We start from the raw sequence: 57,671 nt of genomic DNA, 5'->3' as shown, positions 1-57,671 counted from the left end.
CACGAAGGGGGCGGTCTCGATGACGGCGACCGAGCTGAACTCCGTCGGGAACAGCGTGCGGTACTTCGGGAGGTCGCCCTCCAGCAGACGCGTGGTCGTCCGCCGGCCGGCCCCCTCGAAACCGATCAGGCCCTCTCCCGCGCCGGAGCCGGACAGCGCCAGGGTCACGTCGTCGCCGTTGGTCAGCGACTTGGCGATGTCCAGCAGGGTCTTGGCGGGCACCAGGGCGACCGCGGAGGCGTCCGGGCTCTCCGGCTTCCACAGGAACTCGCGCACCGCGAAGCGGTAGCGGTCGGTGGAGGCCAGGGTGACCGTGTCGCCCTCGATCTCGATGCGGACACCGGTCAGGACGGGCAGCGTGTCGTCGCGGCCCGCCGCGATGGCGACCTGCTGCACGGCGGAGGCGAAGACCTCACCGGGGACCGTGCCCGTCGCGTTCGGCATCTGCGGAAGCGCCGGGTACTCCTCCACCGGCAGGGTGTGGAGCGTGAAGCGGGAGGAGCCGCAGACCACCGTGGCCCGCACACCGTCCGTGGAGATCTCCACCGGCCGGTTGGGCAGGGCACGGGAGATGTCGGCGAGCAGGCGGCCGGAGACCAGGACCGTGCCCTCCTCCTCGACCTCGGCCTCCACCGACACGCGTGCGGAGACCTCGTAGTCGAAGCCGGACAGGCTCAGCTGCCCGTCCTCCGCCTTCAGCAGCAGGCCGGCGAGCACAGGCGCCGGCGGACGGGCCGGGAGGCTGCGTGCCGCCCAGGCCACTGCCTCCGCGAGTACGTCGCGTTCCACCCGGATCTTCACGGTAAGCCGCCTCCTGCTGTTGCTTCTGAGTCGCTGCTGAGTCCTCCGACTCGGTGTCATCGCCCGCCGAGTGGGGAAGGACACCGGCAACCAGTCTGACGCACGCCAGTGACAGCAGGTGCCTGTCGGGGTCAAGTCGCTCCAAGGGGCGGTCGGGCCCGGGAGGGCGAGTTGTGCACAGGCCCCGCTTCGAAACGAATTCCGCGCTCTCTCTCGTTGTGGGTAGTAGTAGGGCCTGTGGATACCGTGGATAACCACGTTTGCCCAGCTCAGTGCGGAGGTTTTGTCCACGGTCCCTGTGGGCGGCCGCGGTGGACAACTCAGGGGGTCTGTGGAGGACGGGAAGTTCTGCACACCCCGCCCACAGCCCGGGGCCGGTTCTCCCCAGCTGCGTCCCCAGATTTCCGGCTCTTTCCCACATCCCGGTCCGGCAGCCCGGTGTGACAGCTTTCACTCGACGCGGCGAGAGGTTGCTCCGAGTTGCCGAACAGTGGACAGGGCTGTGGAGAAGCCGTGGATGGCTGGGGACAACGGCGCCCGGCCTGTGGGTTGCCGGTGGACAACTCGGTGCGGGGCTTGTGGATCACTGCTTCGTCCACAGTCTGTGGAGAGCGGTCGTCCACTGATCCACAGGCTGGTGAGCTGGGCTGATGGAGGGTCAACACCTCAACCTGTGGACACTGTTCGGACAACCTGGCGGTCCCCAGGCTGTGGACGGAAGAAAGTCCCCGGATCTGTGGAGGAGGGCCGTAACCCCGGGGTGGATTCGAACAGCGGGGATGGTCCCCGAGGGCGCCGAGGGCGCCAGGGGAGGGGAAGCGCGGGGGACACGGGCGGCGGCCGGGGCCGGCCCGAGGGCAGGGCCGGGCACGGGGCGGTGGCGGGCCGGGGCGGCAGGGCGGTGCGGGACGGTGTGGGACGGTGCGGGGCGGAGTGGGGCGGAGTGGGACGGTGTGGAGCGGTGCGAAGGCGTTCGGCGGATCTTTTTCGTCCGGCTCCGGCGCCCTGGCGCGGTCCGGACGTGAAAGGGCATGTGGGAGGCCCGGAGGGCGTTCCGGAGTGTCCAGAGGTCCGGAAGGGCGCGGCGGGAAGCTCGCAGACCGGAGTCCGGAGAGCTGGAGACTCGCAGAGCCGGATCCCCGGGGATCCGGCCGGAGCAGGCCGAGGGGCGCCCCGGTGTCCCGGGGCGCCCCTCGGGGCCTCGTGCTGCGGCTCCTCAGCCGTTCTTGATGCGGTTGGTCAGCTCCGTGACCTGGTTGTAGATGGAGCGCCGCTCGGCCATCAGCGCGCGGATCTTGCGGTCGGCGTGCATGACGGTGGTGTGGTCGCGGCCGCCGAACTGCGCGCCGATCTTCGGCAGGGACAGGTCGGTCAGCTCCCGGCACAGATACATGGCGATCTGCCGGGCGGTCACCAGGGCGCGGCCGCGTGAGGTGCCGCACAGGTCCTCGACCGTGAGACCGAAGTAGTCGGCCGTGGCCGCCATGATGGCCGCCGCCGTGATCTCCGGGGCGCTGTCCTCGCCGCCGGGGATGAGGTCCTTGAGGACGATCTCCGTCAGGCCCAGGTCCACCGGCTGCCGGTTGAGCGAGGCGAACGCGGTCACCCGGATCAGCGCGCCCTCCAGTTCACGGATGTTGCGCGAGATCCGGGAGGCGATGAACTCCAGCACCTCCGGCGGGGCGTTCAGCTGCTCCTGCACCGCCTTCTTGCGCAGGATGGCGATGCGCGTCTCCAGCTCGGGGGGCTGGACGTCGGTGATCAGGCCCCACTCGAACCGGTTGCGCAGCCGGTCCTCCAGGGTCACCAGCTGCTTGGGCGGCCGGTCGCTGGAGAGCACGATCTGCTTGTTGGCGTTGTGGAGGGTGTTGAAGGTGTGGAAGAACTCCTCCTGCGTCGACTCCTTGTCCGCGAGGAACTGGATGTCGTCGACGAGCAGGATGTCCATCTCGCGGTAGCGCTTGCGGAAGCTGTCGCCCTTGCCGTCGCGGATGGAGTTGATGAACTCGTTGGTGAACTCCTCCGAGCTGACGTACCGCACGCGCGTGCCCGGGTACAGGCTGCGCGCGTAGTGACCGATCGCGTGCAGCAGGTGCGTCTTGCCGAGCCCGGACTCCCCGTAGATGAACAACGGGTTGTAGGCCTTGGCCGGTGCCTCGGCGACGGCGACCGCGGCGGCGTGCGCGAAGCGGTTGGAAGCACCGATGACGAAGGTGTCGAAGAGGTACTTCGGGTTCAGACGCGCGGTCGGCTCACCGGGGCCGGACGCCGGAGCGGGCTGTGCGGTGAGCGGACCGGACGCGCCGGTGGCGGGCCGGCTCGGGCCCACGGGACCGCCGCGGTGCGCCTGGCCGGAGCCGGCCGGCGGTTCGGGCAGGTCGCGGCGCCCGGTGTCGCGCTGGTCGTAGTCGGGGCGTGACGGGTCGTACGACGGGCGGTCCACCGGCTGCGGACGGTAGTCCTGGGACGGCGCCGACGGCGCGTAGGGGTCCTGCGGGCCGTAGGGGTCCTGCGCGGAGGGGGAGGCGTACGGGTCCCGTTCGGGGAAGCCGAGCCGCTGCTGCTGCCAGCCGTAGTCGTCCTGGGGACGGCGGGGCCAGGCACCGGGCTCGGGGCGCTGGTAGTCGGCGTACTCCCCGGGGTAGGCGGGACGGGCGGTCGGCAGCGGGTCGGAGTCGTCGGCCGGCTGGGGGCCGGTGCGCGGAGGCGGCAGCTGGTCGCTTCCGGGGCCCGGCAGCTGGCCGGCGTGGCCGGAACGGTGGCCGTCGGACCGGTGCCGGCCGTAGCCCTCGTATCCGCCCTGGCCGGCGGGCAGCTCCTGTTTCTCGTAGCGCGGCTCCTCGTAGCGCGGCGCGGGCGGCGCGGGAACCTGGGGCTCGCCGACGGAGCTGTCGACGGTGATGGCGATACGGATGGGGCGGCCGCACTCGCGGCTCAGAGTCTCGCTGACGACCGGGGCGAGGCGCCCTTCGAGGACGCCCTTGGCGAACTCGTTCGGCACGGCGAGCAGTGCGGTGTCGGCGACCAGCGCGAGCGGCTGGCAGCGCCGGATCCAGTGCTCGTCCTTGGCCTCGACGCCCTGTCCGCGGCCGTCGCCGAGAAGCTGTTCCAGGACTCGTGGCCACACTGCGGCAAGATCGGCAGGTACGTCAGCCACAGGCACGCTCTCTCACGGGTCCTACGAACGTGTGGTTCGGGACGGGTCGGTATCTCTTCGGGTGGTGCGGGGACAAGGGAACGAATAGGAGTTCAGCCACGGTAGTCAGCGTGGCGGGTGCGGTTCAAGTTGTTGTCCCCAGGCTGTGGACAGTGTCTCTCCGTGTCCCCTGGTTTGACCGGAAGACGCGGCCGCGCGTACCGTAACGAGGTCGAGTTGTCGATGGCTGCTGCCGCCTGCCTCCGATTGGGCACAGATCGCGTCAAGGTGATCGGTAAGCGGTGCACTCGGGCGTAACTGCGAGCTACTCGTGGGCGCACGGTGACAGCCAGGACGGCATCCGCCACCATCGATTTTTCTGGAGTCCCCGAGTGAGCAAGCGCACTTTCCAGCCGAACAACCGTCGTCGCGCCAAGACCCACGGCTTCCGGCTGCGTATGCGCACCCGTGCCGGCCGCGCGATCATCGCGTCCCGCCGCAGCAAGGGTCGCGCCCGTCTGTCCGCCTGATCCCGGTCAGGTCATGACGTCGTGCTGCCCACCGAGAACCGGCTGAGGCGGCGCGAGGACTTCGCGACCGCGGTACGACGAGGGCGCCGAGCCGGACGCCCCCTTCTCGTCGTCCATCTACGCAGCGGTGCCACGGACCCGCACGCGCCTGGGGAGAGCGCTCCTCCGCCGCGTGCGGGTTTCGTCGTGAGCAAGGCCGTGGGGGGTGCGGTCGTCCGCAACACGGTCAAGCGCAGGCTTCGCCATCTGATGCGCGACCGGATCGCTCTGCTGCCCCCCGGTAGCCTGGTAGTCGTGCGAGCGCTGCCTGGTGCGGGTGACGCCGACCATGCACAGCTGGCCCGAGACCTGGATGCCGCCCTTCGACGACTGCTGGGAGGGGGCGCGCGGTGAAGTACCCGCTGCTGGCATTGATCAAGTTGTACCAGTGGACCATCAGCCCGCTGCTCGGGCCGGTGTGCAAGTACTACCCGTCGTGTTCCCACTATGGCTACACGGCCATCGACCGGCACGGTGCGATCAAGGGAACAGCACTCACTGCCTGGCGGATCCTGAGGTGCAATCCGTGGTCGCTCGGCGGTGTGGACCATGTGCCGCCGCGCAAGCGTCCGCGATGGCACGAAATGCTGCGCAGCGCGTGGCGCGCACGCAAGGGCGGGCCCTCCGCCGCCGAAACGGCCACCGACGGCCGCATCCTTCCGTCGAGCCCGGCCGCAGAGACCTCGTCCCATGCCCAAGGAGCATGATTAGTGGACACGATTGCCAGCCTCTTCAGCTTTATCACAACACCCGTCTCCTGGATCATCGTCATGTTCCACAAGGTGTACGGGGTGTTCTTCGGCCCTGACACCGGGTGGGCCTGGGGCCTGTCCATCGTGTCCCTGGTGATTGTCATCCGCATCTGCCTGATCCCGCTGTTCGTGAAGCAGATCAAGGCGACGCGTGCGATGCAGATGCTCCAGCCGGAGATGAAGAAGATCCAGGAGCGCTACAAGAACGACCGGCAGCGCCAGTCCGAAGAGATGATGAAGCTGTACAAGGAGTCGGGTACCAACCCGCTCTCCTCGTGCCTTCCCATCCTGGCGCAGTCGCCGTTCTTCTTCGCCCTGTACCACGTGCTGAACAGCATCGCCTCGGGCAAGACCATCGGCTTCATCGACCAGCAGCTGCTGGCCAGTGCGCAGAAGGCGCACATCTTCGGTGCCCCGCTGGCCGCGAAGTTCATGGACAGCCCGTCCAAGGTCGAGGCGCTCAACGCTTCGCTGACGGATGTGCGGATCGTCACCGCGGTCATGATCGTCCTGATGTCGGCGTCGCAGTTCTACACGCAGCGCCAGCTGATGACGAAGAACGTCGACATGACGGTGAAGACGCCGTTCATGCAGCAGCAGAAGATGCTGATGTACATCTTCCCGATCATGTTCGCCGTCTTCGGCATCAACTTCCCGGTCGGTGTCCTCGTCTACTGGCTGACCACCAACGTGTGGACCATGGGCCAGCAGATGTACATCATCCACAACAACCCGACCCCGGGTTCCAAGGCCCAGGCCGCCTACCTCGAGCGTCTCTACAAGCACGTCACGCACCACGGCAAGGTCCGCAACCGGCGTGAGAAGGCCATGATCAAGGCGATCGTCGCCAAGGGCCGGGACCGCAACGAGTACGAGCGCAAGTTCATCAACGGCCTGAACAAGGCGGGCCTGGCGGCTCAGAGCGACGGCACCGTGGTGAAGAGCGAGAGCGCCGCGGCCGCGCAGGCCCAGGACGGTACGACCACCACCGTCACCGCCCCGCGCCGTCAGCAGCCCAAGCGGCAGACCAAGGCACAGCGCCAGTCGGGTCGTGCCAAGGCCGGTGGCGCCACGGCGTCCCCGTCGCTGAACAAGTCCGACGCGCCGCAGGGAGCCTCGTCCGGGACGGCCAGAAAGGCCGGCCCGACGCCGGGCAACGGCACCCGCAGCCGGGCCCAGTCCGGTCAGCGCAAGGGCCCGCAGCGGCCCAAGTCCCCGTCCAAGAAGTAAGAAGGAGCCCATCCCGTGACGGAAGGCACCACCTCTGCCGCTGTCGAGGGTGCAGACGACCTGACCCTCCTGGAGCAGGAGGGCGAGATCGCGGCGGACTACCTCGAGGGTCTGCTGGACATCGCCGACCTCGACGGTGACATCGACATGGATGTCGAGGGCGACCGCGCCTCTGTCTCGGTCATCAGCGACACCGGCGTCCGTGAGCTGCAGAAGCTGGTCGGCCGTGACGGCGAGGTGCTGGAGGCGCTGCAGGAGCTCACGCGGCTGGCCGTGCACCGGGAGACCGGCGAGCGCAGCCGTCTGATGCTGGACATCGCCGGCTACCGCGCCAGGAAGCGTGCCGAGCTGTCCGAGCTGGGCGCCAAGGCCGCGGCCGAGGTCAAGAGCAGCGGCGAACCCGTGAAGCTGAAGCCCATGACTCCCTTCGAGCGCAAGGTTGTGCACGACGCGGTCAAGGCCGCGGGCCTGCGCAGCGAGTCCGAGGGCGAGGAGCCGCAGCGCTTCGTCGTTGTGTTTCCGGCCTGAGCGGTCCCCCATTCCACCGGCCCCGTCTGCCTGCAGGCGGGGCCGTAACTTTGTCAGCCTGATAGTTCTGGTGGTCGGCGCTGTTCGCGCTGATGTGGTACGGAAGGACGGTCCCCGTGACGGAGGCAGCGGAGCTCCCCCCTGCGCCTGAGCAGGCACGTGCCGTATTTGGCGATCGCTTCGCGGATGCGGTCCGGTACGCCGAGTTGCTGGCCGAGGCAGGAGTGCAGCGAGGGCTCATCGGCCCGCGTGAGGTACCCCGTCTGTGGGAGCGGCACCTGCTGAACTGTGCGGTGCTCTCCGAGGTCGTGCCCGAGGGGGTGACGGTGTGCGATGTCGGCTCGGGCGCCGGCCTGCCGGGCATTCCCCTGGCGCTGGTCCGGGAGGATCTGAAGATCACGCTGTTGGAACCGCTGCTGCGGCGGACCACCTTCCTCACCGAGGTCGTCGAGCTGCTGGGGCTTGACCATGTCACTGTCGTCCGCGGCCGGGCCGAGGAAGTGATGGGCAAGATCCCACCGGTGCATGTGGTGACCGCCCGGGCGGTTGCTCCGCTGGACCGCCTGGCCACCTGGGGCATTCCACTGCTGCGTCCTTACGGCGAGATGCTCGCTCTCAAAGGAGACACGGCCGAGGAGGAGCTGAAGAACGCGGCCACGGCCCTGGCCAAGCTCGGCGCGGTGGAGACGTCCATCCTGCGTGTGGGTGAGGGGGTCGTGGAGCCCCGGTCCACCGTGGTGAGGGTCAAGGTTGGAGAGAGCCCGGGCGGCGTGCGTTTCGCGGCCAAGCGTGCGAAAGCGGCTCGCACGGGGCGCGCGCGACGGCGCCGGTAGCCGGACGTATCCCACACAAGCTGCCAAACCCGCGCAATAACGGAGTGTCGCAGTAGTTCGGCCGCGGTCGCTGTGCATCGTGTTTCACGTGAAACGTCGCTCACTGTTGCACGGCATCATTGATCGCAGCCGCGCCGCGGCCCACCCTCGCGACCGCAGGTCGCATGGCTCACTCGGGCAGGGAACGGAGTTGTCCACAGAGATGGATTTCTCCACAGAACGACAGGCCTCCCTGGTTCACACCCCCGAAGGCATGGGAGGCTCTGTTCATTGCGAGCCTGAAGTCGAGGAGAGTGAATCCTTGCGGTCCGACGCCAATATCGCGGGACCGATGACCGATCCGGTCCCTGGTCCCCGTACCGAGTCGACGGGGGAGGATGTTTCACGTGAAACACCGCCCCCGATGGACGACACTCCCATCGGTCGTGCTGCCCAGCTGGCGGTCGAGACTCTGGGCCGCGCCGGCGCGGGTCTGCCGCGGCCTGAACAGACCCGCATCATCGTGGTCGCCAATCAGAAGGGTGGCGTGGGCAAGACAACGACGACCGTCAATCTTGCCGCTTCACTGGCTCTGCACGGCAGCAGGGTCTTGGTGATCGACCTCGATCCACAGGGCAATGCTTCCACCGCGCTGGGCATCGACCACCACGCGGAGGTCCCTTCCATCTACGACGTGCTGGTGGAGAGCAGGCCCCTGGCCGAGATTGTCCAGCCCGTCACCGAGGTCGAGGGTCTCTTCTGCGCTCCCGCCACGATCGATCTCGCCGGTGCGGAGATCGAGCTGGTGTCCCTGGTGGCGCGGGAGAGTCGACTGCAGCGGGCGATCCAGTCCTATGAGCAGCCGCTGGACTACATCTTCATCGACTGCCCGCCCTCCCTCGGCCTGCTAACGGTCAACGCTCTGGTCGCCGGCCAGGAGGTCCTGATCCCGATCCAGTGCGAGTACTACGCGCTGGAAGGCCTGGGGCAGCTGCTGCGCAATGTCGACCTGGTGCGGGGGCACCTCAACCCCACTCTGCATGTGTCGACCATCCTGCTCACCATGTACGACGGCCGGACACGCCTTGCCTCCCAGGTCGCCGAAGAGGTGCGCAACCACTTCGGCGACGAGGTGCTGCGGACGAGCATTCCTCGCTCCGTCCGTATTTCCGAGGCGCCGAGCTATGGGCAGACGGTGCTGACTTACGATCCAGGATCGAGCGGTGCCCTCTCCTATCTTGAGGCGGCACGAGAAATCGCGCTGAGAGGTGTCCGTGTCAGCTATGACGCCACGCACGCTCACATCGGCGCACAGAGCGATCCCAATATGGTGGAGGGGATTCAGTGAGTGAGCGACGGAGGGGGCTGGGCCGTGGGCTCGGCGCATTGATTCCTACTGCCCCGACCGCGGAGAAACCAGCGGTCCCGGCAGTGATGGGGGGTGCCGCGGCATCGTCTGCGGCTGCTTCGACGCTGACCGGTGAGCGGGGCGTGGCAGCGGCGAAGGTGACCACGTTGCCGCCTGTTTCACGTGAAACAGGGGAGGCGAGCGGCGAGGTTCCCGCGGCTCCGGTGGGCGCCCACTTCGCCGAGATCCCCCTCGACGCCATTACGCCGAATCCGCGCCAACCGCGTGAGGTCTTCGACGAGGACGCGCTGGCCGAGCTCGTCACCTCCATCAAGGAGGTCGGGCTTCTTCAGCCCGTCGTGGTACGGCAGATCGGGCCTTCGCGCTATGAACTCATCATGGGCGAGCGGCGCTGGCGGGCCTGCCGTGAGGCGGGACTCACGGCGATTCCGGCGATTGTGCGGGCCACGGATGACGAGAAGCTCCTTCTGGACGCTCTGCTGGAGAATCTGCACCGGGTGCAGCTGAACCCGCTGGAAGAGGCCGCCGCCTACGACCAGCTGCTGAAGGACTTCAACTGCACGCACGATCAGCTGGCGGACCGCATCGGCCGCTCCCGTCCGCAGGTCTCCAACACCTTGCGGCTGCTGAAGCTCTCGCCGGCGGTGCAGCGTCGGGTCGCTGCCGGGGTCCTCTCGGCGGGACATGCGCGAGCACTGCTCTCGGTGGAGGATCCCGAGGAGCAGGACCGGCTGGCTCACCGGATCGTCGCCGAGGGACTGTCGGTACGGGCGGTCGAGGAGATCGTCACCCTGATGGGCGCACGGCCGAAGGCGACGCCGCGCTCCAAGGGCCCTCGGGCTGGGGCCCGGGTCTCTCCGGCTCTGTCGGAGCTCGCCACTCGTCTGTCCGACCGTTTCGACACACGGGTGAAGGTCGACCTGGGGCAGAAGAAGGGCAAGATCACTGTCGAGTTCGCCTCCATGGAGGACCTGGAGCGCATTCTCGACACGCTGGCTCCAGGCGAGGCACAGGTACTGCAGAAGAGCCTTCAGGAAGACGGTACGGAGGAGACGGAACCGAACTCCTGAGATCCCGTTCGGGGGGAAGGATCAGATCGATTGTTCGGCAGAAGCGGGCCTTGTCCGGTGTATACCGGAACGGGGCCCGCTCTTTGCTTTCATCCGGTATCGGCGCAATCGCATTATGGTTACGATGCGTTCGGATATGCACATCCCTCCACCGATGCTTGAGAGGGACGCCCGCTGATCACGCTGGAAAGGCGAAGGAAGCGAGGAACAGCTTTCATGGGCCGTAGGCTCGTACCGCTCACGCTGGACAACCTCCAGGACCTTCCCAAGCGCTGTCGTGAGTGTGTCTTCTGGGAGCTGGACCCCGTCAGCGGCGAAGCCGCGGTGAAAGCGGGCACACCCGCCCTGGAAAAGGAAGCGTGGATCTCCTCCGTTCTTCTGGACTGGGGTTCCTGCGGCCGGGTCGTCTATGTCGACGACGTACCTGCGGGCTTTGTGCTCTACGCTCCCCCCGCCTACGTCCCTCGTTCCGCGGCGTTTCCCACGAGTCCTGTCTCGCCGGATGCGGTGCAGCTGATGACCGGCTTCATCGTGCCGGGCTATCAGGGGCAGGGACTGGGCCGCGTGATGGTGCAGACGGTTGCGAAGGACTTGCTGCGGCGAGGATTCAAGGCCATCGAGGCATTCGGCGACGCTCGCTGGAAGGAGCCTGCCTGTATGCTCCCGGTCGACTATCTGCTGGCCGTGGGGTTCAAGACGGTCCGGCACCATCCCACCCACCCGCGGCTGCGGCTGGAACTGCGGTCGACGGTGTCATGGAAGGAAGATGTGGAGATGGCACTCGACCGGCTTCTGGGAGCCGTGCACAAGGAGCCGGCACTGCGGCCGCTCTAGGGGAGCCGTCCCACAGGAAGAGAAGAAGTCGTCTTGCATGAAGGGGGCCGGCCCTGTGAGGCCGGCCCCCTTCATGTTTCACGTGAAACACGTGCCGTCGCGATGGCCTGTGTCACGTCACTCGGCGATGAACTCCTCGAGTTCGCGAACGATCGCGGCCTTCGGCTTGGCGCCCACGATGGTCTTGGCGACCTCGCCGTTCCGGTAGACGTTCAGGGTCGGGACGGACATGACGCCGTACTTGGTGGCCGTGTTCGGGTTCTCGTCGATGTTGAGCTTGACGACCTCGATCTTGTCGCCGTACTCGGCGGCAATCGCTTCGAGGGACGGAGCGATCTGACGGCAGGGACCGCACCAGGCGGCCCAGAAGTCCACCAGAACGGGCTTGTCGTTCTTGAGGACGTCCTGCTCGAAGGTGTCGTCGGTCACGTTCTTCAGGGTGCCGGCCACAGCGGGCTCCTTCATTGATCGTGCGTGGGCTGGAATGGATGGGGCTCAGACAGTGGACTTCTCGGGCTCGGCCTTCTGCTCGTTGTCCGTGGCAGCAGCCAGGTAACGCTCGGCGTCCAGCGCAGCGGCGCAGCCGGTGCCGGCTGCGGTGATCGCCTGACGGTAGGTGTGATCGACCACGTCACCGGCGGCGAAGACGCCGGGGATGTTGGTGCGCGTGGACGGCGAGTCGACCTTCAGGTAACCCTCCTCGTCCAGCTCAAGCTGGCCCTTGAAGAGCTCGGTGCGCGGGTCGTGGCCGATCGCGATGAACAGACCCGTCACGGCGAGGTCCGAGAGCTCGCCGGTCTTGACGTTGCGCAGCTTCAGACCGGAGAGCTTCTGGTCGCCCTGGATCTCGGCGACCTCACTGTCCCAGATGAACGTGATCTTCGGGTCGGCGAAGGCACGCTCCTGCATCGCCTTGGAGGCACGCAGCGTGTCCCGGCGATGGATGACGGTGACGGACTTGGCGAAGCGGGAGAGGAAGGTGGCCTCTTCCATGGCGGTGTCACCGCCACCGACCACGGCGATGTCCTGGTCCTTGAAGAAGAAGCCATCACAGGTGGCGCACCAGGAGACGCCCCGACCGGTGAGCGCGTCCTCGTTCGGCAAACCGAGCTTGCGGTGCTGCGAGCCGGTGGCGACGATGACGGCCTTTGCCCGGTGCACCGTGCCTGCCGCGTCCGTGACGGTCTTGATCTCGCCGGTCAGGTCAACGGAGACGACATCGTCCGGAACGAGCTCGGCTCCGAAGCGCTCGGCCTGCGCCCGCATGTTGTCCATGAGCTCGGGGCCCATGATGCCGTCGCGGAAGCCCGGGAAGTTCTCCACCTCGGTGGTGTTCATCAGCGCGCCACCCGCGGTGACGGCGCCCTCGAAGACCAGCGGCTTCAGCGACGCGCGCGCGGTGTAGAGAGCCGCCGTATAGCCGGCGGGCCCGGAGCCGATGATGATCACGTTACGGACGTCGCTCACGGGTTGATTCCTCGTCTCTGGACTGGGTCGTACGGCCGGTGGGAGCCCTCTCTCACAGCTCTCACCCCATCCAACGGATCCTACGGGGCGCACATTCCCCATGGGTTCGGGCACACGGATGGGTCAGTATGTGGACTGTCGCAGGGCGAGCATGTGGACTGCCGCAGGGCGCGGGGACCACAGCGCACGCGCGCAGAGAATACGTGGAGGAGTACCGGTTAACGCGCGTAGGAGCGCTGCAGCAGGAGCTTGGGGGCGGCCGAGGGCTGCTGGACACATCGTGCGTCGACGAGATAGGCCGTGACGCGGGTACTGTCGCCGGAGGGATCGGGCAGCACGACGAGATAGGCGTACTTGCCCTCATAGGTGCCTGCCTGAGCGGCGAGAGGAGTGTCGGATGCGCCGATGATGCCCTGCCGGACGCACAGGGGCACCGTGACGGTGGGGGTTTTCAGAACCTTCGGGGTGCCGGCGTCCGGAGCGGATTCCATGCTGAGACCACGGGGGGCACGGGACCCCTCCGAGGTCTTCTGGGCCTGAAGAAGGTCGGCGACCCGGTCCTTGAGCGTTTCCTCGGAGAAGGTGTCCGCGGATGCGCTCGCACGGTCCTGCGCCGCGGTGCTGGAACTCTTGTCGTCGTACAGGGTGGTCATCACCACGGAGGCGACGCCCAGGGCGGCCACGGCAACGACGGAGCCCAGGACGGCGATCCTGCGGCGTCCGCGCCGAGAGCGGGCCTTGCGGCCCGGTCCGGTGCTGGAAGCAGGAGCATGCCCCGGAGGACGGCCCGCCGCCGATGTTTCACGTGAAACATGCGCGTTCCCGAGGGCGGTCTCAGGTTCGGTGGTGCCGGCGCTCCTGGAGGCTTCGGAAGATCCAGCGGCTTCAGCGGCGAGGGCGGCGTCCACACGGGCCGCGATGTCGTCGGGCATGCCCGGCGGGTCCGGCAGGGTGCCGAGCAGACCACGGATCTCCTCCAGCGAGGCAAGGACCTCGGCGCACAGATCGCACTCGTCCAGATGCTGTCGCAGGGTCGTGGCCCGGGAGGGGGCGAGGAGGCCCTCGGTGAGGTCGGAGATCTCTGTGACGTCCGGGTGCTCGGCCGCGTCCGTCGTGGCTGTCACGCTCGTCCACCTCCGCCCTTCACAGCAGCTGAATCGCTTGGCCCCGTGTCCTGCGTGCCCACGCTCTCAGGATCCGCTGGGGGTGGGACGGATGTCCTCTGCGTCCGGTTCCGTCCTGTGCCCGGTTCCTTCCCGTCGCCGGCACGCTCGGGCCGTAGATGGGTGAGGAGCGGCAGGAGTCTCGCTCTGCCCCGGGCACAGCGGCTCTTCACCGTTCCGGTCGGCACATCAAGGATGCGCGCGGCCTCGGCGACCGGATACCCCTGCATGTCCACGAGCACCAGCGCGGCCCGCTGGTCGGGCGGCAGGCTGCTCAGCGCCTTGAGGAGCTGCCGCTGCACATCGTTTCTCTCGGCGGGCGCCGAGGCCGACTCATGCGGCTCCAGCAGCTGTTCCAGGCGCTCGGTGTCGTCCACCGGTGAGGTTCTGCGCGAGGCCGCCTTGCGGGCCCGGTCCAGACAGGCGTTCACCGTGATCCGGTGCAGCCAGGTCGTGACGGCTGACTGTCCCCGGAAGGTGTGGGCGGCACGGTAGGCCGAGACGAAGGCGTCCTGCAGGGCGTCGGCGGCCTCCTCGCGGTCGCCCAGCGTCCGCAGGGCGACCGCCCAGAGCCGGTCGCGGTGGCGCCGTACCAGTTCACCAAAGGCGTCGGGGTCGCCCTTCACATGGCGGGCCAGGAGGTCCTCGTCGCTCGCATCGCCGTATGCGGTGCCGTCCGCCATGGACCCCCTCCCCTTCAGTGAGACGTCAGCCCGTGAATTTCACATCGGTGATGCCCTGCTTGTAGCCGGCACTGCTGTAGCCGTCATGGGGGGCCCTGGGCACATCCGTGATCCACAGCAGTACGTACTGCGTCTTCACCGGCTTTGTCGCCTTAACCGTGAGAGAGGACCCGGTAGTGGTCGCGGTTCCGATCTTCGTCATCCCGTCGATCCCGGTGGAGGGACTCAGGGAGTCCGTGGCGTAGAGATGGACCGTGGTGTGGTCACCGGCGTAGCGAAGCCCTATCGACGCCGCGGAGAGCTCCTTGGCCGAGCCGAGGTCGTAGACGATGCCCACCCCCGGCTTGTAGGGAGCGAGCCTCGGGCCGTCCCGGTAGCTCTTGGTGCGCCAGTACGTGGAGCTGTCGCCGTCGTAGGTCTTGCCGACGTCCTCGGCGGCCTGGGCAGGCCCCTGTGCGACGTACTCCCGCGCCCCCTGGATCTGGATCGGCTGGGCCGGCTTCTGCGGCTTCTCGTTCTTGTCGTTGTTGTCCTGCGTCTGGGACTGGGTGCCGTTGTTGGGCTCGCCGCCCCGGTTCATCAGGGCATCCGCGAGCTGCCAGCTGCCCAGGCCCAGGGCGGCGATGAGCAGCGTCGAGACGGCCCACTTCAGGGCCTTGCCGGTGCGGCTCTGCAGCGGGGGCGGCGGGGCGGGGATCGGCTGGGTGACACCGGGACGCGGGGTCGCACGGCCGTATGTGCCCTGCTGGTACGAGGTGCTCTGGTACTCCGGCGGTGCGGTGAACGCCGGCTCCGGAGGGCGGATGCGCGGCATCTCGCTGATCGCCTTGGCCAGTTCCTCCGGCGTGGTGCACGGCGCCTCGTGCCGGGAGGCGGTGGCACCGTTGTTGGCGAGAGCGCGCATGGCGAGTTCGGACAGACCGCGATGGACGCCCGCGCGCACCTGGTCCGGAGGGATGAGACCGAGATCCTTGGGCAGGCCGGACAGGCCGTAGGCGTCGTCCTCGTACGGCCAGCGCTGGGTGAGCGACGCATACAGCAGGGCGCCGATGGCCTCGGTGTCGGTGCGCTGCGGGGTGTCGGAACGGACGCCGCGCAGCGCGGCGTTCACGGCCAGGCCGCGGATGCGCCACTGGCCGGTGGAGGTGCGCAGTACGGCGTTGGGGTTCAGCCGCAGATGCGCGAGGCCCTCGCGGTGTGCGGCGGCCATGGCGGAGGCGACCTGGCTGACCATCTGGTAGGCGTCGTGCGGCTCCAGAGGCCCGGAGGCCAGCAGCGTGGTCAGTTCCGTGGCGTCAGGCAGCCATTCATGGACGACGTAGACGAGGTCGTTCTCCTCGACGGCGTCGAGGACCTGCACGAAACGGGGGTCGCCGAGCAGCGCGGCGGAGCGGGCCGCGGCCAGTACGGACCGGGCACGGGCGTGGTCCGCGGGCAGGACGTGCACCCCGACGGCACGGCGGAGTTTCTCGTCCACCGCCCGCCAACTGCTGAATCCGTCCAGACGGGTGACGCACTCCTCCAGGCGGTAACGCCTGGCCAGCTTGTGACCGCTGTGCAGTTCGGGAGGCGAGGCCTTCTTTCCGGAGCGCTCGGTCGTGCCGCTCCCCTGTGTCTCGTCGCTGTCCGTGTCCCGCTTCCGGTTCTGGGTCACCCCGTCGGACGTGGACTGGTCCGCCTTGGCGGTCAGCGACTTCTCGCCGCTGTTGTCTGCCACGTCGACGGCAGCCGTACTCCGTTCCGCCACCGTCGCTCCTGCCTCCCCATCCATCGCGCGCTGTCCGACGCCGAAACCAATTGTGCCCACAGTCCTCCGCTATGCACGACACACGGCTGCGGGCGATGGTTGTGCGCCTACCCCCGTCTCAACGTCCCAGGCGCCCGCGGACCATGCCCACGAGCGAGTTGACTTCCTCGATGCGCATCCGGCGGGCGGCGACGAAGAAGAGGCCGAACAGCACGGCCCCGCCGGCCAGCAGCGCGGCGAGCGATCCCAGGACCCCCTGGCCCAGGGCGTGGCTGACGCCGTAGCAGGCCGCGCCGCTGACCAGCGTCGCCGGCACCGAGGCGATGCACAGCCGGGCGTAGGTCCGCACCACGCGTGAGCCGTCGAGGTCGCCGCCCAGCCGCTTGCGCAGCCGCCGCCAGGCGACACCGACGCCGATCGCATACGCGAGACCGTAGGCGGCGGCCATGCCGACGACGGCCCAGCGGGCCGGGAGCAGGACGTAGCACAGGGCCGAGGCGGCCGCGTTGACCCCGGCCACGATGACCGTGTTGTAGAAGGGGGTGCGGGTGTCCTCGTAGGCGTAGAAGGCGCGCAGGACGACGTACTGCACGGAGTAGGGGATCAGACCCAGGCCGAAGGCCATCAGCATGTAGCCCATGTTGGTGGCGCCCTCGATACCCGAGGAGCCGAACATCAGCGTGCACATCGGGATGCCGAGCGCGAGGAAGCCGAAGGCGATGGGCACGATGGCGACGGCGGTGGTCCGCAGGCCCTGGGAGATGTCGTCGCGGACGGCGCCGCTGTCGTCATCGGCGGCCGAACGGGAGATCCGCGGCAGCAGGGCGGCCATCAGGGACACGGTGATGATGGCCTGGGGCAGGCCCCAGATCAGCTGGGCGTTGGAGTACGCGGAGAAGCCGGTGCCGTTGACGCCGGAGTCCTTGACCGAGGCGGTGGCCAGCTGGGAGACGACGAGCGCGCCCGCCTGGTTGGCCAGGACGAACAGGATGGTCCATTTGGCGAGGGTCGCGGCCTTGCCGAGACCGTGCCCCCGCCAGTCGAAACGCAGCCGCAGCCGGTACCCGGTCTCCCGCAGGTACGGGATCATCGCCAGGGCCTGGACGACCATCCCGAGCAGCACGCCGATGCCGAGCAGCCGCTGGCCCTCCGGCGGGATGGTCGCGGCCGTCATGCCGGAGCGGGAGGCGGAGCCGTACACCCAGATGAACGTGCCGAGCGTCACGATGATGACGATGTTGTTCAGGACCGGGGTCCACATCATCGCGCCGAATCGTCCACGGGCGTTGAGGATCTGGCCCATCACCACGTGGATGCCCATGAAGAAGATCGAGGGCAGGAAGTAGCGGACGAAGGTGATGCCGACCTCGTTGGCCGCCGGGTCGCTGGCGACCGGGACGGACAGCATGCGGATCAGAAGGGGGGCGGCGAGCATCGCGAGGACGGTGAGCGCCCCCAGCACCACCATGACGAGGGTCAGCAGGCGGTTGGCGTAGGCCTCGCCCCCGTCGTCGTCCTCCTTCATGGCACGCACGAGCTGGGGCACGAAGACGGAGTTGAGCCCGCCGCCGACGGTCAGGATGTAGATCATCGTCGGCAGCTGGTAGGCGACCTGGAAGGTGTCGCCGAGAAGACCGATGCCGAGCGCCGAGACGATCAGTGCCGAGCGGATGAACCCGGTGAGGCGGGAGACCATCGTGCCCGCGGCCATCACGGCGCTCGACTTCAGCAGGCCGGAGGCCTTTCCGCCCTTCTTCGCCGGAGCGGGGGCCGGCTCGGCCTCCGGGGCAGCGGTCTCGGCAGCGGCCGGCGCGGAGGCGTACGGGCCCATCGGCCCCTGACCGGCGGCCGGGGCGGGTCCGGGAACCGAGGGGGCTTCGGTCAGCGGGCGCCCGTCGGACTGCTGCGGGGACGGGTAGCCGTACTGCCCGGGGGCCGGCGGGCCGTAGCCGCCCTGGCGCATGTCCGGGTGGCCGCCCTGCTGCTGGTCCTGGAAGAGGTGGGCGAAGGCGTCCGGCTCATGGCGGTTCCCGCCGGAAGGGCCGGCCGGGTGGTCCACACCGGCGAACTGCGCGGTGCGGGCATCCTCGCCGTGCGGCGGATACGGGGTGGCGCCCGACGGCCCCGGCGGCGGAGCCTGCATCCACACGCGCGGGTCGGGGGCGTGCGGCGCCTGCGGGGGCTGCCCGTGGGAGGGCTGCTGAGGGCCGTACGCACCGGACGACGGCGAGGGGTGCGCGGCACGGTCGTACGGCGCCTCGCCGCCCGTGTCCCGGGCGGCGAGGTCCTGTGCTCGGTAGGGATCCTTGCCGTAGGCGTTCTCGCGGTACCGGTCCGCAGGCGGCTGCGGCGGCACCTGACCGTGCTGGGGAGGCGGGGCGCCGGGGTCGCCCGAGCCGCCCACGGCCTGGCCGCGGTCACCGTCGTACGGCGCGTTCATGGATTACCCCACCTCATCGTCCCGGGCCCTCCGGGCCACGACATGCTCAACGGTCCACTTTCTCACCCGTGCCGGACTGGTCGGCGCTTTCCGCCGCGGTGTCCGGTGTCGGGTCACTCGGCTGCTCTCGGGCGTCGTCCTCCGGCTCGTCCGTGCTCCCGCCGGTCCCGTCGGTGCCGCTCTCGCCGCCGTCCGCGTCCGTGCTCTTGGCGGCCTCGGCGTCCTCGGCCGTCCCGGTGCCCTGCGCGGCCTCCTGGGCCGCCGCCCGCTTGCGCTGGGTGTACATGCGGAAGCCGGCGAGGACGAGCAGCAGGACACCGCCGCCGATGACCAGCATCACCGTGGCGGTGATCTCGGTGACCTTCACGTCGAAGGTGACGGGCGCACCGTACTCCCGGCCGTCCTGCGTGTAGAGCTGGGCGACCACGGTCACCGGGCCGTTGGCGTTGGCCGATGTGGTGAACTTCACGGACTGGCTGTGCCCGCCGGAGACCTCGACGGGCTGTTCCGCGTAGGCCTTGCCGCCGATCTTGAGACGAGTGGGATTGGTCGAGGTGAGCCGCAGCACCAGATGGTCGACGCCCTGGACCAGGTTGTTCTGCACGGTCACCGGGATGGTGGCGCTGCGGCCGGAGAGCTTGGTCTCCGACTTGTCGATCAGCTTGACCTGTTCGGAGAGGCCGTCGAGGTACCCCTCCACATCGTTCCGGAAGCGCTCCGCCTCATCGGCCCGGCCACGCCATGTCGTGGACATCTCCCGGTTCAGGGCGCGTCCGAAGGGAGTGACGACCCGGGACTCGTCGGTCAGGATGACCTTGAAGTTGTCGACCTTGTTCTGGGTCCGGGCGATCGCCGCGAAGGCGGAGCGGCCCAGCTCCTTCTTGCGCAGCGAGGAAGGGTAGGCGCGGGTCGACGGGACCTTCGTGGTGGCGCGGGGGTCCGGCGCGGCCTTGACGGCCGCGGACAGGTCCTGCGACTGGGACCAGGTGCTCTGCTGGAGGGCCGTCAGCGCCTGTGCCATGGCCTGGGCCTGGTGTGCGGTCGGCATGCGCTGCGGGGCCACGACGATGCTGCGCTGCTTGGTCGTCTGCCCGTGGAGCTCCAGGCTCTGGGCGAGGAACCGCTGCACGGCGAGCGTGGTGGTGCCGGCCCGTGACATGTCGCCCTCGAAGGCCGTCGACAGACGCTCGTCCGCGACGACCGCCGTGACGCCGCCGCCGATGGGGCGGGCCGCGGAGGGCGTGTAGGCCAGGCCGTCGGCCTCCCGCATGCTGTCACTGCGCGCGATGATCTTGTCGGCGCCCGCGGAGGTGGCGACCTTGACGATCGAGGGGTCCACAGCGCCGTCGACGGGCCAGGCGAAGTCCGTGCTCGGCTTCACATGGAGCACCGTCTCCACCGTGCTGGCGGCGACATCGGTGGCGTCCTTGAGCTGGCTGAGCGAGCCGGTCACGCTCGTACCGCCGTGGGCGAGGGACGCCAGATCGGGGTCGGCGAAGGGCAGCGCCACGACCTCCTTGCCCGCCACCGCCTGCTGCAGCTTGGCGAGCCACTGTTTGGCGACCGCCTGATGGGTGCCCGGGACGGATGTGCCGTTGTCGGTCCGGACACGGTAGCTGCGGGTCATGGCGTCCACGGACGCCAGCAGATCGGGATCGATGACCCAGGTGACGTCGAGGTCCTTGCCCAGCGACAGCATCTGCTCCAGACGGCCGCCGGGAGCGATGTCCTTGGCCAGGTCGTCGTCGAGGAAGACCGGCGTCTGCTGGGCGCCGGGGCCTGTCTCGGCGGTCATGTGGACGTCGGAGACGAGCGGCCACAGATAGGTCGTCTTCGTCTTGGTGTCCGCGTCGTCCGGCTGCCACGGCAGGAACGTGTGCCGGATGCCCAGGACCTGCTTCCAGGGCCGTGCGGAGGTCCGGCCGGACAGCGAGACGGAGAGCTGATAGACCCCGTCCGCGCCCAGCTTCAGCTTGTCGACCGGCACGGAGATGTTGAAGTGCTCGGCGATGCCCGGGGCGAGCTCGGTGAACTTCTGGACGTACTTGCCGCCGATCTCGGAGCCGTCGGCACCCGGATCGAATGCGGTGCGCCGGGCCACGGCGTCGATCGCCGAGCGGGTGTCCAGTTCCGGACCCACACGCAGACCCACATGGGCGTCGGTGATCGTGTGCTTGCCGTGGTTCGTCACGGTGCCCGAGACGGTCAGCGTGTCTCCCTTCGAGGGCACGCTGGGGCTGAGGGAGTCGAGGGAGACGGACACCGTGCGTGGGCCCGGCGCGGCCTGGAGGGAATCCCGAGGGGCGGCATGCCCGGCCGTCGCGGCGGGCAGCTGGAGCAGTCCGGTCAGCAGAGGCATCCCGGCGAGCAATGCCCCTGCCCGTCGCAGCAGGCGGCGGGCAGGTGAGGGATTGATCCCCTGGAAGTCTGCCGCCTCGGCCACGCGCTCGCCCGTCCCTCGTCGTCAGTGGTCGTCGGAATGTGCGTCCAGGCATGGTAACGATGCGCGCCGAGGGGAAGTGCCACGGAGGCACCTGGGCGATCATGGAGCGTCGACGGCTGTCCTGGATATGCGCGTATCCGGGGATGACGTTCGTTACGTCACAAGGGCCGGCCTTGGGTGAGTAACAAGGGGTCTGCCGCCGCGTTCCGCAGGGTGCCGTCCCCACGCGCCCGCCGGGTGTCTCCAGGGAAACTCGGGGCTCCCCAGGAAGACCGGAAAACAATGACGGAGCGGTCGGCCGTCCAGGCCACGTACCCTTTTCTGTTGTGCCGAACGCCAACGAAGACACTTCCTCTGCTCTGAACCAGGTGCAGCAGCGCGCGGTGAGCGAGCTGCTGCGGGTGGCCCCCGTCGTCGACGATCTCGCGCGCCGCTTCCGGAAAGCCGGGTTCTCCCTCGCCCTGGTCGGCGGCTCGGTCCGGGACACGTTGCTCGGCCGGCTCGGCAACGACCTGGACTTCACCACCGACGCCCGTCCCGAGGACGTACTGAAGATCGTGCGGCCGTGGGCCGATGCGGTATGGGATGTCGGGATCGCCTTCGGCACGGTCGGGGCGCAGAAGCAGGTCCGTGTCGAAGACGCCGACCGGTGCTTCCAGATCGAGGTGACCACCTACCGGTCGGAGGCCTACGACCGGTCCTCGCGCAAGCCCGAGGTGTCGTACGGCGACTCCATCGAGGAGGACCTCGTCCGGCGTGACTTCACCGTCAATGCGATGGCGCTGGCGCTGCCGGAGAAGAAGTTCATCGACCCGCACGGCGGCCTTGCGGACCTCGAGGCTCGCGTGCTGCGTACACCCGCCACGCCCGAGGAGTCCTTCTCCGACGACCCGCTGCGCATGATGCGGGCCGCGCGTTTCGCCGCCCAGCTCGACTTCGAGGTCGCCCCCGAGGTCGTCGCGGCGATGAAGGAGATGTCCGCACGGATCGAGATCGTCTCGGCCGAACGGATCCGGGACGAGCTGAACAAGCTGATTCTCTCGGACCACCCGCGCAAGGGTCTGACCCTGCTCGTCGACACCGGTCTCGCCGATCATGTCCTGCCCGAGCTGCCGGCTCTGCGTCTGGAGAGCGACGAGCACCACCGGCACAAGGACGTCTACGACCACACGCTGATCGTTCTGGAACAGGCGATGGCGCTGGAGGACGAGGGCCCCGACCTGACCCTCCGGCTGGCCGCCCTTCTGCATGACATCGGCAAGCCGCGTACCCGCCGTTTCGAGAAGGACGGGCGAGTTTCCTTCCACCACCATGAGGTGGTCGGCGCAAAGATGGCCAAAAAGCGCATGACGGCGCTGAAGTACTCCAATGAGCTGGTGAAGGACGTCTCCCGTCTGGTCGAGCTCCATCTGCGCTTCCATGGCTACGGCACCGGGGAGTGGACGGACTCCGCGGTCCGCCGCTATGTCCGTGACGCGGGCCCGCTGCTCAGCCGGCTCCACAAGCTGACCCGCTCGGACTGCACCACCCGCAACAAGCGCAAGGCGGCCGCACTGTCCAGGGCGTACGACAGCCTGGAGGCACGCATCGCCCAGCTCCAGCAGCAGGAGGAGCTGGATGCGATTCGCCCGGACCTCGACGGCAACCAGATCATGGAGATCCTCGGTATCAAGCCCGGCCCGCTCGTCGGCAAGGCGTACAAGCACATGCTGGAGCTCCGTCTGGAGAACGGACCCATGGAGCACGACGCGGCGGTGGCAGCCCTCAAGGAGTGGTGGGCGGAGCAGAACGAGGCGAGCTGACCCCTGCGGCAGAGGCATGTTTCACGTGAAACATGACGCAGAGGAGAAGGCCGAGGGGCGGTGTTTCACGTGAAACACCGCCCTTTTCCCTGAGGGGGCTCAGGGGGCCTCAAAGGGCCGGTGAGATGACACCTGCCGGCGTTCGGAGGCGGCCATGGCGACCGCGACCGCTGTGTAGATGACGGCGACCGTGATCACCAGCGCGGTCGAGCGCCCGTCCGGTGGCAGCATCAGCGTGGCAATACCCGCGGCGCCCACAAAGGCGATGTTGAACAGCACGTCGTACACGGAGAAGATCCGGCCGCGGAAGCCGTCGTCGACCGCGGACTGCACCACGGTGTCCGTGGCGATTTTCGCGCCCTGTGTGGTCAGCCCCAGAACGAACGCCGCGACCAGCAAGGGGACGGTGGCGAACGGCAGACCGAGGGCGAGTTCGAGGACCGCCGCACAGCCGGCGCACACGGTGATCCAGCGGGTGGGGCCGAGCCATCCCGCCATCCAGGGCGTCACGACGGCCGCTGCGAAGAACCCGGCGCCGGAGAGCCCCAGCGCCAGCCCGAGCAGGCGCAGTCCGTCCTCCGTGCTCGAGGTCAAGGCATAGCGGCACAGCATCAGCACCATGACCGTCAGGGCGCCATAGCAGAACCGCATCAGCGTCATCGAGGTCAGCGCCCAGGCGGCCTTCCGGCGGGGCGGAGCGGCGAGATGCCGTAGGCCCGCCATCAGACCGCGGGCGGTGCCGGTCAGTGCCGCGCCCAACCGGGGGCGGACCGGGCTCTGGTCGGGGCCGAGCAGGTCCGGGGCCATGAGGAGCGAGGTGAGGGCCGCGCACAGATAGAGGAAGGCCCCCAGCAGCACCACGGCAGCGTCGGAGTCCGCGCCCAGCAGCCGTACGAGGAAGGCGAGGCCGCCGCCCGTGAACGCGGCCAGGGAGCCGGCCGTGGGCGACAGGGAGTTGGCCATCACCAGCCGCTCGGCGTCGACCACGCGGGGCAGCGCGGCGGACAGCCCGGCCAGGACGAAGCGGTTGACGGCGGTGACGCACAGGGCGGAGACATAGAACAGCCAGGCCGGCACGGCGGCGACCATCAGCACCGCGGTGGCGGCCGCCATGGCCGCACGGGTCAGATTGCCGTAGAGGAAGACCTGCCGGCGCCGCCAGCGGTCCAGCAGAACGCCGGCGAACGGGCCGACCAGGGAGTACGGCAGCAGCAGTACCGCCATCGCGGAGGCGATCGCGGCGGCCGAGGTCTGCTTCTCCGGGGAGAAGACGACGTATGCGGCGAGCGCGACCTGATAGACGCCGTCCGCGCTCTGGGAGAGCAGCCGCACGGCGAGCAGGCGTCGGAAGTTCCTCACCCGCAGGAGGACACGCAGGTCGCGAACGACAGCCATGGCGCACAGCCTCACATACAGGCGGACCCCCGGGAGCACGCATGGTGCGACCGGGGGTCCGGCAGCCCTGGCAGGAGCGGTTTCAGAAGGGGCTGGTCAGCGCTCGACCTCGCCGCGGATGAACTTCTCCACGTTCTCGCGGGCCTCATCGTCGGAGTACTGCACCGGCGGGGACTTCATGAAGTAGGAGGAGGCGGACAGGATCGGACCGCCGATGCCCCGGTCCTTGGCGATCTTCGCGGCACGCAGGGCGTCGATGATGACACCCGCGGAGTTCGGGGAGTCCCAGACCTCGAGCTTGTACTCCAGGCTCAGCGGGACGTCACCGAAGGCACGGCCCTCGAGGCGGACATAGGCCCACTTGCGGTCGTCGAGCCAGGCCACATAGTCGGACGGGCCGATGTGAACGTTGTTCTCGCCGAGGTCCCGGTCGGGGATCTGGGAGGTGACGGCCTGGGTCTTGGAGATCTTCTTGGACTCCAGACGCTCCCGCTCGAGCATGTTCTTGAAGTCCATGTTGCCGCCGACGTTCAGCTGCATCGTGCGGTCCAGGATGACACCCCGGTCCTCGAACAGCTTCGTCAGGACGCGGTGGGTGATGGTGGCGCCGACCTGCGACTTGATGTCGTCACCGACGATCGGCACGCCCGCCTCGGTGAACTTGTCCGCCCACTCCTTGGTGCCGGCGATGAAGACCGGCAGGGCGTTGACGAAAGCGACCTTGGCGTCGATGGCGCACTGGGCGTAGAACTTCGTCGCTTCCTCGGAGCCCACGGGCAGGTAGCAGACGAGAACGTCGACCTGCTTGTCCTTGAGGACCTGGACGACGTCGACCGGCTCCTCGGAGGACTCCTCGATGGTGGCGCGGTAGTACTTGCCGAGGCCGTCAAGGGTGTGGCCGCGCTGAACCGTCACACCGGTGGAGGGCACGTCGCAGATCTTGATGGTGTTGTTCTCGGAGGCGCCGATGGCGTCCGCAAGGTCCAGACCGACCTTCTTCGCGTCGACGTCGAAGGCGGCGACGAACTCGATGTCACGCACGTGGTAGTCGCCGAACTGCACATGCATGAGGCCCGGGACCTTGGACGCCGGATCGGCGTCCTTGTAGTACTCCACGCCCTGTACCAGCGATGCGGCGCAGTTGCCCACGCCGACGATGGCTACGCGAACCGAACCCATTGACGGTTGCTCCCTGTGTGTAATCGGTGAAGCCCCGACGGGACCTCACGTGGCGGTGTCGTCGGGCGTATCCGGCCGGGAATGCCGCCCGGACCGGGGCAGGACGCCCGTCGCTCCAGTGGTGGTGTCCTGCGAGTCGGGCCCCCCGGATCCGGAACCCTTGAGGTCCCGCCCGGCCCGCTCGCTTTCGATGAGCTCGTTCAGCCAGCGCACTTCGCGCTCCACGGACTCCATCCCGTGACGCTGGAGCTCGAGTGTGTAGGCGTCGAGGCGCTCCCGGGTGCGCGCCAGGGAGGCGCGCATCTTCTCCAGACGCTCCTCCAGCCGGCTGCGACGGCCCTCGAGCACACGCATGCGCACGTCGCGCGATGTCTGCCCGAAGAAGGCGAAACGCGCGGCGAAGTGCTCGTCTTCGTATGTGTCGGGCCCCGTCTGGGAGAGCAGCTCCTCGAAGCGCTCCTTCCCCTCGGCCGTCAGCCTGTAGACGATCTTGGCGCGGCGTCCCGAGAGCGCGGCGGAGACGGCGTCCTCCGGCGCGCTCCCCGGCTCCTCGATCAACCAGCCGTTGGCGACCAGCGTCTTGAGGCAGGGGTAGAGCGACCCGTAGCTGAACGCCCGGAACACACCCAGTGACGTATTGAGTCGTTTGCGCAGCTCATAGCCGTGCATCGGAGATTCGCGCAGCAGTCCGAGTACGGCGAACTCCAGGATCCCGGAACGCCGGCCCATCGTCGCCTCCTCTCTGCCGCGCCCCGGTGCGGCGGATGCCGCTCCGGGTGCCGTGACGGTCTCTATCTCGCGCCGATGTATCGACTCGATACATCACGACGATAGAGCGGTGCTCCAGGTGCGACAAGAGAAAACCAAGAGAAAACCAAGAGGGAAGTGGGTGAGCGGAATCACATCACCGTCTTGTTGAAGCCAAGTTGCGTGGTTTGGGGTGTACTTCGGAGCTCAACGAGTTGTGGTGGTGCGTAGTCTGTGCGCCATGAATACAGCCGGGAACCGTGTGACGCTTAGGGACGTCATCGTCCCGGGTGCAGTACGGGTGAATGAGCGACCGACCGCATCCGTACTTCGGGGGGACCGGAAACCAGCCGCCGTTTCCAGGCGCGCGAGGGTGCGCCTGCCCGAGGAGTAGTCGTTCGATGAGCGAGCACCGTCGCAAACCGCCGCAGCCGCAGGGAGGAGGACGTGCCGCGGCCCGACGCGGCCAGTCCGGTTCGTCCTCCGGCCGCCGTGCGGCACCGCGGGGCGCCACTGGATCTCCTGCCGGCTCCTACGGGCCCGGTTCGCACGGATCGGGTCCGTACGCAGGAGGTGGAGGGCGTCCGTACGGCGGCCGCGCCGAGGCCCGGCGGGCCGCGCAGAGAGGCGGCCGCCGAGGCCGGGCGGCACCGTCCGACAGGAACCGGATCATTGACTACCCGCGCGCGGACAAGGACGGATGGCGCCGCTGGGTGCCGTCCTGGAAGCTCGTGACGGGGCTGTGCATCGGCTTCATGGGAAGCCTGGTGGCGCTCGCGGGGATCGGATACGCCACGGTGACCGTGCCGGACGTCGCCAAGACCGCGACCGCTCAGAACAACGTGTACTACTGGGCGGACGGCAAGGAGATGGTGCGGACGGGCGGTGAGATCAACCGCCAGATCGTCAACCTCGACTCCATCCCCAAGGAGATGCAGTACGCCGTCGTCTCCCAGGAGAACAAGACCTTCTGGACCGACAGCGGCATCGACCCCAAGGGCATCGCGCGGGCCGTCTTCAACATGGCGAGGGGCGGCCAGACGCAGGGTGGTTCCACCATCACCCAGCAGTACGTCAAGAACGCCATGCTCAACGACCAGTCGCAGACGCTCTCCCGCAAGTTCAAGGAGATCTTCGTAGCGATCAAGGTCGGGGCCACCGTGCGCAAGGACGACATCATGGCCGGCTACCTGAACTCCGCGTACTACGGTCGCGGGGCGTACGGCATTCAGGCCGCCGCGCGCGCGTACTTCGACAAGGAAGCCAAGGATCTGAACCCGGGTGAGTGCGCCTTCCTGGCCGCGATGCTCAAGGGCGCGACCTACTACGACCCCGCGGGCGCGACCTCGATCGACCCGGCGGCCACGCCCGAGGACAATACGAGGCGGGCCCGGCGCCAGATGCAGGACACGCTCGACAAGATGGTCGAGTACGGCTATCTGGACGCTTCGGTACGGGACAAGTACAGGGATCTCCCCAGGCTGAAGAACCCGAGGTCGAACACGCAGCTGAGCGGTCAGATCGGCTATCTGGTCGACCTCGCCAGGGCATACGTCATCAACAACACGGAGATCACCGCCGACCAGCTGCAGCAGGGCGGCTACCAGATCCACACCACCTTCGACCGGAAGAAGGTCGAGCAGCTGGAGAAGGCCGTCAAGAAGGTCTACAAGGAGAACATCGACCCCGAGAAGCGCCCGAAGACCGACACCCACGTCCAGTTCGGCGGGGCCTCGGTGGACCCGAAGACGGGTGCCATCGTGGCGGTCTACGGCGGTGAGGACGCGACAAAGCACTTCACGAACAACGCCGACGCCACGGGTGCCCAGGTGGGTTCGACGTTCAAGCCGTTCGTGCTGGCCGCAGCCATGCAGGACGGCATCCGCAACCCGAACCTCGGCCCCTCGCAGGCACAGGACGAGCGCACACAGGTCTCGCCCAAGAGCCGCTTCAGCGGCAAGAACAAGCTCAAGATCAAGGAGTACGACGGAAGGATCTGGAGGAACGAGAAGGGCGAGGAGTGGCTCCAGGTCAATGACGGCAATGTGTCCTACGGCACGCCGCCCGACTACCTGATCGATCTTCGGGAGGCGATGCGCGAGTCGGTGAACTCCGCTTTCGTGCAGCTGGGCATGGACGTGGGCCTGGACAAGGTCAAGCAGGCCGCCATCAACGCCGGCCTGAAGGAGGACAGCCTGACCGGCACCAACTACCCGTCCTTCTCCATCGGCATCTCCCACCCCAGCGCCATCCGCATGGCGAGCGCGTACGCCACCTTCGCCGCCAGCGGAAAGCAGAACGAGCCGTTCTCCGTCACCAGGGTCGAGAACAAGGACGGGGTGCTCTTCAAGCACGAGAGCCAGACCAAGCAGGCCTTCACCAAGAAGGTCGCCGACAACGTCACCGACGTCCTGAAGACCGTGGTCGAGGAGGGCACGGGTACCAACGCCCAGTTGCCGGGTCGTGAGGTGGCCGGCAAGACCGGTACCACGGACGGCAACAAGTCGGCCTGGTTCGTCGGCTACACCCCGCAGCTGTCGACGGCGATCAGCATGTTCCGGCTCGACGACGACGCCAACAACAAGTCGCGCCAGTTCCTGAAGATGTTCGGAACGGGTGGCCAGGCAAAGATCCACGGTGCCTCGTTCCCGGCCGAGATCTGGCACGACTACATGCTGGAAGCGCTCAAGAACGAGCCGGCGATTCCCTTCCCGGAACCCGAGCCCATCGGCGAGATCGTCAACGCCAAGCCCACCTCCACGCCGACTCCTTCGGCCACCCAGACCGAGGAGGAGAAGGAAGAAGAGGTGGAGGAGACCCCGTCCTCCTCGCCCACGCCTTCGGAGACCGAGACCAGCCCGACGCCCACGCAGACCCCGACCCGCTGCGGTTTCTTCGGCTGCAGCGACAACGGTGGTCAGACGGGCAACGGCGGGGCGAACGGCGGTGTCAGCCCGTCGCCCACGGACGGCGGCGACCTCGGGGGCAACGACAACGGCAACGGCTTCGGAGGCGGCAGCCGGGGCGGTGGCGGCGGAGGCTTCTTCGGAGGTCAGGGCAATTAGCCCCTTCGCCCTTCGGCGGGCGTGTTCCACGTGAAACGAGGGCCGTCGCACCCACCTCTGGTGCGGCGGCCCTCCGTCTCTTCCCGGACACGTACGGCAGGATGTGCCCCATGCCCAGTGCTGAATCCACGCAAGCGAGCGTGCACGAGCCCGCCCCGGTGTGCCCCACTCAGGAGGACGAGGTCGCCACGGCCGGCAGTGAGCTGATCGGCGGCCCGCTCGGGCGGCACGCCCTGCTCGGGACGTCCTGGTGGACCCCGGTACGAGTCGTCGCGCTCGTCGCGATCGGCATGTTCGCTCTCGGCCTGGTCCAGAAAGCGCCCTGTTACCACGGCGCCTGGTTCTTCGGTGCGAGCTCGCAGTACACGAAGGCCTGCTACTCGGACATCCCGCACCTCTACCAGGGGCGGGGCTTCGCCGATGGCCTCGTGCCCTACTTCGACAAGCTCCCCGGCGACATGCCGTATCTGGAGTACCCCGTGCTGACCGGGCTGTTCATGGAGGTGGCCTCCTGGCTGACCCCGAACAGCGGCACCATCCAGTACCAGGAGCAGTGGTACTGGACGGTCAACGCCGGGATGCTGATGGTGTGCGCGGCCGTCATCGTCGTCTGTGTGGCCCGTACGCACGCCGGACGGCCCTGGGACGCTCTGCTGGTCGCGCTGGCCCCGGCCTTCGTGCTGACCGCCACCATCAACTGGGACCTGCTGGCGGTCTCTCTGACGGCCGCCGCGATGCTGATGTGGTCCCGGGGGCGCTCGCTCGCCTCCGGTGTTCTGCTGGGGCTCGCCACGGCCGCCAAGCTCTACCCCGTTCTCCTGCTCGGCCCGCTGTTCCTGCTGTGCTGGCGTGCCGGGAAATGGCGCGATTTCGGCAGGGCCCTGACGGGCGCGGTGGTCGCCTGGCTGGTGGTGAATCTGCCGGTGATGGCCTTCGCCACGGACGGCTGGTGGCAGTTCTACAAGTTCAGCCGTGAGCGGGGCGTCGACTTCGGCTCCTTCTGGCTGATCTGGAGCCAGAACACCAGCAATCCGCCCAGCGTCACTTTCGTCAACACCACGGCCGTTCTGCTGGTGCTGCTGTGCGCTCTCGGCATCGCGGTGCTGACGCTGTCCGCCCCGCGCCGTCCACGCTTCGCCCAGCTCGCCTTTCTGATCGTGGCGGTCTTCATCCTGACCAACAAGGTCTACTCGCCGCAGTACGTCCTGTGGCTGGTCCCGCTGGCCGCGCTGGCCCGCCCCAGGTGGCGGGACTTCCTGATCTGGCAGGCCTGTGAGGTGGTGTACTTCCTCGGAATCTGGATGTACCTCGCCTACACGACCAGCGGAGAGGCCCACAAGGGCCTGCCGACCGACGGCTACCACGGGGCGATCGCCGTGCATCTGCTGGGCACGCTGTACCTGTGCGTGGTCGTCGTGCGCGACATCCTCATGCCGGAGAGGGACGTGGTGCGCCGCGCCGGTGACGACGACCCCTCGGGTGGCGTCCTCGACGGCGCCGAGGACGTCTTCACGCTCCGCACTCGCCTGTCCTCGCCGCATCCTGCGGCTCACCCGGACGCACCGACGGTGGGGTGGGGCAGCCGGAGTGCGGTTGCGTCCCGGGGCGATGTGCGCTGAGTGAGCGGGGCCCGCTCCACGGCATGCGAAAGGCCGTCCACGGCGGTGACCGTGGACGGCCTTTCGCTGGAGAAAGCGGAGAGAAAGAGAGAGGAGAGAAGGAGGAAAGAGGATTCAGCGGTCCACGAGCCGGTCGTACTGCGTGGTGGTGTGCCGCAGATGCGCCACCATCTCGTCACCGACCTTGGGCTCCGGGGCGTCCGCGGGGATGAACAGGATCGACACCTGCATGTGGGGCGGCTCCGCGAACCAGCGCTGCTTGCCGCCCCAGACGAACGGGGAGAGGTTCCGGTTCACCGTGGCGAGGCCGGCACGGGCGACGCCCTTGGCCCGCGGCATGACACCGTGCATCGCCTTGGGGGCCTCCAGACCCACTCCGTGCGACGTACCGCCCGCCACGACCACCAGGAAGCCGTCCGAGGGGGCCTTCTGCTGGCGGTAGCCGAAGCGTTCGCCCTTGGTGACCCGCGTGACGTCCAGGACCGAGCCGCGGTACTCGGTGGCCTCGTGGTCCCCCAGCCACAGCCGTGTCCCGATCCGGGCGCGGAAGCGGGTCTGCGGGAACTGCTGTTGCAGCTGGGCGAGTTCGTCCGCCTTGAGATGGCTGACGAACATCGTGTGCAACGGCAGCCGGGCGGCGCGCAGCCGGTTCATCCAGCCGATGACCTCCTCCACCGCGCTCGTGCCGTCGGTGCGGTCCAGCGGCAGATGGATGGCGAAGCCCTCCAGCCGGACGTTCTCGATGGCGGCGTGCAGCTCCGGCAGGTCCTTCTCGTTGACTCCGTGCCGCTTCATCGAGGACATCACCTCGATGACGACCCGGGCCCCGACCAGGCCGTACACCCCGTCCACCGACGACACCGAGCGGACCACCCGGTCGGGCAGCGGCACCGGCTCCTCGCCGCGGCGGTACGGCGTGAGCACCAGCAGGTCGCCGCTGAAGAAGTCCTTGAGGCGCGCGGCCTCGTACGTCGTGCCGACGGCGACGAGGTCCGCGCCCAGCCGGGTGGCTTCCTCCGCCAGTCGTTCGTGCCCGAAGCCGTAGCCGTTGCCCTTGCAGACCGGGACGAGGCCCGGGAACTGCTCCTGCACGTGCTTGTGATGCGCCCGCCAGCGCGCGGTGTCGACGTAGAGCGTGAGCGCCATGGCCGGACCCGAAACCTTTCTCGTGGTTGCGGTCTATTCGGAAACAGGGAACGGAAACAGGGAACGAAACAGGGAAGTCGTCGACGGTGCCGAAGCGAAGAGTGCCAGGTCAGCGCCGCGACATGTAGATGTCGAGCGCCTTGTGGAGCAGCTTGTTCAGCGGGAAGTCCCACTCGCCGAGGTACTCGGCGGCCTGTCCGCCGGTGCCGACCTTGAACTGGATCAGGCCGAAGAGATGGTCGGTCTCGTCCAGCGAGTCGGAGATGCCGCGCAGATCGTAGACCGTGGCACCGAGCGCATAGGCGTCGCGCAGCATCCGCCACTGCATCGCGTTCGAGGGGCGGACCTCCCGGCCGATGTTGTCGGAGGCACCGTAGGAGTACCAGACGTGCCCGCCGACGATCAGCATGGTCGCCGCGGCCAGGTTCACACCGTTGTGCCGGGCGAAGTACAGCCGCATGCGGTTGGGGTCCTCGGCGTTGAGGACCGTCCACATGCGCTGGAAGTACGACAGCGGGCGGGGCCGGAAGTTGTCGCGCACCGCGGTGATCTCGTACAGCCGCTGCCATTCCTCGAGGTCCTCGTAGCCGCCCTGGACGACCTCGACACCGGCCTTCTCGGCCTTCTTGATGTTGCGGCGCCACAGCTGGTTGAAGTTCTTGTGCACCTCCTCCAGGGACCGGTTGGCCAGCGGTACCTGGAAGACGTAGCGGGGCTGGACGTCACCGAAGCCGGCGCCTCCGTCCTCGCCCTGCTGCCAGCCCATACGGCGCAGTTTGTCGGCGACCTCGAAGGCGCGGGGCTCGATGAAGTCGGCCTGCAGATCGCGCAGACGCTTGACGTCCGGGTCCTGGATGCCCTTCTTGATGGTCTCCGCGTTCCAGCGGCGGATGATCACCGGCGGGCCCATCTTCACCGAGAAGGCACCTTGCTGCTTCAGGTGCGCCAGCATCGGCTGGATCCAGTCGTCGAGGTTCGGCGCGAACCAGTTGATGACCGGGCCTTCGGGCAGGTAGGCGAGATACCGCTTGATCTTGGGCAGCTGGCGGTACAGGACGAGACCCACACCGACCAGCTCGCCGGTGCGGTCGTCGAACCACCCCAGATTCTCCGAACGCCACTCGGTCTTGACATCCGCCCAGGCCGGAACCTGCATGTGACTCGCCGCGGGCAGGCTCTGGATGTAGGCCAGATGCTGCTCTCGACTGATGGTCCTCAGGGTCAGGCTCATTCGGGGCGCTCCTCGGGCTGGTGTGTCCCCATGGGTCAGGGGCTCCGGCTCTCGCGCGGAAGCCTACTGCGCCCGGGGAGCGCGCAGACTGGCCGCACACCACCTTCGCCCTGGTCCGCCGTCCGCCGGGGCGCCGCACGGGGCGGTACGGGCGGCGCTCCCGCGGTCCGGTGGACGACGCCCGCAGGGGGGCGGCCGGAACACCCGGATCAGCCGAAGAGACCGCCGTGCGCCAGGCCGAGGTAGAAGCCCACCGCGGAGGCGCCCAGGCCGATGACGAGCCCGAAGCGCGCGCGTGTGGTCTCCGAGATCCACTGGCCGTACGCGCCGGCGAGGATGCCCACCAGGCCGGCCCAGGAGCTCAGCATGTGCAGACCGTGGAAGAGGAGCCCGGTGATGAAGGACAGCAGGCCCAGCACCAGGGCCACCGCGAGCAGGGTGTCCTGGAGCGGGTGGGGCTTGCCGTCCGTGGCGAAGAGGCCGCCGCCTGCGGCGGTGTTCGGTCGCATCGTCTGTGCCATGGGGCACCTCCTGCGAAAGGGGCGCATTGTAGCGCTACGCACACCCGCGATGTCCGGTGATGTCCAGGTTGACGGGTTCCGCGACCTGATTTCAACCGGAAGCGAGTGTGCGGGTAGTCTGTACGCTCTGCACGGTGTCTGCCCCGGTGAAGGCATGGTGAACCCGGAGAGTTCGTCGGTCGGCCCCGATTGTCAGTGGCGACTGATGTAATGCAGGCACTGTGGCGTACGCATCACAACCCTCCTGCCACGGAACGACCGTGGCCGTTGAGTCCAGAGGAGGTGGGTTCCACATGCGTCACTACGAGGTGATGGTCATCCTCGACCCCGATCTCGAGGAGCGCGCTGTCGCCCCGCTGATCGAGAGCTTCCTTTCCGTCGTCCGTGACGGTGGCGGAAAGGTCGAGAAGGTCGACACCTGGGGTCGTCGTCGTCTCGCGTACGAGATCAAGAAGAAGCCCGAGGGCATCTACTCGGTCATCGACCTGCAGGCGGAGCCTGCGGTCGTCAAGGAGCTCGACCGCCAGATGAACCTGAACGAGTCGGTCCTCCGGACCAAGGTCCTCCGCCCCGAGACCCACTGAGCCCTTCCGCTCAGCCGGCCTCGGGATCCGAGTAGCAGCACCAAGCAGCCAGCAGCACACCCGCCGAGAGGTTCCCCATGGCAGGCGAGACCGTCATCACGGTTGTCGGCAATCTTGTCGACGACCCCGAGCTGCGCTTCACCCCCTCCGGTGCGGCGGTCGCGAAGTTCCGTGTCGCGTCCACGCCCCGGATCTTCGACCGTCAGACGAACGAGTGGAAGGACGGCGAGAGCCTCTTCCTCACCTGCTCGGTCTGGCGTCAGGCGGCGGAGAACGTCGCCGAGTCGCTTCAGCGAGGCATGCGCGTCATCGTGCAGGGCCGGCTGAAGCAGCGGTCCTACGAGGACAACCAGGGCATCAAGCGCACGGTCTACGAACTGGACGTCGACGAGGTCGGCGCCAGCCTGCGCAACGCCACGGCCAAGGTCACCAAGACCACCGGCCGCGGTGGCCAGGGCGGTTACGGCGGTGGTCAGGGCGGCGGCTGGGGCGGCGGCCCCGGCGGCGGCCCGCAGGGCGGCGCTCCCGCCGACGACCCGTGGGCGACCGGCGCTCCCGCCGGTGGCGGTCAGGGCGGCGGCTGGGGCGGCGGTTCCGGCGGTGGCGGCGGCTACTCGGACGAGCCTCCCTTCTAGGTCTTCGGACCAGGGGCGGGCCGCACCCCTACTTCTTGATCACACAGGAGAAACACCATGGCGAAGCCGCCTGTGCGCAAGCCTAAGAAGAAGGTCTGCGCTTTCTGCAAGGACAAGATCACGTACGTGGACTACAAGGACACGAACATGCTGCGGAAGTTCATCTCCGACCGCGGCAAGATTCGTGCCCGCCGCGTGACCGGCAACTGCACGCAGCACCAGCGTGACGTCGCCACGGCCGTCAAGAACAGCCGTGAAATGGCGCTGCTGCCCTACACCTCCACCGCGCGCTAAGGGAAGGGTGAGTCATTCATGAAGATCATCCTCACCCACGAGGTCTCCGGCCTCGGCGCCGCGGGTGACATCGTCGAGGTCAAGGACGGTTACGCCCGCAACTACCTGATCCCGCGGAAGCTTGCGATCCGCTGGACCAAGGGCGGCGAGAAGGACGTCGAGCAGATCCGTCGTGCTCGCAAGATCCGTGAGATCCAGACCATCGAGCAGGCCAACCAGATCAAGGCTCAGCTCGAGGGTGTGAAGGTCCGGCTGTCGGTCCGCTCCGGCGCCTCCGGTCGTCTCTTCGGTTCCGTCACCCCGGCCGACATCGCCTCGGCGATCAAGGAGGCCGGTGGCCCTGAGGTCGACAAGCGTCGCATCGAGCTGGCTGCGCCGATCAAGACCCTGGGCGCCCACGAGACCTCCGTGCGTCTGCACCCCGAGGTTTCCGCCAAGGTCAACATCGAGGTCGTCGCGGCCTGACCGTTGCACGTGGCGTGAACACCCGGTCAGGGGGCCGCACCCGTCGAGGGTGCGGCCCCTTGGTGTTGCTGGTATGCCGCGGTGCGAGAGCAGTGCGAGAAGCGGCGTTTCACGTGAAACGGTCAGCGCGTCGCCCCCGTGACGATCCAGCGGCCCGAGCGGGAGCGCAGCCACAGGGTCAGCATGCGCACGGTCATCATCAGCGCCATGGCCGCCCAGAGCATGGTGAGTCCGCCCTTGAGGAAGGGAACGAGCAGCGCTGCCGGAGTGAAGACGGCCAGGGTGACCAGCATGGCTCCGGCGAGATACGGCCCGTCTCCGGCACCCATCAGCACACCGTCCAGGACATAGACGATGCCGCAGACCGGTTGGGAGAGCGCCACCACGAGCAGTGCGGGCAGCGCGGCGTCCTTGACGGCGACGTCGCTGGTGAAGAGGGAGAGAAAGAGCGGCCGGCTCAGGACCACGAGAAGCCCGAGGCAGAAGCCGACGGCGATGCCCCACTGCACCATGCGCCGACAGGCACCCTTGGCGCCTTCGACGTCCGCGGCACCCAGATAACGGCCGATGATGGCCTGCCCGGCGATGGCGATGGCATCGAGGGCGAACGCGAGCAGGCTCCACAAGGACAGGATGATCTGGTGAGCGGCGATGTCCACGTCACCGAGGCGGGCCGCCACCGCCGTGGCGATCATCAGGATCGCGCGCAGGGAAAGGGTGCGGATGAGCAGGGGGACGCCGGCCTGCGCGGACGCCCTGATGCCGGCCGCGTCGGGACGGAGCGAGGCATTGTGCCTGCGGGCTCCGCGGATGACCACGGCAAGGTAGACGGCCGCCATGCCGCACTGGGCGATGACAGTGCCCCAGGCCGAGCCCGCGATGCCGAGTCCGGCGCCGTAGACGAGGCCGGTGTTCAGAAGCGCGTTGGCGGCAAAGCCGGTGACCGAGACATACAGCGGCGTCCGGGTGTCCTGCAGTCCGCGCAGCACACCGGTGGCGGCCAGGACGACGAGCATGGCCGGAATGCCCAGCGAGGAGATGCGCAGATAGGCGGTCGCGTACGGGGCCGCGGTCCGCGAGGCGCCGAAGAGCTCCACCAGGGCGGGTGCGGTGGGCAGTACGACCATGACCACGGCCACGCCGAGCAGCAGAGCCAGCCAGATGCCGTCCATGCCCTGGCGGATGGCTGCCTGGAGATCGCCCGCGCCGACGCGGCGGGCGACGGCCGCGGTGGTCGCATAGGCAAGGAAGACGAAGACGCTGACGGCGGTCATCAAAAGGGCCGAGGCGACGCCGAGTCCGGCGAGCTGCGCCGTGCCGAGGTGGCCGACGATCGCGCTGTCGGTCATCACGAAGAGGGGCTCGGCGACCAGTGCGCCGAAGGCCGGAACGGCCAGTGCGACGATCTCTCGGTCGTGCCGGCGCAGGGAGGCCGTAGGGCGTGCGGGGGCCTATGTCATGCGCACCAATCTAATCGTCCACAGGTAAGAGTTGTAAGCGGGTATTGCCTCTTACCTCTGTGTGCGGGGCACTCGCTTGTACGTACCGCACCGAGCGATCTTGGGCCGACCGGGAAAGTTTTTCTCCTGCACAGCCAGTGGATGGGAAAACAGCAGGTCAGAGCCGCTTTTGGGGGAGTGCCGAGGGCTTGTTCACAGTACTGTCCACCGGGTCGTGCACAGGTTTGGAGGAGTTCTCCACAGCATCAGGGCTCTTATCCACATGGCCTGTGGATAACCGGATTGGCTGATGCCTCCCGGAGTCCTACCGTGGACCGGCGCCCGCTCTGTTTTTCGGCCTTCCCAACTGCCGCAAAGCCGACATGTCCGAAGCGGAGACGGGTTTCTCATGTGTCGGTGCCGTCCCCTGAGGCAGGGGCATGGCGAGGTCCGCTCGGCGGACGGGAGGAGGTCGCTCGGTGAGCATTTCCGAGCCCTTGGACGACCCGTGGGCCGACAGAGGGCCCCGTGACCGTGTGCCCGCTTCCCGTCGTCTCGATCTGGGCCCTGGCCGCGAGGAGCAGCACGAGCGCGGCCAGGAGCACGGTGCATGGGACGACAGGAACCCCTCCTTCGAGCGACTGCCCCCGCAGGACCTGGAAGCCGAGCAGTCGGTCCTCGGCGGAATGCTTCTGTCCAAGGACGCCATCGCCGATGTCGTGGAGATTCTCAAGGGCCGCGACTTCTACAAACCGGCACACGAGACGATCTACGAGGCGATCCTCGACGTCTACGCCAGGGGCGAGCCCGCCGACCCCATCACCATCGCCGCCGAGCTCACCAGACGCGGCGAGATCAACAAGGTGGGCGGTGCCTCCTACCTCCACTCGCTTGTGCAGACCGTGCCGACGGCGGCGAACGCCGCGTACTACGCGGAGATCGTCCACGAGCGTGCGATCCTGCGCCGTCTCGTCGAGGCCGGTACACGCATCACACAGATGGGATACGCGGCCGACGACGACGTCGACGAGATCGTCAACCGTGCCCAGGCCGAGGTCTACGCGGTCACCGAGCAGCGCACCAGCGAGGACTACCTGCCGCTGGGCGACATCATGGAAGGCGCGCTCGACGAGATCGAGGCGATCGGCTCGCGCAGCGGAGAGATGACCGGTGTGCCCACCGGCTTCACCGACTTCGACGCGCTGACGAACGGCCTGCACCCGGGGCAGATGATCGTCATCGCCGCGCGCCCCGCGATGGGCAAGTCGACGCTCGCGCTGGACTTCGCACGGACGGCGGCGATCAAGCACAACCTGCCCAGCGTCATCTTCTCGCTGGAGATGGGACGCAACGAGATCGCGATGCGTCTGCTGTCCGCCGAGGCCCGCGTCGCCCTGCACCACATGCGCTCGGGCACGATGACCGACGAGGACTGGACGCGACTGGCCCGCCGGATGCCGGACGTCTCGGCCGCCCCGCTCTACATCGACGACTCCCCGAACCTGTCGATGATGGAGATCCGCGCCAAGTGCCGGCGTCTGAAGCAGCGCAACGACCTCAGGCTGGTCGTCATCGACTATCTGCAGCTGATGCAGTCCGGCAGCTCCAGACGCCCCGAGAGCCGGCAGCAGGAGGTCTCGGAGATGTCCCGCAACCTCAAGCTGCTGGCCAAGGAACTGGAGATCCCGGTCATCGCGCTCTCCCAGCTCAACCGCGGCCCCGAGCAGCGCACGGACAAGAAGCCGATGGTCTCCGACCTGCGTGAGTCGGGCTCCATCGAGCAGGACGCCGACATGGTCATCCTGCTGCACCGCGAGGACGCGTACGAGAAGGAGTCGCCCCGCGCCGGTGAGGCCGACCTGATCGTCGCCAAGCACCGCAACGGCCCGACCGCGACGATCACGGTCGCCTTCCAGGGCCACTACTCACGGTTCGTGGACATGGCGCAGACCTGAGCCGTCCGAAGGGGAAGCCGCAGATCACAGCAGCGTCGGCCGGCAAGGACGATGGCCTCCCATTGCTTTCCTAGGGCCTCTAGGTTATTCCTAGAGGCCCTAGGAGCTTTGGGGAGGGTGCATGGCGCGGGCCGGGCTGACGGCGGAGCGGGTGACGGTCGCGGGCGCCGAGCTGGCGGACGAGGCCGGGTTCGACCAGGTGACCATGTCGCAGGTGGCGCGGCGGCTGGGCGTGAAGGACGCGAGTCTCTACGCGCACGTCCGCAACCTGGAGGACCTGCGGGGACGGATCGCGCTTCTGGCGGCGGACGAGAAGACCCTCCGCATCGCGGAGGCGATCGCCGGCCGTTCGGGCAAGGACGCTCTGGTCGCCTTCGCCCATGCCTGGCGGGAGTACGCGCACCGGCACCCGGGGCGCTATGCGGCGACGCAGGCCTCGATCCGGATCGACCCTGAACTGGCCGCGAAGGCGCCCGGACCACGGCGCGCGGTCGAGCTGACCTACGGCATGCTGCGCGGCTACGGACTCGCCGAGCCCGACCTGACCGACGCGGTCCGGCTGCTGCGCAGCACCTTCCACGGGTTCATCGCGCTGGAGGCCGCGGGCGGATTCGCGCACGAGCGTTCGCCGGAGCAGTCCTGGATCCGTTCCCTCGACGCCCTGCACAGCCTCCTGGAGCACTGGCCCCCGTCCCGAGAGGAGACCCGGCATGACTGACCCGGCCATCGGCAGCCTGCGCGTGAACGGCGCCACCCTGCACTACGAAGTGCGCGGCCGGGGTCCGCTCCTGCTGCTGATCCCCGGAGGAACGGGCGGCGCGGCCTCCTTCGACGGCATCGCCGACGACCTGGCCGGCGCATACACCGTCGCGACCTACGATCCGCGCGGCATGTCCCGCAGCACACTGGACGACCCCGAGGCCGAGCAGCGCGTGGCCGAGCACGCCGAGGACGCGCTCCGGCTGCTGGAACGGCTGTCGCCCGGTGAACCGGCCCGGGTGTTCGGCGCCAGCTCGGGCGCGATCGTCGCCGTGCACCTGCTCACCGCCCACCCCGAACGTGTCGCACGCGTCGTGGCGCACGAACCGCCGCTGGTGGAGGTCCTTCCGGACGCTGCCGAGCACCGCGCGCTCATCGCGCGCGTGAGGGAGACGTTCCGTACGCGGGGGCTCATGCCGGCGATGGCCGTCCTGGCCGCGGGGCTGAGCAAGGACGGTGGCGCCACCGCACCGGAGGCCGGGACCGAGCTGCCGCCCCAGGCGGCGGCTCGGGCCGAGCGGACGATGGCCGACCTGCCGTACTTCGTCGGGCGCATCGTGCCCGGCTTCATGTCCTACGCGCCGGACCTCCAGCGGCTCGAGGCACTGTCGGACCGGCTCGTGCTCGCCTGCGGCGAGGATTCACGCGGTGAACTGCCCTATCGTTCGGCTGCTTTCCTGGCCGAGCGCCTCGGCACGAAGCTCCGGCACTTCCCCGGCGGGCACATCGGTCTGACCACTCATCCCGCCGCCTTCGGCGCGTGCCTGCGGAAGGCCCTGTGCGACTGAGCCCCGTCCCGGCCGCGCCGAAGGCGGTACGGGGGGATGAGTACGACAGCAGCTGTCCGGGACGGACGGAAGAACAGCAGGTCACAGAGCCGCCGGACGGCAGTGGGGCCCCGCACTCCCCGCACTCCCCGTGCTCCGCCGCGGCCGTCGCCGGGCGCGGCGAAATCCGCTCGACGTGCGCGGTCGTACCGGGTGGACTGAGAGCATGACGAGTTTTCAGGACGCATTGCTTCCCGGTACGCGCCGGGCGCTGTCGCACCGGATCGCCGTGGCCCAGGCCGAAGGACGGGCGCCGTCGCTCGTCGCCGCGGTCGTGCGCGGAGGACGGACCGTCTGGCACGGTGCACGGACGTCGCAGGAGGGACACGAACCGGACGAGAACACGCAGTACCGGATCGGCTCGATCACCAAGACCTTCACCAGCGTGCTGGTCCTGCGGCTGCGTGACGAGGGTCTGCTGGACCTGACGGACCCGCTGGAGAAGCATCTGCCGGGCACCGGCGCGGGGGAGGCCACGATCGCCGACCTGCTGGCGCACACCAGCGGGCTGGCCGCCGAGACGCCCGCGCCGTGGTGGGAGAGGACGCCCGGAGAGCTGCGTCCCGAACTCTCCGACGTCCTGGGCGAGAAGCCGCTGCGGCATCCGGTCGGCCGGCGGTTCCACTACTCGAACCCCGGCTACACCCTGCTGGGCGCGCTGGTCGAGAAGATGCGCGGCGCCTCCTGGGAGAAGGTCCTGCGACGGGAGGTGCTCGAGCCCCTGGGGCTGAACCGCACGAGCACGCGGCCCGAGGCGCCGTACGCGAAGGGATGGGCGGTTCACCCCTGGGCCGATGTGATGCTGCCGGAGCCCGCCGAGGACCTCGGCCGGATGGCCCCGGCCGGCCAACTGTGGTCCACCACAGGGGATCTGGCCCGCTTCGCCGCCTTCCTCACCCGGGGGGACGAGCGGGTTCTGAGCGCCGATTCGCTGCGGGAGATGCGGACCCCGGCGGCTCCCCCCGAGGAGGACGACGTGGTCTCCGGGTACGCGTACGGGCTGGGGCTCGAACTGCGGCGGTGGGGCGAGAGGCTCCTGGTGGGGCACAGCGGGTCGCTGCCGGGCTTCCTGGCCTCGCTCGTCATCGACGTGGAGGAGGACGTGGCCGCGGTCGTGCTGACCAACTGCACCTCCGGCCCGCTGCCCGTCGCGGTGAGCACCGACCTCGTGCGCATCGTCGCCGACGCGGAGCCGCGGATCCCCGAACCCTGGCGGCCGATGCGGGAGATCGACCCGTCGGTCCTGGAGCTGGCGGGGCCGTGGTACTGGGGGACACAGGGTTTCGGCCTGCGGCTGACCGCCGACGGGCTGCTGTCACTGGAGCCGCTGTCCGGCAAGGGCCGGGGCTCCCGGTTCCGGGCGAACGGTGACGGCACCTGGACGGGACTGGAGGGCTACTACGCCGGCGAGGTGCTGCGGGTGGTACGGCGGCCGGACGGGTCGGTGGACCATCTGGATCTCGGGTCGTTCGTGTTCACACGCCGGCCGTACGACACGGAGGCCTCCGTGCCCGGCGGTGTGGACCCGGACGGATGGCGGGGCACCGACGGGGACTGGGCCGTCACAGATGCAGTTTGAAGCCGAGGTGCGAGGCCTCGAAGCCCAGCCGTTCGTAGAAACGGTGGGCGTCGGTCCGGGTCCGGTCCGAGGTCAGCTGCACCAGCCGGCAGCCATGACGCCGTGAGGCCTCGACGGCCCACTCGATGAGCCGTGTGCCCAGGCCGTTGCCGCGCTCGTCGGCGTGAACGCGGACCGCCTCGATGATCGAGCGGGTGGCGCCGCGCCGGGACAGGCCGGGAATGATCGAGAGCTGGAGCGTGCCGACGACTCGGCCCTCCCGCACCGCGACCATCAGGTGCTGGTGGGGGTCGGCCTTCAGCCGCTCCAGCGCGGCCAGATAGGGCGCGAGGTCGTCCGGGGACTCGCGCTGCGCGCCCAGCGGATCGTCGGCGAGCAGGGCGACGATGGCGGGGACGTCGTCGGCGACGGCCGGCCGTATCTCGAGGTCTGTCATGTCCCTCACCCTAAGGCGCGGTCGGGGCCTGCACCGGAAGACTCGGGGCCTGCACCGGAAGACACAGAGGACACATGGGCACCGTGGGCAGATGGGCACCGTGCGCGCCCGGGGCGGTCTCCTCAGCCCGTCGCCACGGTGAGGGGGGCGAAGCGCCGGCTCCCGTCCCCGGGCAGCTCTGTGATGCCGTAGGTCATGACGGCGTTGCGGTCCGTGGGCGCCAGCCCGCATGCCTTCAGCCAGGCCAGCAGCTCCTCGTGGCGCAGGTCGATGTCCGTGCGCAGCGGGCGGTCGGTGCGGGCGGCGAGGGAGGCGATCAGGGCTTTGGCCGTCTCGGTGTCCTGGGCGATCAGGGGGCCGACGACATGGGTGTCCATATTGGGCCAGGCCGCGGCGTAGCCGATGAGCCGGCCGTGCTTCTCGGCGACCCGCAGCTGGTCGGCGAACGCGGGAAGCCGGGTGATCAGGGCGGTGCGATCGGCACCGAAGACCTCCTCGTCGAGCCGGAGGATGCCGGTGAGATCACTGGCGGTGGCCGCTCGCGTGGTGAGCCGCCCGGCGGAGGAGGAGCGCTGCTCGTCCGGCTTTGGTGTGAAGTGCCCGGCCAGCGTCTCCGCCCATCCGATGATCTTGAAGCCCAGCTCCTCGTACAGCGGGCGGCCGTACGGCGTCGCATAGAGCGTCAGGGGGGTGGTGCCCGCCGTCGCCACGACATGGCGCATCAGCCGGCGCCCGATGCCCTGGCGGGCATACCGCTCGGCGACCAGGACCATGCCGATGGCGCCCAGGTCCGGGCGGCCCTGCGGACCGTACTGGGTGAGGACACAGGCGGCGATGAGTCCCCCGTCCGGATCGTCGATGCCGTATCCCGTCCCGGCGGTCAGGAGGAAGTTCCACCTGTGTTCCTGACGGGACCACCCTCGGTTCTCGGACAGATCGGCGCAGGCGGTGAGATCGCGAGGCGTCAGACGGCGGATGGGGAGAAGGGCAGGGGAAGGAGTCGACACGCAGGTCAGGCTGTCCGATGAGCCCCCTCGGCGTCCAGCCGTTTCGGAGCGGGTGGACGTGGTTTTGGTCATGCGGTGGTCATCCGTGCGGGCCCTGGGCGGCAGCAGGGCGTCCGCCCCGGGCGGCTGCGGGCCGTTTCACGTGAAACACCCGGTTTCTCAGCCCAGGTCGGGTGCGTGCATGGCGCGTACACCTTCGATGTTTCCGTCCAGATAGTGCCGCAGGGACAGGGGGACCAGATGGACGGAGGCGATGCCGACCCGGGTGAACGGCACCCGCACGATCTCGTACTCGCCGGTGGGGGCGTCCACTTCGGGGCCGTGCCGCAGGGAGGGGTCCATGGACTCCAGCCGGCAGACGAAGAAGTGCTGCACCTTCACCCCGGTCGCACCGCCGTCCTTGCCGATGTGCTCCACGGTGTCCACAAAACAGGGCACCACATCGGTGATCTTGGCGCCGAGTTCCTCGTAGACCTCACGGTGCAGGGCGTCGACGACGGTCGCGTCCCCGGGCTCGACCCCGCCTCCGGGAGTGACCCAGTAGGGATCGACGCCGGGCTTGGTGCGCTTGATCAGGATCAGGTCGTCACCGTCGAGGAGGACGGCACGGGCGGTGCGCTTGACCACGGGACGGACGGTCATGGGGGAAATGTGGCCCGACTGGTTGCCTGCGAAACATCGTGCGGCGCCGCACCCCCAGGGCAGGGCGCTGTGCCGGTGGCCTCAGGACCAGCCGGCGGCCGCGCGCAGCAGCCACTCATGGGCCCGCGCGATATGGGGCATCGCCAGCGTGCCGGTCCGGACGGCGACGAAATAGGTGCGCAGCGGTGGTACCGCCGGTTCGTGGAGGGCCACGACCTCCTTCCGTTCCAGGGCGTCCGCGCACAGATACCGGGGCAGCACCGCGAGCCCGGCACCGGCCACCACGCAGGCGAGGACCGCACGCAGATCGGGGACGATCACCGTGCCGGACGCCGTCGGCCGGGAGTCGAAGACCGAGGCCCAGTAGCGGGAGACGAAGGGAAGCGACTCGTGGACATCGACCAGGGGGATGCTCTCCGGAGGGGGTGCGGCCTGGTGATGCGGCTCCGTGGAGCCGGCCCGCTCGGCCCAGCGCGGGGCGGCGACCAGCACATGTTCCTCGTCGCACAACGGGGTCGCCGTGAGCAGTCCGCCGCGCGGCCGGACCGTGCTGATGGCCAGATCATGATGTCCGGCGGACAGGCCGTCCAGGGTTTCCTCAGCGGTCCCGAACGAGGTGCGCAGGGCGAAGCCCTGTCCGTCGTCGCCGTTCAACCCGGTCAGCACGGGCAGGACTCGCTCCGCGGTGAATTCCGGCGGACCGGCCAGATGCAGGGTGCGTAACGAGGACTCGTCGTCGAGGCCGAATTCGGTGATCTCCACCAGGGCGTCGAGATGGGGAGCGGCCTTGTGGGCGAGTTCGTCGCCGATGGTCGTGGGGGTCACACCGCGGGCCTGGCGCAGGAACAGGGGACGGCCCACCTGCCGTTCCAGTGCGCGGATCTGGGAGGTGACGGCCGGCTGGGAGAGACCGAGCAGAGCAGCGGCCCGGGTGAAGGAGCCGGCCCGGTGCACTGTCACAAACGTGCGCAGCAACGCCAGATCCATGGCATACCCACCCCTCTCGGTGCCTTTCGCACAGCCCCCCGGCCCCGCCCAACTATAAATATGTCGATAGGTCTCTGTCGCTACCGTGATTGGACACTGACACTGAGTCAACTAGCCTTGTTCGAGCGGTTCTACGCGCGGGAACCGGAGGGCGGTTCGAGCCACGAGGGGGGAGGCTCGGACCGCCCGTCGTGCGTGGCCGGCGGTGCGGTGGCGCCGGACCGGGCGTCCTTGCGGCGGTCAGCGGGCCGACTCCTCCAGCGCCCGCAGCACATCCGCCACCAGATCCTCGGGGTCCTCGGCACCGACGGACAGCCGGATGAAGCCCTCCGGCACCGCGTCCCCGCCCCAGCGCCCTCGCCGCTCGGCCGTGGAGCGCACGCCGCCGAAGCTCGTCGCGCTGTCCACGAGTTCGAGCGCGTCGAGGAAACGCTCGGCACGCGCGCGCGTGGGCAGCGTGAAGGACACCACGCACCCATGGCGCCGCATCTGCTGTGAGGCGATCGTGTACGAGGGGTCGTCCGGGAGCCCCGGATAGCGCAGCCCGGTGACCTCGGGGTGTCCGCGCAGCGCCTGGGCGAGTGCCAGGGCGGAGGCGTTCTGCCGGTCGACGCGCAGATGCAGGGTGGCGAGCGAACGGTGTGCGAGCCAGGCCTCCATCGGCCCCGGGATCGCGCCCACGATCTTGCGCCAGCGGCGTACGGACGCCATGGCCTCGCCGTCGCGGCCGGTGACGTATCCCAGCAGGATGTCGCCATGCCCGGTGAGCTGCTTGGTGCCGCTGGCCACCGAGAAGTCCGCGCCGAGCGCCAGCGGCCGCTGTCCGAGCGGGGTGGCCAGGGTGTTGTCGACCGCGACCAGCGCGCCACGCGCGTGTGCGGCCGTGACCAGCCGCCGGATGTCGCACACGTCGAGTCCCGGGTTCGACGGGGACTCGATCCACAGCAGCCGTGCCCCGTCCAGTACGTCGAGCTGGGCGTCCCCGCCGGTCGGCGCGGTGCGCACCTCGATGCCGTAGGCCCGCAGCTGCCCGGCCACCAGCGGCAGCGCCTGATAGCCGTCGCTGGGCAGCACCACCGCGTCCCCCGCGCGCAGGTGGGAGAAGAGCACCGAGGAGATGGCGGCCATGCCGGAGGCGAACACCACGGTCTCCACGCCGTCCTGCCCGGGCGCTTCCAGCTCGCCGATGGCGCGCTCCAGCAAGGTCCAGGTCGGGTTCTCGTCGCGGCCGTAGGTGTAGGGGCCCGTCGGGTCGCCCGGCAGATGGAAGTGGGCGGCGAACACCGGCCCCGGCAGTGCCGGTTCGTGCTTGACCGGCTCGGGCAGTCCGGCCCGCACCACGCGTGTGCCCTCACCGGCGCCGGCGGGGGAACGGAAGTCCTCCGGGGGATCGTCCAGGCCGTGCGCAGCGGAGTCGTTCATGCTGTCTGTCCTTCTTCGTCCGGCCTGTCACCGGACCCTCGGTCCTTGTCCGGCCGGCTCTTGTCCGGCCGGTTCTTGTCCGGTCGTCCGGTCAGTCCTCGTCGGTCAGTCCTGGTCCGGCAGGACCGCGTTCAGCGCCCAGGAGACGACCGAGACGATCAGACCGCCGAGGACGGCCGTCCAGAAGCCCTCGACATGGAAGCTCACCCCGAGCGTGCCGCACACCCACGAGGTGAGCAGCAGCATCAGTGCGTTGACCACCAGGGTGATCAGGCCGAGCGTCAGGAGGAACAGGGGAAGGGTCAGCACCCGCACCACGGGCTTGACCAGGAAGTTCACCAGGCCGAAGACCAGAGCGACGACGATCAGAGTGCCGGCCTTCCGAACGGTGCTGCCGCCGGTCAGGGTGATCTTGTCGAGCAGCCAGACGGCGACCGCCAGAGCGCCCGCATTGGCGATCGTCTTGACTATGAAATTCTTCATGTGTCTGATCGTGGCAGACACGACCGGCGATGAGCGTGGGCGAGGGCGATGAAGGCATTCCGGCTGGACGAACTGGAGGCGGAGCGAGCCGCCAACGAGGGTGCCTACCTTCAGTTCCTGCGGGAGCGGAACATGTCGGTCGGCCTGTACGCGCTCAACGCGGGCGATCACGACCCGCAGAAGCCGCACAACCAGGACGAGGTGTACTTCGTCGTGAGCGGCCGCGCCCTGATCACGGTCGGCCAGGAGACGACCCACGTGGCGCGTGGCAGCGTGGTCTATGTGCCGGCCGGAGTCCCCCACAAGTTCCACCACATCAGCGAGGATCTCCGGGTTCTCGTGGTGTTCTCTCCCCCGGAGGCCTGAGACGCCGTCTTGGGTTCCCTAGGGGAACAGTCAGGGGAGGACAAGGGATGCGCGGACTCCGCCGGACCCCTTGGCCGCCCTAGCATCGAGTGCAGGACAGCGAAGAGCCCGCACCGGGGAGTGCGGGACATCGACGGGGCCGGCACACGGCCGGTGGAGAGAAGAGGACGAGGGCAATGCGAGAGATCTTTGCGGGTCTGCCGTGGTGGGTGAAGTGGATCGCGGTGCCGGTCATCGCCCTGGTCGTCTTCGGCGGCCTGATAGCAAGCGTGGTCGGTTTTCTGATCGGTCTGCTGTTCAAGCTGCTGATCTTTGTGGCCCTGGTCGGCGGACTGATCTACATCGTCCGGAAGTTCATGTCGAGTTCGACGTCGCGCAGCGACTGGTGAGAGCCATGAGGCACCGGTGACCGGTAACAGGAATCACCGGTTCCCTCGCGGGGGGGAAGTTTCCCGGACAGTCCGTCTGTGAGCGGTGACGGACGGATAGGGTCCGGAAATCGACACGGGGCAGGTCCCCGCGGCGGCTCGCACCCCCACCCGTGCTCCCGGCACGGCTGCCCCCTCGCGCTACGGGAGTGACCTTTGGCCACGGTTGACACCGCACCTGCAGAACGGCGCACGCCTCCCGCACCCCGGGAACCGTCCTCCTCCACGGCACTTCCGGCGCAGCCGCGCTCGTCGTCCCCCGCGGCACAGTCCCGCGCCGCGGTCCCGGAGCAGCAGTCCCAGACCCTCATCGGGTCCGTGCAGCGTGCGATGCGCCTGCTGGAGTCCGTCGCACGGCACGAGCGGGGAACGCCCGCCAAACAGCTCGCCCGTGAGACGGGCATGGCCCTTCCCACCGCGTACCACCTGCTGCGTACCCTCGTTCACGAGGGCTATCTGTACCGCGACCGGGGCCTGTTCTTCCTGGGGGAGGCGGCCGAGCGGCTGAGCAGCAGCGGAGCGGCGCAGAAACGTCGCAGCGCGGTCGCCGAGGCAATGGCACGGTGGCGGGACGCGATCGGCGCGCCGATGTACTACGCGATGTACCGCGACGGCGAGATCGAGATCATGTGTGTCTCGGCCTCCGCGGCCTACCCGGCGGCCGAGGAGTGGGCCGACTTCCGCGCGACCGGGCATGCGCACGCGATCGGCCGGTGCCTGCTGTCCCAGCTGGACGACGACGCCCGCCGCGATCACCTCGCCCGTCACCCCGTGCTCTCCCTCACCCCGTACACGGTCCGCGACGAGCACAGCCTGCTGCGGCGCCTGGAACGGACGCCGCGGATGGAGCCGGTGACCGAGCGGCAGGAGTACGCGCTGGGGACGGTGTGCGCGGCGATTCCCATCACGGTGGGCACCACGGTGGCCACCATGGGCTTCTCCCTTCCCGTCCACCAGGCCGACCGGCTGCTGCCCGCCGCACGGCAGTTGCAGCGCGAGGTGGGCCGATGTCTGGGCTCCCTGGCGCTCTCTATCAGTATCTGAAAAATCACTCCTTGTGATCTGCTGTGTACGTTCAGCAAGATGCACCCGTCTCACGGGACGGGTTCCCGGCCAGTCGACGGCAGATGACGGGGTAGCGATGAGCGAGTCCGTACAGGCAGAGGTCATGATGAGTTTTCTCGTGTCCGAGGAACTCTCCTTCCGCATCCCAGTGGAGCTGCGGTACGAGACCTGCGATCCCTATGCCGTGCGGCTGACCTTCCATCTCCCCGGAGACGCCCCGGTGACCTGGGCGTTCGGGCGGGAGCTGCTGGTCGACGGGGTGGGCGCGCCGTGCGGGGAGGGCGATGTGCGCATCGCGCCCGTCGACTCCGGCTCGCTCAGCGAGGTCCTGATCCGGCTTCAGGTCGGTTCCGACCGGGCGCTGTTCCGCTCCTCCACGGCGCCGCTGGTGGCGTTCCTGGACCGCACGGACAAGCTGGTGCCGCTGGGGCAGGAAGGCGCGCTGGCCGACTTCGACGCTCATCTCGACGAGGCTCTGGACCGCATCCTGGCGGAGGAGCAGAGCACGGGCTGAAGCGTTACGGCACCGGCCGCACGGGTGATGCACCGCGTGGCCACGCTTCCGCACCGGTGCAGGAACGGTTCCCTGACCGGGCGCCGCCCCCCGCACCGGATCACCGTTTGCGGCGCCTGCCCCTCCCCCCGCGTGCGGGAGCGGGCACGGCGGCCGGCGAGGCGGTCCGCTCCCGTGTGCCGCGGTCGGCCGAGACCACGAGCGCCGCCAGGGCCGTGGTGACCGGGACGGAGGCGACCAGGCCGATCGACCCCACCAGCGTGCGCAGGATCTCCTCGGCGACCAGCTCACTGGTGGCGACGGTCCCCATGCTGCTCCGCGCGATGGAGAAGAGCAGCAGCAGCGGAAGCGCGGCACCCGCGTACGCGAGGACGAGGGTGTTGACCACCGAGGCGATGTGGTCGCGCCCGATGCGAATGCCCGCGCGGTACAGTCCGCGCCAGCCCATCGTGGGATTGGCCTCGTGCAGTTCCCAGACCGCGGACGTCTGGGTGACCGTCACGTCGTCGAGCACGCCGAGCGAACCGATGATGACACCGGCCAGCAGCAGGCCGCTCATGTCGATCGACGGATACAGGCCGTGGATCAGCCCGGTGTTGTCGTCGGTGTTGCCGGTGAGCGCGGCCCAGCCGATGAACAGCGAGCCCAGCACACCGATCAGCGTCAGCGAGATCAGGGTGCCGAGCACCGCCACCGAGGTACGGGCGGACAGACCGTGGCACATGTACAGCGCGATCAGCATGATGGCGCTCGACCCCACGACCGCCACGGCCAGCGGGTTCGAGCCCTGCAAAATCGCGGGCAGGATGAACAGGTTCAGCATCAGGAAGCTGACGGCCAGCGCGATCAGCGCCATGACGCCCCGCAGCCGTCCGACGACCACGACGGCGAGGGCGAAGACACCGGCCAGCAGCGCCATCGGGAAGTGCCGGTCGACATCGGTGACCGAGTACTGCAACTCCTTCGGCGCGGAGGGTTCGTAGGCGACCACGACCTTGTCGCCCTGGTTCAGCTGGCGGGACTGGTCGGGCTGCACGATCTCGGTGAACGTACGTCCCTTGTCCTTGCCGGTGTCCACCCGGACCGTGGCCTTCTTGCAGGTACCGGACGCCTGCTGCGGCGCGGAGGAGCCCCCGGCGGCGGAGGGGGCGCCGCCCGGTGCGGCCGGGGAGCCGTTCGCCGACGAGCAGCTCACCTCCACCACCCGGGTGACGGTGGCCTGCTGCGTCTGCCGGTCGAATCCCACACCGGTGCGCTGGTGCGCCGGGGTGCCGCCCGGCCACAGGACGACGAGACCGGCCACCACCGCGGCGGCGAACGGGATCAGGACCGCCGCGATGACCTTGCGCAGATGCCGGGAGACGGGCGCGGCCGGCCCATGGCTGTGTGTGTGCCCGTGCCCGCCGGCGATTCTCGGACCGGGCCCGTGCCCGTGCCCGTGGCGTGGTTCGGGCGGCGGATGGGGGGACTGCTGTGTCGTGGTCACCGCTCGATCATCCCAAGGAACGGGGCGGACCCCCTGTTCACCGCGCCCTGCATGACGCTAGCGTGTAGGTGCCTTTGCACACGCGGGAGCTCGGAGCACCGGGCTGAGAGGGCGCTGACCTCCGTCTTCGCGGGGTTTCACGCAAACGTGCGATGTTCACCGTGAAACGTCGGCAGACGGACACCGCTGCGCCGACCGCCGAACCTGTTACCGGGTAATGCCGGCGTAGGGAGATAGGTCTCATGACCAACACGGATGTACGTACGCCTGCCTCCACGCAGAAGTCCATCGGTTGGCACAAGGCGTACGTGGAGGGCTCACGTCCCGATCTGCGGGTACCGGTCCGTCGGGTGCACCTCACCGACGGGCGGACGGTCACGCTGTACGACACGTCGGGCCCGTACACCGATCCGCTCGTCGACACCGATGTCCGCAGGGGATTGCCGCCGCTGCGGGAGAACTGGATCATCGCCCGCGGAGACACCGAGGAGTACGCGGGGCGCCCCATCCGCCCCGAGGACGACGGGATCAGGCACACCTCACCGCGCGGCGGTCTGCGCAACCTCGACGCGGTGTTCCCCGGACGGCCGCGTCAGCCGCGCCGCGGCCGGAACGGCCAGGCGGTGACGCAGCTCGCGTACGCGCGCCGCGGGGAGATCACACCCGAGATGGAGTTCGTGGCGATCCGGGAGAACGTCGACCCCGAGGTCGTCCGTGAGGAGATCGCGGCGGGCCGGGCCGTGCTGCCGGCCAACGTCAACCACCCGGAGATCGAGCCGATGATCATCGGCAAGCGGTTCCTGGTGAAGGTCAACGCCAACATCGGCAACTCCGCGGTGACCTCCTCCATCGAGGAGGAGGTGGAGAAGATGAGGTGGGCGACCCGCTGGGGCGCCGACACGGTCATGGACCTCTCCACCGGCCGCAACATCCACACCACCCGGGAGTGGGTGCTGCGCAACTCCCCCGTCCCCATCGGCACGGTGCCGCTGTATCAGGCCCTGGAGAAGGTGGGCGGCAAGCCCGAGGAACTGACCTGGGAGATCTACAAGGACACGGTCATCGAGCAGGCCGAGCAGGGCGTGGACTACATGACCGTCCACGCCGGTGTGCGCCTGGCCTACGTCCCGTTGACCGCCAACCGCAAGACCGGCATCGTCTCGCGCGGCGGCTCGATCATGGCGGCCTGGTGTCTCGCGCACCACAAGGAGTCGTTCCTGTACGAGCACTTCGAGGAACTCTGCGAGATCCTCGCCGCCTATGACGTCACGTACTCCCTGGGCGACGGCCTTCGGCCCGGCTCCATCGCGGACGCCAACGACGAGGCCCAGTTCGCGGAACTGCGCACGCTCGGGGAACTCGCCCGGATCGCACGGCGCTTCAACGTGCAGACCATGATCGAGGGCCCGGGACACGTCCCGATGCACAAGATCAAGGAGAACATCGACCTCCAGCAGGAGATCTGCGACGAAGCGCCGTTCTACACGCTCGGCCCGCTGACGACCGACATCGCACCGGGCTACGACCACATCACCTCCGGCATCGGCGCCGCGATGATCGCCTGGTGGGGCACGGCCATGCTCTGCTACGTCACGCCCAAGGAGCACCTGGGCCTGCCCAACCGCGACGATGTCAAGACCGGTGTGATCACCTACAAGATCGCCGCCCATGCCGCCGACCTCGCCAAGGGGCATCCGGGCGCGCAGGAATGGGACGACGCACTGTCCGACGCCCGCTTCGAGTTCCGGTGGGAGGACCAGTTCAACCTGTCCCTCGACCCGGACACGGCACGGGACTTCCATGACGAGACCCTCCCGGCGGAACCCGCCAAGACGGCCCACTTCTGCTCGATGTGCGGCCCGAAGTTCTGCTCGATGAAAATTAGCCAAAGCATCACAAAGAAGTTCGCCGGCGACGTGGCTGAGGGGGCGACTGCCGAGGAGGTCGCCGAGGGGATGATGCAGAAGTCGAAGGAGTTCGCGGAGGCAGGGCACCGGCTGTACCTGCCGATCGTCGACTGAGACACCGATGCACATCTGCCCGTAAGAGCGGCGGTTCCGATGATCGTCGGCCCTCCATCTGAATCAAGATGGAGGGCCGACGACGTGTTCAGCAACGAGTCCCAAGCAAGACGGTTCTGTGCACCCAGGGAACTGGTTCGACCTCACCCCGGCTCTAGTGTCTCTCTGGAGCATCAGTGGTGGCCAGTACGGTTGCAGCGTCATGGACGCGATCCGCAGAAGAGGCTCGGCAGAAGACTGAGCTCGATTCGTCAGAGATTCCGGAGAGTTTGGAACTTGGAGGTACCTCTTTGCTGCCGAGAGCATGATCAATAATACTTAAGAGATGTGGGGTTCTCTTCTGACGCTTGCTAGTCCGGAATGAGTCAAGGGAGATCGTGAAGGCGGAACATCGGATGTCCGTTCCGGTGGCTGAGTAACTCCGATGGCGCTGGGGGATGGTGTTCGAACTGGCCCCCTTTGCGTTACGCCCAGTTGTTACACAAGTGAGGGCCCCGATGGCTTCGGGGCCCTCTTATCCTGGCCTAGGTTCCAGGATGTGTTATGCGGTTTTATTCGACCGGGGCTGGCTGCTCCGGATCATGTGTTGTAATGCGGGGCTGGCTGCTCCGCAAGGAACATAAACTGCATCAATGTATCAAGTAATCAATCCCAAACCCCTGGCGATGCCAAGGCCGAGGGCTCCTACAGCAGGGAAGGTTGCCGCAGCGACCCCCAGAGAAGCCACAACGGTGGCTCCTGTTGCTAGAGCAACGAATCCGGCGCTAATACTTACAGTGCCACTCCACGAGACGATGTTGCTTACGACAGCGAACTTTTTCATGAAAGAAGACATTTCCAGCGTCCATCTCTTCAGGTTTGCATGGGCACCACAACCTAACTAAATGATTAGTTGAGCCTTCAGTGGCTCAACTCCCTGCTATATGCAGGGATTCTTCAAGGCGCTGCCATGGGTCATCACCTCCCTCTATTGAGTTGTCTGGAGCAGTCTACGCGCATAGGTTCGACCCCTCCATCCCCCATTTGGGTTATTTCTCGTAGTCCAGGTGGCTACACGTCAATCACCCGACGCATTGAGTTCTGAACACTCGACGCTGGCCGGGTGTCTCGCGACAGGTGTCGCGAACCGGGCGGTGCTGATGGGCGGATCATGATCGCCCTTGCATGCGCTCTCGCCCTGCTATCTCTGCGATAGGTACCGTCGGGGTCGTGTCTGGTACACGTCGGGGTTGGTCACCTCTAGTCGTGTGCCGGTTGATCGCGCGCGACTAGGGGAGCTGGTGCGGGCATGGCGGTTGACGCTGCTCGGTCGGGTGAGGGGTTCACGTCGGCGGGGGCTGCGCGGGTGATGAGTGCTGCATGCCGAGTAGCTGGGTTAGATGACAGAGACGCTGAGCTCATCCGCCTCGGGGAGAACGCGCTGTTTCGGCTGGCCTCGGTCCCGGTGGTCGTGCGCGTTGCCCGTGGTGAAGAGTACCTGCCGAAGGCGCGCACTGAGGTAGAGGTGTCGCGATGGCTTGCTGCGGAAGGGTTTCCGGCCGCACGCGTCATCGACGACCTGGAGCAGCCGTTGTTGGTCGAGGGCCACCCAGTGACCTTCTGGCACCTCATCGTGGAGGGTGACCGCAAGGCAACCTATGGGGAGTTGGGCAGCGTCTTGCGTGACCTGCACTCCATGACGCTGCCGGCCGGGCTTGAGCTGCCGTCGTTCGACCCTTTCGACAAGCAAGAACTGCGGATCAGTCGAGCTGCGATCCCGGGCGACGACAGGGTGTTCCTTCGCAAGCGTTGGCGTGAGCTGCGCGACCAGTTCGGAGAGCTGAGGTTCGAGACGCCCAAGGGACCGGTGCACGGTGATGCTCACGTGCAGAACCTCATGGTGAACGATCGGGACGAAGTGATCCTGATCGACTTCGAAGCCTTCTGCTTCGACCACCCCGAGTGGGATCTGATGGTCACGGCGGTTGAGCATCACAGCCTTGGGTGGCAGACCGATGAGCAGTACGCGGACTTCGTGCGGGCGTACGGGCGGGACCTGTACGACTGGTACGGATACGACACGCTTCGGCGGCTCCAAGAGTTCAGCATGACGACGTGGCTCATGCAGAACGTGCAGGAGGATCAGGAGACGGCGGACGAGTACCGCCGGCGTATCGCCGCCCTGCGTGACGATGATGCGCCGCGTGATTGGCAGCCGCGGTAGCTGTTACTCGTCCTCGTCGTCCAGGCGGGCAAGTGCTTCGCTGACTTGCTCGTTGAAGGTGACGACGGCGGGATGGGACGCGTACTTGCTGACTTCCGCCTGGAAGTCGGTGACATAACGCTGGAAGCGTGAGGACTGGAGGGAGTCGCCACTGTCCACGGCAAGGCTTGCGGTGGCGATGGCGGCTTCCAAGTCGCCGTTCAGTAGCTGACTCTGGGCGAGCACCATGCGGCAGAAACCGAGGGTGCGGGCGTACTGGGGGTCGGTGCTGTCGACGGCGCGTTGTGCATGCTCGACGGCTTCCCTGCGCATTTTCAGGTCGCGGAAGCAGTGGCAGAACTCACCCAGGAGTTCGGCTTCGTCGAAGTAGCTCAGCCATGCGGGGTCGTCGGCGGTGTCGGCTTGCTCGAAGTGTCGTTCGGCCTGGTTCATGGCATGGCCGGCCCCGGTGCGGTCGCCTGCGTTGGACAGAGCTCGGGCCTCCATGGCCCAGTAGTTAGCCATGGCGCGTGGGGTGGCTCGGCCTTTGGCGCCCTCGACGGCAGCGCGGGCGAGCTGGATGGCTTGGGTGTGGTTGCCCAGATAGTTGGCCTGGTGGCTGAGGTTGCCGAGGATGCGGGCGCCGAACATGCGGTCGTCGATGACCTGGGACAGGCGCAGTGTGGAAGTGAGGTAGCGGTGGGCGAGTCGGTGGTTTCCGATGTCGTACGCGGTCCACGCCAGCAACTGGGACACCTCGGCGGCGGCGCTGAACAGCGCATGGCCCACCTTCTCGCTGTAGCTGGCATTGAGCAGCGGCAGGACCTCATGGCGGAAGTAGTGGCGTAAGGCTCGGTGGCCGTGGCCTCCGCCGTACTTGAAGTCGAGCTGCATGAACGTGACCGCTGCGTCCCTGATCGCACGCACGTCTCGCATGCCGACTCGTTGACGAGCGGGGCGGTCGGCCTGGATGCCGTCAGGGCGCGCGATCATCCAGGAGAGGACAGTGGTGCTGAGGTCGGCGTCTGCTACGACCAGTCGATCGGTGACCGCCTCCTCGGCGCGCTCTTGGGCGAGTTTGTCCAGCATGGACAGAACGTCAGGGACCGCGCTCGGGTAATTCACAGGCTCCGGGGCGGTCGGCCGGCTGTGGTCGAAGAACCCGAGATCAGTCGGCGTGACGCGGCGGCCCAGCTTCGAGCTGAGCACGTCCGCCATGATCGCCGCGGTCTGGGGCTGGATACCGGCGCCGTTTCGCCAGCGCTGCACTGAGACATGTGTCGTTCCGAGCTTGATGCCTCGCTGGTCTGCGGCATCTCTCATTCGTTTGGCAAGGCCTTTGTTCGAGACTTTCGCCTCGTCCATGACGGCGATCAACTGCGCGTTCGGCTCTCGGTTCATGCTCCCCTGCCAACCCGAGAATGACGGCGAGTATTCATCGTGTCACAGCAGGCTCTCGCTGGGGGGTTCATTGGTGAACCCCCTTTGCGTTTGTCGATGTTCACGTGAACCCCCTGGTGAACGCTCCCGGTCAGCGGCCTTTCGCCGTGTACTGGCCTGCATGCGGCAAGCGGTGTCGTGAGGGCTGTCTCAGGCTCGGAAGGGAACGTGATGGATGCGGGGAAAGCCAAGCTTCTGGCGAGTGAGTTGGACGCATACGCCCACTGGTTCGTGGCGCCGGATGCGTCCTCCACGGGGCATTACCTGACACTGACGCTCTTCGCCGAGTGCGGAAACGCGGCACGCATCGCACGGGACCAGACGGCTGAGTTCCTTCGGGGCACGGGTGCCAGTGGCGTAGTGGATGATGCCCGGCTGGTTGTTTCGGAGCTGGTCGGAAACGTGGTGAACCACGCGGTGCCGGATCGGCATCTGGCTTGTCCGGGTGGTTGCCGGCGTATCGACGTGATCTTCAAGGTGTGGCCGAAGTGGCTGTTCATCGGTGTTGCCGATGAGGACTCGACGCCTCCCTTGCTCCCGGTGGGTGAGACCTTCTCGCCGGGGCTGGTGGGAGAGCTGTCCGAGGCGGTGTTGCCGGAGACCGGGCGCGGGCTGCTCATCGCTCAGCGACTGGCCACGTCGGTGTGGTGGACGCCGGAGGACGGGGGCGGCAAGACGGTTTGGTGCCGCTTCGATCTGGAGGGCGGGGGCTGAGCACAGGCCGCGCTGATGATCTCCGATCCGCCGCCTGCGATGTGCTCCCTTGCGATCGGGAGCAGGCGGCGGATCGGACACCGGCTGGAGTTTGACCAGCTCCGGCCGCGGGCGCGGTCCCTCCGGTCATGGGAGCTCCCCTCCCGGCTGAGGGACCGCGCCTGACAACCACATACCGAGACCGGGCCACCC

The 57,671-nt window shown here is 68.2% G+C and carries 51 protein-coding genes (1 of these 51 cut by a window edge); 27 read left to right on the top strand and 24 right to left on the bottom strand.

Annotated features, from left to right (window positions below; genetic code table 11):
- Nucleotides 1–801: the 5' portion of a DNA polymerase III subunit beta gene (dnaN, locus tag ABD224_RS01940; protein WP_344045972.1), read on the bottom strand. 330 nt of this gene lie to the left of the window's left edge; only the first 801 of its 1,131 coding nucleotides appear in the window; its start codon is at nt 799–801; the stop codon falls past the left edge of the window.
- A 1,216-nt stretch (nt 802–2,017) separates the two neighbouring features.
- On the bottom strand, nt 2,018–3,958 hold the full coding sequence (gene dnaA, locus ABD224_RS01935; protein ID WP_344045970.1) for a chromosomal replication initiator protein DnaA: 1,941 nt from the start codon (nt 3,956–3,958) through the stop codon (nt 2,018–2,020).
- A 371-nt stretch (nt 3,959–4,329) separates the two neighbouring features.
- Between dnaA and rpmH the strand changes: the two genes are divergently transcribed.
- The 9 genes from rpmH (at nt 4,330) to ABD224_RS01890 (ending at nt 11,101) form a co-directional block, all read left to right on the top strand.
- Nucleotides 4,330–4,467 (top strand): 50S ribosomal protein L34, encoded by a 138-nt coding sequence (gene rpmH, locus ABD224_RS01930; RefSeq protein ID WP_031511218.1) that lies wholly within the window; start codon nt 4,330–4,332, stop codon nt 4,465–4,467.
- 21 nt (nt 4,468–4,488) lie between these two features.
- Nucleotides 4,489–4,860 carry a ribonuclease P protein component gene (rnpA, locus tag ABD224_RS01925; protein WP_079129915.1) on the top strand — a complete coding sequence of 124 codons (372 nt, stop codon included), beginning with the start codon at nt 4,489–4,491 and terminating at the stop codon, nt 4,858–4,860.
- Entirely contained in the window at nt 4,857–5,213 is a 357-nt protein-coding gene (yidD, locus tag ABD224_RS01920; protein WP_344045964.1) for a membrane protein insertion efficiency factor YidD, read from the top strand. The genes rnpA and yidD overlap by 4 nt, the downstream gene beginning before the upstream one ends.
- Nucleotides 5,214–5,216: 3 nt before the next feature.
- The gene (yidC, locus tag ABD224_RS01915) at nt 5,217–6,488 is read left to right on the top strand and encodes a membrane protein insertase YidC (protein WP_344045962.1); all 1,272 of its coding nucleotides are present in this window, start codon (nt 5,217–5,219) and stop codon (nt 6,486–6,488) included.
- 15 nt (nt 6,489–6,503) lie between these two features.
- Entirely contained in the window at nt 6,504–7,016 is a 513-nt protein-coding gene (locus tag ABD224_RS01910; protein ID WP_344045960.1) for a Jag family protein, read from the top strand.
- Nucleotides 7,017–7,132: 116 nt separating this feature from the next.
- Entirely contained in the window at nt 7,133–7,849 is a 717-nt protein-coding gene (rsmG, locus tag ABD224_RS01905) for a 16S rRNA (guanine(527)-N(7))-methyltransferase RsmG (RefSeq protein ID WP_344045958.1), read from the top strand.
- Nucleotides 7,850–8,102: 253 nt separating this feature from the next.
- Entirely contained in the window at nt 8,103–9,176 is a 1,074-nt protein-coding gene (locus ABD224_RS01900) for a ParA family protein (RefSeq protein ID WP_344046276.1), read from the top strand.
- The gene (locus ABD224_RS01895) at nt 9,173–10,267 is read left to right on the top strand and encodes a ParB/RepB/Spo0J family partition protein (RefSeq protein ID WP_344045956.1); all 1,095 of its coding nucleotides are present in this window, start codon (nt 9,173–9,175) and stop codon (nt 10,265–10,267) included. Before ABD224_RS01900 ends, ABD224_RS01895 begins: the two co-directional genes overlap by 4 nt.
- A 216-nt stretch (nt 10,268–10,483) precedes the next feature.
- Nucleotides 10,484–11,101: a GNAT family N-acetyltransferase gene (locus ABD224_RS01890; protein WP_344045954.1), complete on the top strand. Its 618-nt coding sequence runs from the start codon at nt 10,484–10,486 to the stop codon at nt 11,099–11,101.
- Between the two features lie 117 nt (nt 11,102–11,218).
- On the opposite strand, the gene trxA is transcribed toward ABD224_RS01890, so the two are convergent.
- From trxA to ABD224_RS01855, 7 genes are all read right to left on the bottom strand, one after another.
- Nucleotides 11,219–11,551: a thioredoxin gene (gene trxA / locus ABD224_RS01885; protein ID WP_344045952.1), complete on the bottom strand. Its 333-nt coding sequence runs from the start codon at nt 11,549–11,551 to the stop codon at nt 11,219–11,221.
- A 45-nt stretch (nt 11,552–11,596) separates the two neighbouring features.
- Entirely contained in the window at nt 11,597–12,568 is a 972-nt protein-coding gene (gene trxB / locus ABD224_RS01880) for a thioredoxin-disulfide reductase (protein WP_344045950.1), read from the bottom strand.
- Between the two features lie 218 nt (nt 12,569–12,786).
- Complete coding sequence (locus tag ABD224_RS01875) at nt 12,787–13,692, bottom strand: hypothetical protein (RefSeq protein WP_344045948.1); 906 nt, start codon at nt 13,690–13,692, stop codon at nt 12,787–12,789.
- The gene (sigM, locus tag ABD224_RS01870; protein ID WP_344045946.1) at nt 13,689–14,414 is read right to left on the bottom strand and encodes an RNA polymerase sigma factor SigM; all 726 of its coding nucleotides are present in this window, start codon (nt 14,412–14,414) and stop codon (nt 13,689–13,691) included. The genes ABD224_RS01875 and sigM overlap by 4 nt, the downstream gene beginning before the upstream one ends.
- Before the next feature lie 25 nt (nt 14,415–14,439).
- Nucleotides 14,440–16,161 carry a protein kinase family protein gene (locus ABD224_RS01865; RefSeq protein ID WP_344045944.1) on the bottom strand — a complete coding sequence of 574 codons (1,722 nt, stop codon included), beginning with the start codon at nt 16,159–16,161 and terminating at the stop codon, nt 14,440–14,442.
- 118 nt (nt 16,162–16,279) lie between these two features.
- Nucleotides 16,280–18,601, bottom strand: coding sequence for a murein biosynthesis integral membrane protein MurJ (murJ, locus tag ABD224_RS01860; RefSeq protein ID WP_344045942.1), 2,322 nt, complete (start codon nt 18,599–18,601; stop codon nt 16,280–16,282).
- A 46-nt stretch (nt 18,602–18,647) separates the two neighbouring features.
- Nucleotides 18,648–21,044: a DUF6049 family protein gene (locus tag ABD224_RS01855; protein ID WP_344045940.1), complete on the bottom strand. Its 2,397-nt coding sequence runs from the start codon at nt 21,042–21,044 to the stop codon at nt 18,648–18,650.
- Nucleotides 21,045–21,370: 326 nt separating this feature from the next.
- Between ABD224_RS01855 and ABD224_RS01850 the strand changes: the two genes are divergently transcribed.
- Nucleotides 21,371–22,846: a CCA tRNA nucleotidyltransferase gene (locus ABD224_RS01850; RefSeq protein WP_344045938.1), complete on the top strand. Its 1,476-nt coding sequence runs from the start codon at nt 21,371–21,373 to the stop codon at nt 22,844–22,846.
- Nucleotides 22,847–22,945: 99 nt separating this feature from the next.
- On the opposite strand, the gene ABD224_RS01845 is transcribed toward ABD224_RS01850, so the two are convergent.
- From ABD224_RS01845 to ABD224_RS01835, 3 genes are all read right to left on the bottom strand, one after another.
- Entirely contained in the window at nt 22,946–24,241 is a 1,296-nt protein-coding gene (locus ABD224_RS01845; RefSeq protein ID WP_344045936.1) for an MFS transporter, read from the bottom strand.
- A gap of 96 nt (nt 24,242–24,337) precedes the next feature.
- The gene (locus ABD224_RS01840) at nt 24,338–25,420 is read right to left on the bottom strand and encodes an inositol-3-phosphate synthase (RefSeq protein WP_344045934.1); all 1,083 of its coding nucleotides are present in this window, start codon (nt 25,418–25,420) and stop codon (nt 24,338–24,340) included.
- A 45-nt stretch (nt 25,421–25,465) separates the two neighbouring features.
- The gene (locus tag ABD224_RS01835) at nt 25,466–26,149 is read right to left on the bottom strand and encodes a PadR family transcriptional regulator (protein ID WP_344045932.1); all 684 of its coding nucleotides are present in this window, start codon (nt 26,147–26,149) and stop codon (nt 25,466–25,468) included.
- Between the two features lie 419 nt (nt 26,150–26,568).
- On the opposite strand from ABD224_RS01835, the gene ABD224_RS01830 reads away from it, so the two are divergent.
- Both ABD224_RS01830 and ABD224_RS01825 read left to right on the top strand, forming a co-directional pair.
- Nucleotides 26,569–29,232: a transglycosylase domain-containing protein gene (locus ABD224_RS01830; protein ID WP_344045930.1), complete on the top strand. Its 2,664-nt coding sequence runs from the start codon at nt 26,569–26,571 to the stop codon at nt 29,230–29,232.
- A gap of 110 nt (nt 29,233–29,342) precedes the next feature.
- Nucleotides 29,343–30,851, top strand: coding sequence for a glycosyltransferase family 87 protein (locus tag ABD224_RS01825; protein ID WP_425580899.1), 1,509 nt, complete (start codon nt 29,343–29,345; stop codon nt 30,849–30,851).
- A gap of 114 nt (nt 30,852–30,965) precedes the next feature.
- Here ABD224_RS01825 and ABD224_RS01820 read toward each other — a convergent pair whose 3' ends face one another.
- The 3 genes from ABD224_RS01820 to ABD224_RS01810 all read right to left on the bottom strand — a co-directional run bounded on the left by ABD224_RS01820 (nt 30,966) and on the right by ABD224_RS01810 (nt 33,749).
- Entirely contained in the window at nt 30,966–31,997 is a 1,032-nt protein-coding gene (locus ABD224_RS01820; protein WP_344045926.1) for an alanine racemase, read from the bottom strand.
- Nucleotides 31,998–32,106: 109 nt separating this feature from the next.
- Nucleotides 32,107–33,228, bottom strand: a complete 1,122-nt coding sequence (femX, locus tag ABD224_RS01815; RefSeq protein ID WP_344045924.1) for a peptidoglycan bridge formation glycyltransferase FemX — start codon at nt 33,226–33,228, stop codon at nt 32,107–32,109.
- Nucleotides 33,229–33,437: 209 nt separating this feature from the next.
- Nucleotides 33,438–33,749, bottom strand: coding sequence for a hypothetical protein (locus ABD224_RS01810; protein ID WP_344045922.1), 312 nt, complete (start codon nt 33,747–33,749; stop codon nt 33,438–33,440).
- Nucleotides 33,750–34,042: 293 nt separating this feature from the next.
- On the opposite strand from ABD224_RS01810, the gene rpsF reads away from it, so the two are divergent.
- The 4 genes from rpsF (at nt 34,043) to rplI (ending at nt 35,727) form a co-directional block, all read left to right on the top strand.
- The gene (rpsF, locus tag ABD224_RS01805) at nt 34,043–34,333 is read left to right on the top strand and encodes a 30S ribosomal protein S6 (protein ID WP_344045920.1); all 291 of its coding nucleotides are present in this window, start codon (nt 34,043–34,045) and stop codon (nt 34,331–34,333) included.
- A 77-nt stretch (nt 34,334–34,410) separates the two neighbouring features.
- Nucleotides 34,411–34,968, top strand: coding sequence for a single-stranded DNA-binding protein (locus ABD224_RS01800; RefSeq protein WP_344045918.1), 558 nt, complete (start codon nt 34,411–34,413; stop codon nt 34,966–34,968).
- 57 nt (nt 34,969–35,025) lie between these two features.
- The gene (rpsR, locus tag ABD224_RS01795; protein ID WP_067397804.1) at nt 35,026–35,262 is read left to right on the top strand and encodes a 30S ribosomal protein S18; all 237 of its coding nucleotides are present in this window, start codon (nt 35,026–35,028) and stop codon (nt 35,260–35,262) included.
- Nucleotides 35,263–35,280: 18 nt separating this feature from the next.
- Nucleotides 35,281–35,727, top strand: coding sequence for a 50S ribosomal protein L9 (rplI, locus tag ABD224_RS01790; protein ID WP_344045915.1), 447 nt, complete (start codon nt 35,281–35,283; stop codon nt 35,725–35,727).
- A gap of 122 nt (nt 35,728–35,849) precedes the next feature.
- Here rplI and ABD224_RS01785 read toward each other — a convergent pair whose 3' ends face one another.
- Complete coding sequence (locus ABD224_RS01785) at nt 35,850–37,154, bottom strand: MATE family efflux transporter (RefSeq protein ID WP_344046273.1); 1,305 nt, start codon at nt 37,152–37,154, stop codon at nt 35,850–35,852.
- 491 nt (nt 37,155–37,645) lie between these two features.
- Between ABD224_RS01785 and dnaB the strand changes: the two genes are divergently transcribed.
- The 4 genes from dnaB to ABD224_RS01765 all read left to right on the top strand — a co-directional run bounded on the left by dnaB (nt 37,646) and on the right by ABD224_RS01765 (nt 42,286).
- Nucleotides 37,646–39,121 (top strand): replicative DNA helicase, encoded by a 1,476-nt coding sequence (gene dnaB / locus ABD224_RS01780; RefSeq protein ID WP_344045914.1) that lies wholly within the window; start codon nt 37,646–37,648, stop codon nt 39,119–39,121.
- A 121-nt stretch (nt 39,122–39,242) separates the two neighbouring features.
- Nucleotides 39,243–39,839 (top strand): TetR/AcrR family transcriptional regulator, encoded by a 597-nt coding sequence (locus ABD224_RS01775; RefSeq protein ID WP_344045913.1) that lies wholly within the window; start codon nt 39,243–39,245, stop codon nt 39,837–39,839.
- Nucleotides 39,832–40,668, top strand: coding sequence for an alpha/beta fold hydrolase (locus tag ABD224_RS01770; protein WP_344045912.1), 837 nt, complete (start codon nt 39,832–39,834; stop codon nt 40,666–40,668). The genes ABD224_RS01775 and ABD224_RS01770 overlap by 8 nt, the downstream gene beginning before the upstream one ends.
- A gap of 205 nt (nt 40,669–40,873) precedes the next feature.
- Nucleotides 40,874–42,286: a serine hydrolase domain-containing protein gene (locus ABD224_RS01765; RefSeq protein ID WP_344045910.1), complete on the top strand. Its 1,413-nt coding sequence runs from the start codon at nt 40,874–40,876 to the stop codon at nt 42,284–42,286.
- On the opposite strand, the gene ABD224_RS01760 is transcribed toward ABD224_RS01765, so the two are convergent.
- The 6 genes from ABD224_RS01760 to ABD224_RS01735 all read right to left on the bottom strand — a co-directional run bounded on the left by ABD224_RS01760 (nt 42,270) and on the right by ABD224_RS01735 (nt 47,263).
- Nucleotides 42,270–42,722 carry a GNAT family N-acetyltransferase gene (locus ABD224_RS01760; RefSeq protein WP_344045908.1) on the bottom strand — a complete coding sequence of 151 codons (453 nt, stop codon included), beginning with the start codon at nt 42,720–42,722 and terminating at the stop codon, nt 42,270–42,272. The two genes, ABD224_RS01765 and ABD224_RS01760, sit on opposite strands and share 17 nt — an antisense overlap.
- Nucleotides 42,723–42,844: 122 nt before the next feature.
- A complete protein-coding gene (locus ABD224_RS01755; protein WP_344045907.1) occupies nt 42,845–43,729 on the bottom strand; it encodes a GNAT family N-acetyltransferase in 885 nt (294 codons plus the stop codon).
- A 159-nt stretch (nt 43,730–43,888) separates the two neighbouring features.
- Nucleotides 43,889–44,371 carry an NUDIX hydrolase gene (locus ABD224_RS01750; protein ID WP_344045906.1) on the bottom strand — a complete coding sequence of 161 codons (483 nt, stop codon included), beginning with the start codon at nt 44,369–44,371 and terminating at the stop codon, nt 43,889–43,891.
- A gap of 81 nt (nt 44,372–44,452) precedes the next feature.
- Nucleotides 44,453–45,358 (bottom strand): LysR family transcriptional regulator, encoded by a 906-nt coding sequence (locus ABD224_RS01745; RefSeq protein WP_344045905.1) that lies wholly within the window; start codon nt 45,356–45,358, stop codon nt 44,453–44,455.
- A 240-nt stretch (nt 45,359–45,598) separates the two neighbouring features.
- Nucleotides 45,599–46,780: a cystathionine gamma-lyase gene (locus ABD224_RS01740; RefSeq protein WP_344045904.1), complete on the bottom strand. Its 1,182-nt coding sequence runs from the start codon at nt 46,778–46,780 to the stop codon at nt 45,599–45,601.
- A 105-nt stretch (nt 46,781–46,885) separates the two neighbouring features.
- Entirely contained in the window at nt 46,886–47,263 is a 378-nt protein-coding gene (locus tag ABD224_RS01735; RefSeq protein ID WP_344045901.1) for a phage holin family protein, read from the bottom strand.
- Nucleotides 47,264–47,311: 48 nt separating this feature from the next.
- Between ABD224_RS01735 and ABD224_RS01730 the strand changes: the two genes are divergently transcribed.
- From ABD224_RS01730 to ABD224_RS01715, 4 genes are all read left to right on the top strand, one after another.
- Complete coding sequence (locus ABD224_RS01730) at nt 47,312–47,629, top strand: cupin domain-containing protein (RefSeq protein WP_344045899.1); 318 nt, start codon at nt 47,312–47,314, stop codon at nt 47,627–47,629.
- Nucleotides 47,630–47,805: 176 nt separating this feature from the next.
- A complete protein-coding gene (locus tag ABD224_RS01725; RefSeq protein WP_067397819.1) occupies nt 47,806–48,018 on the top strand; it encodes a DUF5326 family protein in 213 nt (70 codons plus the stop codon).
- A gap of 357 nt (nt 48,019–48,375) precedes the next feature.
- Entirely contained in the window at nt 48,376–49,101 is a 726-nt protein-coding gene (locus ABD224_RS01720; RefSeq protein ID WP_425580898.1) for an IclR family transcriptional regulator, read from the top strand.
- A gap of 97 nt (nt 49,102–49,198) precedes the next feature.
- A complete protein-coding gene (locus ABD224_RS01715) occupies nt 49,199–49,636 on the top strand; it encodes an SsgA family sporulation/cell division regulator (protein WP_344045895.1) in 438 nt (145 codons plus the stop codon).
- Between the two features lie 100 nt (nt 49,637–49,736).
- Here ABD224_RS01715 and ABD224_RS01710 read toward each other — a convergent pair whose 3' ends face one another.
- Nucleotides 49,737–51,122 carry a YibE/F family protein gene (locus tag ABD224_RS01710; RefSeq protein WP_344045893.1) on the bottom strand — a complete coding sequence of 462 codons (1,386 nt, stop codon included), beginning with the start codon at nt 51,120–51,122 and terminating at the stop codon, nt 49,737–49,739.
- A gap of 242 nt (nt 51,123–51,364) precedes the next feature.
- Between ABD224_RS01710 and thiC the strand changes: the two genes are divergently transcribed.
- Both thiC and ABD224_RS01700 read left to right on the top strand, forming a co-directional pair.
- Nucleotides 51,365–53,143, top strand: coding sequence for a phosphomethylpyrimidine synthase ThiC (thiC, locus tag ABD224_RS01705; RefSeq protein WP_344045891.1), 1,779 nt, complete (start codon nt 51,365–51,367; stop codon nt 53,141–53,143).
- Between the two features lie 1,288 nt (nt 53,144–54,431).
- Nucleotides 54,432–55,346, top strand: a complete 915-nt coding sequence (locus tag ABD224_RS01700; protein WP_344045889.1) for an aminoglycoside phosphotransferase family protein — start codon at nt 54,432–54,434, stop codon at nt 55,344–55,346.
- Between the two features lie 3 nt (nt 55,347–55,349).
- On the opposite strand, the gene ABD224_RS01695 is transcribed toward ABD224_RS01700, so the two are convergent.
- Entirely contained in the window at nt 55,350–56,726 is a 1,377-nt protein-coding gene (locus ABD224_RS01695) for an NsdA family TPR-like regulatory protein (protein WP_344045887.1), read from the bottom strand.
- Between the two features lie 210 nt (nt 56,727–56,936).
- Here ABD224_RS01695 and ABD224_RS01690 point away from each other — a divergent pair, with 210 nt between their 5' ends.
- Entirely contained in the window at nt 56,937–57,479 is a 543-nt protein-coding gene (locus ABD224_RS01690; protein WP_344045885.1) for an ATP-binding protein, read from the top strand.
- The last annotated feature ends 192 nt before the right edge of the window (nt 57,480–57,671 follow it).

Source organism: Streptomyces thermoalcalitolerans, assembly GCF_039525155.1.
GTDB classification, from domain to species: domain Bacteria; phylum Actinomycetota; class Actinomycetes; order Streptomycetales; family Streptomycetaceae; genus Streptomyces; species Streptomyces thermovulgaris.
This window is presented reverse-complemented; position numbering and strand designations above follow the sequence as displayed.

Excerpts from the sequence above, each read along its gene's own strand:
- ABD224_RS01900 (WP_344046276.1), top strand. The coding sequence starts at position 8,103 with ATGGGAGGCTCTGTTCATTGCGAGCCTGAAGTCGAGGAGAGTGAATCC.
- ABD224_RS01890 (WP_344045954.1), top strand. The coding sequence starts at position 10,484 with ATGGGCCGTAGGCTCGTACCGCTCACGCTGGACAACCTCCAGGACCTT.
- sigM (WP_344045946.1), bottom strand. The coding sequence starts at position 14,414 with ATGGCGGACGGCACCGCATACGGCGATGCGAGCGACGAGGACCTCCTG.
- murJ (WP_344045942.1), bottom strand. The coding sequence starts at position 18,601 with ATGAACGCGCCGTACGACGGTGACCGCGGCCAGGCCGTGGGCGGCTCG.
- ABD224_RS01845 (WP_344045936.1), bottom strand. The coding sequence starts at position 24,241 with ATGGCTGTCGTTCGCGACCTGCGTGTCCTCCTGCGGGTGAGGAACTTC.
- ABD224_RS01840 (WP_344045934.1), bottom strand. The coding sequence starts at position 25,420 with ATGGGTTCGGTTCGCGTAGCCATCGTCGGCGTGGGCAACTGCGCCGCA.
- ABD224_RS01835 (WP_344045932.1), bottom strand. The coding sequence starts at position 26,149 with ATGGGCCGGCGTTCCGGGATCCTGGAGTTCGCCGTACTCGGACTGCTG.
- ABD224_RS01830 (WP_344045930.1), top strand. The coding sequence starts at position 26,569 with ATGAGCGAGCACCGTCGCAAACCGCCGCAGCCGCAGGGAGGAGGACGT.
- ABD224_RS01825 (WP_425580899.1), top strand. The coding sequence starts at position 29,343 with ATGCCCAGTGCTGAATCCACGCAAGCGAGCGTGCACGAGCCCGCCCCG.
- ABD224_RS01820 (WP_344045926.1), bottom strand. The coding sequence starts at position 31,997 with ATGGCGCTCACGCTCTACGTCGACACCGCGCGCTGGCGGGCGCATCAC.
- femX (WP_344045924.1), bottom strand. The coding sequence starts at position 33,228 with ATGAGCCTGACCCTGAGGACCATCAGTCGAGAGCAGCATCTGGCCTAC.
- ABD224_RS01810 (WP_344045922.1), bottom strand. The coding sequence starts at position 33,749 with ATGGCACAGACGATGCGACCGAACACCGCCGCAGGCGGCGGCCTCTTC.
- rpsF (WP_344045920.1), top strand. The coding sequence starts at position 34,043 with ATGCGTCACTACGAGGTGATGGTCATCCTCGACCCCGATCTCGAGGAG.
- ABD224_RS01800 (WP_344045918.1), top strand. The coding sequence starts at position 34,411 with ATGGCAGGCGAGACCGTCATCACGGTTGTCGGCAATCTTGTCGACGAC.
- rpsR (WP_067397804.1), top strand. The coding sequence starts at position 35,026 with ATGGCGAAGCCGCCTGTGCGCAAGCCTAAGAAGAAGGTCTGCGCTTTC.
- rplI (WP_344045915.1), top strand. The coding sequence starts at position 35,281 with ATGAAGATCATCCTCACCCACGAGGTCTCCGGCCTCGGCGCCGCGGGT.
- ABD224_RS01775 (WP_344045913.1), top strand. The coding sequence starts at position 39,243 with ATGGCGCGGGCCGGGCTGACGGCGGAGCGGGTGACGGTCGCGGGCGCC.
- ABD224_RS01770 (WP_344045912.1), top strand. The coding sequence starts at position 39,832 with ATGACTGACCCGGCCATCGGCAGCCTGCGCGTGAACGGCGCCACCCTG.
- ABD224_RS01765 (WP_344045910.1), top strand. The coding sequence starts at position 40,874 with ATGACGAGTTTTCAGGACGCATTGCTTCCCGGTACGCGCCGGGCGCTG.
- ABD224_RS01760 (WP_344045908.1), bottom strand. The coding sequence starts at position 42,722 with ATGACAGACCTCGAGATACGGCCGGCCGTCGCCGACGACGTCCCCGCC.
- ABD224_RS01750 (WP_344045906.1), bottom strand. The coding sequence starts at position 44,371 with ATGACCGTCCGTCCCGTGGTCAAGCGCACCGCCCGTGCCGTCCTCCTC.
- ABD224_RS01745 (WP_344045905.1), bottom strand. The coding sequence starts at position 45,358 with ATGGATCTGGCGTTGCTGCGCACGTTTGTGACAGTGCACCGGGCCGGC.
- ABD224_RS01740 (WP_344045904.1), bottom strand. The coding sequence starts at position 46,780 with ATGAACGACTCCGCTGCGCACGGCCTGGACGATCCCCCGGAGGACTTC.
- ABD224_RS01735 (WP_344045901.1), bottom strand. The coding sequence starts at position 47,263 with ATGAAGAATTTCATAGTCAAGACGATCGCCAATGCGGGCGCTCTGGCG.
- ABD224_RS01730 (WP_344045899.1), top strand. The coding sequence starts at position 47,312 with ATGAAGGCATTCCGGCTGGACGAACTGGAGGCGGAGCGAGCCGCCAAC.
- ABD224_RS01725 (WP_067397819.1), top strand. The coding sequence starts at position 47,806 with ATGCGAGAGATCTTTGCGGGTCTGCCGTGGTGGGTGAAGTGGATCGCG.
- ABD224_RS01715 (WP_344045895.1), top strand. The coding sequence starts at position 49,199 with ATGAGCGAGTCCGTACAGGCAGAGGTCATGATGAGTTTTCTCGTGTCC.
- thiC (WP_344045891.1), top strand. The coding sequence starts at position 51,365 with ATGACCAACACGGATGTACGTACGCCTGCCTCCACGCAGAAGTCCATC.
- ABD224_RS01700 (WP_344045889.1), top strand. The coding sequence starts at position 54,432 with ATGGCGGTTGACGCTGCTCGGTCGGGTGAGGGGTTCACGTCGGCGGGG.
- ABD224_RS01695 (WP_344045887.1), bottom strand. The coding sequence starts at position 56,726 with ATGAACCGAGAGCCGAACGCGCAGTTGATCGCCGTCATGGACGAGGCG.
- ABD224_RS01690 (WP_344045885.1), top strand. The coding sequence starts at position 56,937 with ATGGATGCGGGGAAAGCCAAGCTTCTGGCGAGTGAGTTGGACGCATAC.